At 61.7% G+C, this 56,209-nt stretch carries 53 protein-coding genes and 1 pseudogene (1 of these 54 cut by a window edge); 20 read left to right on the top strand and 34 right to left on the bottom strand.

All coding sequences use genetic code 11. The features are described from left to right. Window positions 1-957 carry the 3' portion of a type VI secretion system Vgr family protein gene (locus tag J1D76_RS09995; RefSeq protein WP_421138151.1) on the top strand. Its footprint begins 363 nt before the window's first position, so only the last 957 of its 1,320 coding nucleotides appear in the window; its start codon lies beyond the left edge, outside the window; it ends in the stop codon at window positions 955-957. Continuing rightward, entirely contained in the window at window positions 954-1,754 is an 801-nt protein-coding gene (locus J1D76_RS09990) for a DUF4123 domain-containing protein (protein ID WP_421138150.1), read from the top strand. The genes J1D76_RS09995 and J1D76_RS09990 overlap by 4 nt, the downstream gene beginning before the upstream one ends. 4 nt (window positions 1,755-1,758) lie before the next feature. Here J1D76_RS09990 and J1D76_RS09985 read toward each other — a convergent pair whose 3' ends face one another. Both J1D76_RS09985 and J1D76_RS09980 read right to left on the bottom strand, forming a co-directional pair. Continuing rightward, complete coding sequence (locus J1D76_RS09985) at window positions 1,759-3,108, bottom strand: MATE family efflux transporter (RefSeq protein ID WP_421138149.1); 1,350 nt, start codon at window positions 3,106-3,108, stop codon at window positions 1,759-1,761. A 102-nt stretch (window positions 3,109-3,210) separates the two neighbouring features. Further along, window positions 3,211-3,504 (bottom strand): hypothetical protein, encoded by a 294-nt coding sequence (locus tag J1D76_RS09980; protein WP_421138148.1) that lies wholly within the window; start codon window positions 3,502-3,504, stop codon window positions 3,211-3,213. 155 nt (window positions 3,505-3,659) lie between these two features. Between J1D76_RS09980 and J1D76_RS09975 the strand changes: the two genes are divergently transcribed. The 5 genes from J1D76_RS09975 (at window position 3,660) to J1D76_RS09955 (ending at window position 8,021) form a co-directional block, all read left to right on the top strand. Then, window positions 3,660-3,962 carry a MazG-like family protein gene (locus J1D76_RS09975; protein WP_421138147.1) on the top strand — a complete coding sequence of 101 codons (303 nt, stop codon included), beginning with the start codon at window positions 3,660-3,662 and terminating at the stop codon, window positions 3,960-3,962. Beyond that, window positions 3,962-4,711 (top strand): methyltransferase domain-containing protein, encoded by a 750-nt coding sequence (locus tag J1D76_RS09970; protein WP_421138146.1) that lies wholly within the window; start codon window positions 3,962-3,964, stop codon window positions 4,709-4,711. The genes J1D76_RS09975 and J1D76_RS09970 overlap by 1 nt, the downstream gene beginning before the upstream one ends. 12 nt (window positions 4,712-4,723) lie before the next feature. Continuing rightward, on the top strand, window positions 4,724-5,332 hold the full coding sequence (locus tag J1D76_RS09965) for a DUF4136 domain-containing protein (RefSeq protein ID WP_421138145.1): 609 nt from the start codon (window positions 4,724-4,726) through the stop codon (window positions 5,330-5,332). A gap of 38 nt (window positions 5,333-5,370) precedes the next feature. Further along, window positions 5,371-5,928: a DUF4136 domain-containing protein gene (locus J1D76_RS09960; RefSeq protein WP_421138144.1), complete on the top strand. Its 558-nt coding sequence runs from the start codon at window positions 5,371-5,373 to the stop codon at window positions 5,926-5,928. Window positions 5,929-6,050: 122 nt separating this feature from the next. Then, a complete protein-coding gene (locus tag J1D76_RS09955) occupies window positions 6,051-8,021 on the top strand; it encodes a pilus assembly protein TadG-related protein (RefSeq protein WP_421138143.1) in 1,971 nt (656 codons plus the stop codon). Here the strand turns inward: J1D76_RS09955 and J1D76_RS09950 are convergent. Then, window positions 8,018-10,759, bottom strand: a complete 2,742-nt coding sequence (locus J1D76_RS09950) for an ATP-binding protein (RefSeq protein ID WP_421138142.1) — start codon at window positions 10,757-10,759, stop codon at window positions 8,018-8,020. The genes J1D76_RS09955 and J1D76_RS09950 overlap by 4 nt on opposite strands. Then, window positions 10,756-11,196: a TadE/TadG family type IV pilus assembly protein gene (locus J1D76_RS09945; RefSeq protein WP_421138141.1), complete on the bottom strand. Its 441-nt coding sequence runs from the start codon at window positions 11,194-11,196 to the stop codon at window positions 10,756-10,758. Before J1D76_RS09945 ends, J1D76_RS09950 begins: the two co-directional genes overlap by 4 nt. 75 nt (window positions 11,197-11,271) lie before the next feature. Between J1D76_RS09945 and J1D76_RS09940 the strand changes: the two genes are divergently transcribed. After that, window positions 11,272-11,757, top strand: a complete 486-nt coding sequence (locus tag J1D76_RS09940; RefSeq protein WP_421138140.1) for a prepilin peptidase — start codon at window positions 11,272-11,274, stop codon at window positions 11,755-11,757. A 99-nt stretch (window positions 11,758-11,856) separates the two neighbouring features. After that, complete coding sequence (locus J1D76_RS09935; RefSeq protein ID WP_421138139.1) at window positions 11,857-12,639, top strand: response regulator transcription factor; 783 nt, start codon at window positions 11,857-11,859, stop codon at window positions 12,637-12,639. Between the two features lie 587 nt (window positions 12,640-13,226). Here J1D76_RS09935 and J1D76_RS09930 read toward each other — a convergent pair. The 9 genes from J1D76_RS09930 to cpaB all read right to left on the bottom strand — a co-directional run bounded on the left by J1D76_RS09930 (window position 13,227) and on the right by cpaB (window position 21,961). After that, window positions 13,227-14,285 (bottom strand): IS110 family transposase, encoded by a 1,059-nt coding sequence (locus tag J1D76_RS09930; protein WP_421138336.1) that lies wholly within the window; start codon window positions 14,283-14,285, stop codon window positions 13,227-13,229. A 184-nt stretch (window positions 14,286-14,469) separates the two neighbouring features. Continuing rightward, the gene (locus J1D76_RS09925; RefSeq protein ID WP_421138138.1) at window positions 14,470-14,748 is read right to left on the bottom strand and encodes a DUF3613 domain-containing protein; all 279 of its coding nucleotides are present in this window, start codon (window positions 14,746-14,748) and stop codon (window positions 14,470-14,472) included. 12 nt (window positions 14,749-14,760) lie between these two features. After that, window positions 14,761-15,474 carry a hypothetical protein gene (locus J1D76_RS09920; protein ID WP_421138137.1) on the bottom strand — a complete coding sequence of 238 codons (714 nt, stop codon included), beginning with the start codon at window positions 15,472-15,474 and terminating at the stop codon, window positions 14,761-14,763. A gap of 10 nt (window positions 15,475-15,484) precedes the next feature. Beyond that, on the bottom strand, window positions 15,485-16,375 hold the full coding sequence (locus J1D76_RS09915; protein ID WP_421138136.1) for a type II secretion system F family protein: 891 nt from the start codon (window positions 16,373-16,375) through the stop codon (window positions 15,485-15,487). A gap of 2 nt (window positions 16,376-16,377) precedes the next feature. Next, complete coding sequence (locus J1D76_RS09910; protein ID WP_421138135.1) at window positions 16,378-17,262, bottom strand: type II secretion system F family protein; 885 nt, start codon at window positions 17,260-17,262, stop codon at window positions 16,378-16,380. 9 nt (window positions 17,263-17,271) lie between these two features. After that, the gene (locus J1D76_RS09905; RefSeq protein WP_421138134.1) at window positions 17,272-18,552 is read right to left on the bottom strand and encodes a CpaF family protein; all 1,281 of its coding nucleotides are present in this window, start codon (window positions 18,550-18,552) and stop codon (window positions 17,272-17,274) included. Further along, complete coding sequence (locus J1D76_RS09900) at window positions 18,549-19,739, bottom strand: AAA family ATPase (RefSeq protein ID WP_421138133.1); 1,191 nt, start codon at window positions 19,737-19,739, stop codon at window positions 18,549-18,551. The genes J1D76_RS09905 and J1D76_RS09900 overlap by 4 nt, the downstream gene beginning before the upstream one ends. After that, complete coding sequence (locus J1D76_RS09895) at window positions 19,736-20,998, bottom strand: type II and III secretion system protein family protein (RefSeq protein ID WP_421138132.1); 1,263 nt, start codon at window positions 20,996-20,998, stop codon at window positions 19,736-19,738. The genes J1D76_RS09900 and J1D76_RS09895 overlap by 4 nt, the downstream gene beginning before the upstream one ends. 21 nt (window positions 20,999-21,019) lie before the next feature. Next, window positions 21,020-21,961, bottom strand: a complete 942-nt coding sequence (gene cpaB, locus J1D76_RS09890; protein WP_421138131.1) for a Flp pilus assembly protein CpaB — start codon at window positions 21,959-21,961, stop codon at window positions 21,020-21,022. 325 nt (window positions 21,962-22,286) lie between these two features. Here cpaB and J1D76_RS09885 point away from each other — a divergent pair, with 325 nt between their 5' ends. After that, on the top strand, window positions 22,287-22,484 hold the full coding sequence (locus J1D76_RS09885) for a Flp family type IVb pilin (RefSeq protein ID WP_421138130.1): 198 nt from the start codon (window positions 22,287-22,289) through the stop codon (window positions 22,482-22,484). Between the two features lie 74 nt (window positions 22,485-22,558). Further along, the gene (locus J1D76_RS09880) at window positions 22,559-22,972 is read left to right on the top strand and encodes a response regulator (protein ID WP_421138129.1); all 414 of its coding nucleotides are present in this window, start codon (window positions 22,559-22,561) and stop codon (window positions 22,970-22,972) included. Between the two features lie 135 nt (window positions 22,973-23,107). Here J1D76_RS09880 and J1D76_RS09875 read toward each other — a convergent pair whose 3' ends face one another. Both J1D76_RS09875 and J1D76_RS09870 read right to left on the bottom strand, forming a co-directional pair. Next, window positions 23,108-23,962: a MaoC family dehydratase gene (locus J1D76_RS09875; protein ID WP_421138128.1), complete on the bottom strand. Its 855-nt coding sequence runs from the start codon at window positions 23,960-23,962 to the stop codon at window positions 23,108-23,110. 1 nt (window position 23,963) lies between these two features. Continuing rightward, complete coding sequence (locus J1D76_RS09870) at window positions 23,964-25,316, bottom strand: 3-oxoacyl-ACP reductase (RefSeq protein WP_421138127.1); 1,353 nt, start codon at window positions 25,314-25,316, stop codon at window positions 23,964-23,966. A gap of 221 nt (window positions 25,317-25,537) precedes the next feature. Here J1D76_RS09870 and J1D76_RS09865 point away from each other — a divergent pair, with 221 nt between their 5' ends. Then, the gene (locus J1D76_RS09865; protein ID WP_421138126.1) at window positions 25,538-26,818 is read left to right on the top strand and encodes an acetyl-CoA C-acetyltransferase; all 1,281 of its coding nucleotides are present in this window, start codon (window positions 25,538-25,540) and stop codon (window positions 26,816-26,818) included. 124 nt (window positions 26,819-26,942) lie between these two features. Here the strand turns inward: J1D76_RS09865 and J1D76_RS09860 are convergent, their stop codons facing one another. Then, entirely contained in the window at window positions 26,943-27,671 is a 729-nt protein-coding gene (locus J1D76_RS09860; RefSeq protein ID WP_371317838.1) for a methyl-accepting chemotaxis protein, read from the bottom strand. 129 nt (window positions 27,672-27,800) lie between these two features. Next, window positions 27,801-28,889: pseudogene (locus J1D76_RS09855) on the bottom strand (cache domain-containing protein); the annotation flags it as partial. 444 nt (window positions 28,890-29,333) lie between these two features. On the opposite strand from J1D76_RS09855, the gene J1D76_RS09850 reads away from it, so the two are divergent. After that, complete coding sequence (locus tag J1D76_RS09850) at window positions 29,334-30,227, top strand: PA4780 family RIO1-like protein kinase (protein ID WP_421138125.1); 894 nt, start codon at window positions 29,334-29,336, stop codon at window positions 30,225-30,227. A gap of 139 nt (window positions 30,228-30,366) precedes the next feature. Here J1D76_RS09850 and cueR read toward each other — a convergent pair whose 3' ends face one another. The 3 genes from cueR to J1D76_RS09835 form a co-directional block, all read right to left on the bottom strand. Beyond that, window positions 30,367-30,792 (bottom strand): Cu(I)-responsive transcriptional regulator, encoded by a 426-nt coding sequence (gene cueR, locus J1D76_RS09845; protein WP_421138124.1) that lies wholly within the window; start codon window positions 30,790-30,792, stop codon window positions 30,367-30,369. Next, entirely contained in the window at window positions 30,789-33,182 is a 2,394-nt protein-coding gene (locus J1D76_RS09840) for a heavy metal translocating P-type ATPase (protein WP_421138123.1), read from the bottom strand. Before J1D76_RS09840 ends, cueR begins: the two co-directional genes overlap by 4 nt. Window positions 33,183-33,373: 191 nt before the next feature. Next, window positions 33,374-33,754 carry a hypothetical protein gene (locus J1D76_RS09835; protein ID WP_421138122.1) on the bottom strand — a complete coding sequence of 127 codons (381 nt, stop codon included), beginning with the start codon at window positions 33,752-33,754 and terminating at the stop codon, window positions 33,374-33,376. A 148-nt stretch (window positions 33,755-33,902) separates the two neighbouring features. Between J1D76_RS09835 and J1D76_RS09830 the strand changes: the two genes are divergently transcribed. After that, window positions 33,903-34,100, top strand: a complete 198-nt coding sequence (locus J1D76_RS09830) for a heavy-metal-associated domain-containing protein (RefSeq protein WP_421138121.1) — start codon at window positions 33,903-33,905, stop codon at window positions 34,098-34,100. A 92-nt stretch (window positions 34,101-34,192) separates the two neighbouring features. After that, entirely contained in the window at window positions 34,193-35,401 is a 1,209-nt protein-coding gene (locus J1D76_RS09825; protein WP_421138120.1) for a multidrug effflux MFS transporter, read from the top strand. On the opposite strand, the gene J1D76_RS09820 is transcribed toward J1D76_RS09825, so the two are convergent. Continuing rightward, on the bottom strand, window positions 35,398-35,571 hold the full coding sequence (locus J1D76_RS09820) for a hypothetical protein (RefSeq protein ID WP_421138119.1): 174 nt from the start codon (window positions 35,569-35,571) through the stop codon (window positions 35,398-35,400). The genes J1D76_RS09825 and J1D76_RS09820 overlap by 4 nt on opposite strands. A 227-nt stretch (window positions 35,572-35,798) precedes the next feature. Beyond that, a complete protein-coding gene (locus tag J1D76_RS09815) occupies window positions 35,799-36,812 on the bottom strand; it encodes a zinc-binding alcohol dehydrogenase family protein (RefSeq protein ID WP_421138118.1) in 1,014 nt (337 codons plus the stop codon). Between the two features lie 124 nt (window positions 36,813-36,936). Here J1D76_RS09815 and J1D76_RS09810 point away from each other — a divergent pair, with 124 nt between their 5' ends. After that, entirely contained in the window at window positions 36,937-37,866 is a 930-nt protein-coding gene (locus J1D76_RS09810; RefSeq protein ID WP_421138117.1) for a LysR family transcriptional regulator, read from the top strand. A 316-nt stretch (window positions 37,867-38,182) separates the two neighbouring features. After that, window positions 38,183-38,917: an ArsR/SmtB family transcription factor gene (locus J1D76_RS09805; RefSeq protein ID WP_421138116.1), complete on the top strand. Its 735-nt coding sequence runs from the start codon at window positions 38,183-38,185 to the stop codon at window positions 38,915-38,917. A 130-nt stretch (window positions 38,918-39,047) separates the two neighbouring features. Here J1D76_RS09805 and J1D76_RS09800 read toward each other — a convergent pair whose 3' ends face one another. From J1D76_RS09800 to J1D76_RS09790, 3 genes are all read right to left on the bottom strand, one after another. After that, entirely contained in the window at window positions 39,048-40,001 is a 954-nt protein-coding gene (locus J1D76_RS09800) for an adenosine deaminase (protein WP_421138115.1), read from the bottom strand. A gap of 82 nt (window positions 40,002-40,083) precedes the next feature. Next, window positions 40,084-41,049, bottom strand: coding sequence for a 2-oxoglutarate and iron-dependent oxygenase domain-containing protein (locus J1D76_RS09795; protein WP_421138114.1), 966 nt, complete (start codon window positions 41,047-41,049; stop codon window positions 40,084-40,086). A 142-nt stretch (window positions 41,050-41,191) separates the two neighbouring features. Then, window positions 41,192-42,274, bottom strand: a complete 1,083-nt coding sequence (locus tag J1D76_RS09790) for a BMP family ABC transporter substrate-binding protein (RefSeq protein WP_421138113.1) — start codon at window positions 42,272-42,274, stop codon at window positions 41,192-41,194. Between the two features lie 306 nt (window positions 42,275-42,580). Here J1D76_RS09790 and J1D76_RS09785 point away from each other — a divergent pair, with 306 nt between their 5' ends. After that, entirely contained in the window at window positions 42,581-43,669 is a 1,089-nt protein-coding gene (locus J1D76_RS09785; RefSeq protein WP_421138112.1) for a calcium:proton antiporter, read from the top strand. A gap of 126 nt (window positions 43,670-43,795) precedes the next feature. Here J1D76_RS09785 and J1D76_RS09780 read toward each other — a convergent pair whose 3' ends face one another. The 8 genes from J1D76_RS09780 to J1D76_RS09745 all read right to left on the bottom strand — a co-directional run bounded on the left by J1D76_RS09780 (window position 43,796) and on the right by J1D76_RS09745 (window position 52,783). After that, the gene (locus J1D76_RS09780; RefSeq protein ID WP_421138111.1) at window positions 43,796-45,154 is read right to left on the bottom strand and encodes an 8-oxoguanine deaminase; all 1,359 of its coding nucleotides are present in this window, start codon (window positions 45,152-45,154) and stop codon (window positions 43,796-43,798) included. Window positions 45,155-45,410: 256 nt separating this feature from the next. Further along, a complete protein-coding gene (locus J1D76_RS09775; RefSeq protein WP_421138110.1) occupies window positions 45,411-46,100 on the bottom strand; it encodes an SDR family oxidoreductase in 690 nt (229 codons plus the stop codon). Window positions 46,101-46,275: 175 nt separating this feature from the next. Further along, window positions 46,276-47,202: an ABC transporter permease gene (locus J1D76_RS09770; RefSeq protein WP_421138109.1), complete on the bottom strand. Its 927-nt coding sequence runs from the start codon at window positions 47,200-47,202 to the stop codon at window positions 46,276-46,278. Then, a complete protein-coding gene (locus tag J1D76_RS09765) occupies window positions 47,202-48,308 on the bottom strand; it encodes an ABC transporter permease (RefSeq protein WP_421138108.1) in 1,107 nt (368 codons plus the stop codon). Before J1D76_RS09765 ends, J1D76_RS09770 begins: the two co-directional genes overlap by 1 nt. Window positions 48,309-48,319: 11 nt before the next feature. Continuing rightward, entirely contained in the window at window positions 48,320-49,885 is a 1,566-nt protein-coding gene (locus J1D76_RS09760; protein ID WP_421138107.1) for an ABC transporter ATP-binding protein, read from the bottom strand. A gap of 534 nt (window positions 49,886-50,419) precedes the next feature. Beyond that, window positions 50,420-51,001 carry an IMPACT family protein gene (locus tag J1D76_RS09755; RefSeq protein ID WP_421138335.1) on the bottom strand — a complete coding sequence of 194 codons (582 nt, stop codon included), beginning with the start codon at window positions 50,999-51,001 and terminating at the stop codon, window positions 50,420-50,422. A gap of 6 nt (window positions 51,002-51,007) precedes the next feature. After that, a complete protein-coding gene (locus tag J1D76_RS09750; protein ID WP_421138106.1) occupies window positions 51,008-51,658 on the bottom strand; it encodes a TetR/AcrR family transcriptional regulator in 651 nt (216 codons plus the stop codon). Between the two features lie 204 nt (window positions 51,659-51,862). Continuing rightward, window positions 51,863-52,783, bottom strand: a complete 921-nt coding sequence (locus J1D76_RS09745; protein ID WP_421138105.1) for a LysR family transcriptional regulator — start codon at window positions 52,781-52,783, stop codon at window positions 51,863-51,865. A 137-nt stretch (window positions 52,784-52,920) separates the two neighbouring features. Between J1D76_RS09745 and J1D76_RS09740 the strand changes: the two genes are divergently transcribed. Then, window positions 52,921-54,270, top strand: coding sequence for an aspartate aminotransferase family protein (locus J1D76_RS09740; RefSeq protein ID WP_421138104.1), 1,350 nt, complete (start codon window positions 52,921-52,923; stop codon window positions 54,268-54,270). A gap of 74 nt (window positions 54,271-54,344) precedes the next feature. After that, window positions 54,345-55,838 (top strand): CoA-acylating methylmalonate-semialdehyde dehydrogenase, encoded by a 1,494-nt coding sequence (locus J1D76_RS09735; RefSeq protein ID WP_421138103.1) that lies wholly within the window; start codon window positions 54,345-54,347, stop codon window positions 55,836-55,838. Between the two features lie 170 nt (window positions 55,839-56,008). Here the strand turns inward: J1D76_RS09735 and J1D76_RS09730 are convergent. Beyond that, the coding region (locus tag J1D76_RS09730; protein ID WP_421138102.1) for a hypothetical protein at window positions 56,009-56,209 on the bottom strand (201 nt) is incomplete at its 5' end.

Genomic DNA, 56,209 nt, shown 5'->3' with positions numbered 1-56,209 from the left:
CTCAAGGAACACGGCATTACCGGCAACGATCGACGCCTGGCCCTGAGCGGTAATTACCCGCCCCGGGATTTTTGTACGCAATACCGGGAGTCGGACCTGCAATTTCTCCAGCGCTTGTGTGTTCAGGAACGGCTTCACTTTCACTTCGAACACCGGGACCGTGGGCACTGCGTGGTGTTCAGCGATGACCAGCAAAGTTTTCGTGCCGGTACGCCGTCGGTATTGCGAATCGAGGGCGAGCGCCCGGCGGTGCGGCAATTCGAGCGACAGCGCAGCGAAAAGGCCGCCGCGCTGGAGGCCGCCTGCCGGACCGACCTGTCGGGTTTGCGCAGCGGGCAACTACTGCCACTGTCCGGGCATCCGGTCGCCGAGTGCAATCGCTTGTGGCTGCTGACCCATGTCGAGCATTGGGGCGGCCAGGACGCAGCGAGGCCTTACCACAATCAGGCCCGTGCCCTGCACTGGCCGGCCACATTCGAGCCGCCCGGGGCTTGGGTCAAACCGCGGATGCATGGCCTGCAACGGGCGTGGGTGGTTGAGGTGGATGAACCGAGTCCCGACCCGGCAAGGCCGGTGCCGGTGCAGTTCGACTGGCTGTACCAGGGCGAAGGCGCGGCACCCAGCCACTGCTGGCTGCCAGTGGCCGGGTCGTTGCAGGGTGCGACGTGCTTGCCATGGCGCGAAGGCACCGAGCTGGTCGTAGGTTTTGTCGAGGGTGATCCGGATCAACCGCAGATCACCGGGTTGCTGCATGCGCCAGCAGCGGTCGAGGTGGCCGAAGTGGCCACGCCCGAGATCATCTGTACGAATGACGATGGCCTGGAACAATGGCTACGTTCGGGAGAGCCGTTGCTGGTGTTGTGCCTGTTGCCCGGCGGCGGCAGCTACCAGCATTGCGCGCAGGCGCTGTGCACCTGTCGCCTGGCGACGAAGCTTGGCCAGAGCAATCACGCATGATTGCCACCCGCACGCCGGACGCGCGCCCCCAGTGGCTTTTGCTGGATGTACCGGGCGCACCGCAGGCAGGCGTCAGCCTTCGGCAGACGTTCACGCACGCCCGTTGCTTCGGGCTGTTCGATGGCACGCCATGGCAGGCGCTGGATGAACACGGACCGGTGCTGGTCGACCTGCGCACCTGCCCGGCACTGGCCGATCTGTGCCGTCTCGACGGTCAGCGCTGGCCCGGGCTGCTGATCGTCAGCGAGGCCAGCGCTTCAGTGTTGCTGGGGCATTTACAGCGCATGCTCACGGTCACGCTTGGCCTGCATCGAGCCTTGTTGAGTTATTACAACCCGATCACGGCGAGCTATTTTTTTGATGCCAGCGATGCCGTTGAGCTGAGTCGTTGGCTTGGGCCGATCAGCCAATTGCGTTGGTTTGGCGGCAGTTGGGCTGATCGGGCGCAGGGGTGCGAGGGCTGGCAACGCTTGTTCAATCCGGGGTTGAGGGTCAGCCCGTTGGCAATCGAGGAAAGCCTCAGCGCCGGGCAGCAGCTCAAGCTGCAAACCTGCCTGCTTGAACAGCACGCCTGGCGTTGGAGCCGCTCCACCGGCGCCGATTTCTCGCGCCTGTGGGCTCATGTGCAGCAAGGGTTGGCACTGGGCTTCAGCGAGCGTCCGGTGCTCGACGGCTGGCTATGGCTGCGTCTGCAATACCCGGACGCCGTGCCCGTGCAGCCGCTGCCGGGGTTGACGCAACAGGAACGCCTCGATGGCCTGCGCCAACTGTGGCAGAACAACCCCCCCAGCCCATGAAGGCTCAGTGAGTGCTACCTGTGAACCAGCCATCGTTGCGGCGCAGGCGCCAGGCGATCAGGCCGAGGGTCAAGCTGCGCAGCAACATGAACAGCAGAAAGGTTATCCACAGGCCGTGGTTGCCCCACGCTTGCAACGCCCAGCCGAACGGCAACACCAGCACCACCGTTAGCAACATGCCGTTGCGCATTTCCCGGGCGCGGGTGGCGCCGATGAACAGGCCGTCGAGCAAGTAGCTCCAGACGGCAATCAGCGGCAGCACGGCGAGGTAGGGCAGATAGATGAACGCGGTGTCACGTACGCTTTGGATGTCGGTCTGCATCTCGATGAACAGATGCCCGGCGAACAGAAAGAGCGCGGCAAACCCCAGGCTCGCCAGCAGTGACCAACCGCCCGCCACCACCAATGATCGGCGCAGGGCATCGCGGTCGCGGGCGCCGAGGGCATGCCCGCACAACGCCTCCACGGCATGGGCCAGGCCATCGAGGGCGTGGGCGGTCAGCAGCAAACCGTTGAGCAGCAGGGCATTGGCCGCGACTGTGGCATCGCCCAGCCGGGCGCCCTGCACCGTGATCAGGAAAAACACCGATTGCAACGCCAGGCTGCGAATGAAAATGTCGCGATTGACCGCCAGCAATGGCCGCCAACTCTGCCACAGCGCCATGGCTGCCCAGGCGATGTGGCCGGGGTAGGCACGCAAGGCTTTGCGGGTCATCAGCAGACCGATCAGGGCGCCGGTCCATTCGGCAATCACCGAAGCGCGGGCCGCACCGACCACACCCCATTCCAGGCCAAGGACGAACCACAGGTTCAGGGCGATATTGACCAGATTGGTGCTGAGCAGAATCGCCAGCGGCGCCCGAGCATTCTGTGTGCCGAGAAACCAGCCGACCAGTGCGTAACTGGCGAGCGCCGCCGGCAGGCCAAACAGGCGGGTGTGGAAGAACTCGCGGGTCAGTTGATCGAGCTCCGCCGACGGCTGCATAAAGTGCAAGGCGACCCCGCTCAACGGCACGCCGACCGCACCCAGCACGATGGCCAGGCCAAAGGCGAGCAACAGGCCTTGCAACAGTACCTGCCGCAGCGCCGCACCATCGCCACGCCCGGCGGCCTGGGCGGCGAAGCCGGTGGAGCCCATGCGCAGAAAACCCATGGCCCAGGCGAGGAAGGTGTACAGGCTGGCGCCGACCGCGACAGCGCCGAGTTGATGGGCATGGGGCAGGTGACCGATGACGGTGCTGTCGACCAGTGCCACCAAGGGTACGGAAATGTTCGAAAGAATCATCGGCGCGGCGAGTGCCCAGACCCGGCGGTGGGTGGGGCGGTCGCGCCAGTCGGCGGTCAGGTTGGACATGCAGGCTCCTTGGGGGAGCGGGCATTGTAGCGGGACATCGAAAACATGCTGCGATCAATTGTGGCGAGGGCAAGCTCCCTCGCCACAGGGATTTAAGTGAGGTCAGTGAATGATCCAGCTGAGCAGCCAAAGCCCGAGGATCAACCAGATGATCCCCATGATGAACGACGCATTGAGAAACGCGCGGATCGCCGACCACAACAGGATCAGCCCGAGGATCAAGGTCACGATGCTGACGACCGAGGTGTCCATGCCCAGTGCCCGGGACAGGCCTTCGACAAAGTTGGCGCTGGCGTTGCTCAACAGGTTGAACAGCCCGCTGAGGCCATCAACGATGAAGCGGATGATCGAGCCGAGTACCTGGCCGAGCCATTCGGAAAAACCTTCTACCTGCATGAAGTGGGCGTCCTGATGAATGAGAGTCGAGTCTTGGGCTGTCGATCTTGCTGCCGAGTTCCCACAAGCATAGAGCGTTGCACACGACCTGTGGGAGGTTGTCGCTTGCCATCCTCGGTCATCCCCCCGAAGCTATACGCCTTCAGGAGAGCCCGATGAACCTTGTTGAACTGACCGAACGCCTGCACGCCATCCGTGACCGCAATGACTGGCGGCAATTTCACAGTCCGAAAAACCTGGCCATGGCCGCCAGCGTGGAAATGTCCGAGCTGGTGGAGATTTTCCAGTGGCTGACCGAAGACCAGTCGCGCCAGTTGCCGGTGGACCAACTGGCCCATGCCGGGCAGGAAGTGGGCGACATCGTGCTTTATCTGTTGCTGCTGTGCAGTGAGTTGGGGCTGGACATGGAACAAGTGGTACGCAGCAAACTGGCGGACAGCGAACGGAGGTTCAGCTGATGAGCGACCGTCATTTCGATCAACTGGCGACCCGTTTCGCCGAAAAAATCTACGGCGGGGCCAAAGGCGCGATCCGTCTGGCGGTGTTGCAGGCGGACCTCGCCGAAACCTTGCCTGACCGACCGTTGCGTGTGCTGGACATCGGCGCCGGCCTTGGCCACATGTCGTTGTGGCTGGCCGAGCGTGGCCATCAGGTGACTCTCGCCGAGCCGGCCGAACCGATGCTCGAAGGCGCCCGTCAGCGCTTTGCCGAAGCCGGGCAGAGCGCTACGTTCATCCAGGCACCCTGGCAGGAACTGCTTGGCCAGCTCACCGAACCCTACGACCTGGTGCTGTGCCACGCCGTGCTGGAATGGCTGGCCGAACCGCACGCGATCCTGCCGGTGCTGCATCAACTGACCAAGGCCGACGGCTGGCTGTCCCTGGCGTTCTACAACCGTGACGCGCTGATTTACCGCAACCTGCTCAAGGGTCACTTTCGCAAGATGCGCAAGAACGACATGGCCGGCGAAAAGCAAAGCCTGACACCGCAGCAACCCCTTGATCCACGGGAATTGGCGGCGCAACTTGAGGGTCTGTGGCAGGTCGAAAGCCAGAGCGGCGTGCGGGTTTTTCACGATTACATGCCGGTGGAATTCCAGGCCCGCGCCGAACTGGTGGACCTGCTGGAAATGGAACTGGCCCACCGCCGTCACCCCAGCTTTGCCGGGCTTGGGCGTTACCTGCACTGGATTTGCCGGCCTGTCTGATCGGAGCACGAAATGAAAAGTCATTCAGGTGTATTGGTGTTCTGCCTGGGGTTGGCCGCGTGTCAGGCCAGCAATCCGTATGTCGCCACGTCCAATCCCATGCCACCGGCACCGCCCCAGGCGGCCAAGACCTTTGACCGCAGTGCTTATCCGGCGGCGCCGCGTGACTACGGCAAGTACCGCAGTTGGGCCTGGCTCGACGGGCACTTGCCACCGGGCACGGTCTGGGCGGACTCGGCGCAGGTTGCCGAAGTGGTCAGCAATGCGCTGGATCAACGCGGCTTGCGTCCGCTGCACGATAACCGCCCGGCCGATGTTTTGGTCAGTGCCGACCTGCGCATGGAAACCCGTATCCGTCAGGTACAGGACGACTATTACGGCGGCGGATATGGCGGCTACAACGGCTACGGCCCGGGTTATGGCGGCTATGCCACGGTGCCGATCGTGCGCACGTATCAGGAGCAGGTGCTGGTGGTGCAGGTGAATATGTTCGATGCCCAAAGCGGTCAGCCAGTGTGGAGCGCGAGCGCGGAAACCGCCAGCGGCGGCAGCGAAAGCAAACGCGCCGATGCGATGCGCGAGGCTGTGGAAAAGGCCATGTCGGCGTATCCTCCCAGTTAGCTTCTTGCAGATAAGAAGCATTGCGCAGGAGAACCATCATGTTCCGCCGTTTTGTTTTACTCGCAGTGGCGGCACTGCTCAGCGCCTGTGCCGCCAACCAGGTCAATCATGACTACGACGCCAGCCGTGACTTCGCCGCTTATCACAGCTGGGCCTGGCAAGAGCCCGCCCTGCAATACCGTCCCGATGATCCCCGGATCAAGAGCGATTTGACCGAACAACGCATCCGCCAGGCAGTCGCCGATCAGCTGGATCAGCGCGGCCTGCGCCCGGCTGCCGCCGGTGCCAAGACTGACTTGCATGTGCAGACCTACCTGGTGATCGAAGAACGCCAGCAACAGGTCACCACCAACTACGGCGGTGGCTGGGGCAACCCGTGGAATGGCTATTACGGCGCTCCGATGTACAACGAAACCCGCAACGTCAGCTACAAGGTCGCGACCATCCAGATCGACCTGCTCGACGGCAAGGACGGCAAGCTGGTGTGGCGCGGCAGCGACGAACAGATCCTCACCCGCACCCCCGAGCCATCGGACCGTCGCGATGCGATCCTCGAAACCGTCACGCGAATCCTGGCTAACTACCCACCCCGCTAGAACGCCTACAGGTTTTTTATTGCCTGAAGTGGCGCGTTGCCAGCAGTCACCGCCAGCCTTGTCTACACTGCTGTTCACCAATGGAGGTTGCGCCCGGCTGTGCGCCGGCAAAGGAGTGCGCCATGTCTCCCCGCCTGCAATTTTGCGGCCCGGCCCGGCAACGGGGGGCGATCGGCTTGATGGCCGCCGTGACCCTGACCGTGGCCCTGGGATTCATGTTGCTGGTGGTCGACACCGGCCGGCTGTACCTGGAGCAGCGCAGTTTGCAGCGCATCGCCGACGTGGCGGCATTGGAGGCTGTCAGCCGCAGTGGCGATTGCCTGACCCCGGCCGTCACTGCGCCGACTTATGCTTTGGCCAGCGCCTCCCGAAACGGCTACAACGCCGCCGACAGCATGACCCTGAACACGACCTGTGGCTCGTTGCAGACCGGGGCCAACAACCTTCGCACCTTCGCGGTCGATGCCAGCAAAAAAGAGGCGATTCGGGTGATCGCCACCCACACCGTGCAGACCAGCGTGGCAGCCGGCATCTATGCGCTGATGGGGCCCGGCCCGGTCAGCCTGACCACCCAGCTGACGGCGACGGCGGTCAGCGCCCCCGCGGTGCTACCACCGCTGGCGATGTTGACCATCGGCAGCACGGCGCTGGTGGTCGACTCCAGCAAGTCAGCGGCCCTGAACCTGCTGTTGGGGCAGATGCTCGGCGGCAGCCTGAACCTGAGTGTCGCCGGCTGGCAGGGGTTGGTCGATACCCAGATCAGCCTGCTGAGCTACCTCAATCAACTGGCCATTGATGTCAATGCCGGCGCAGGCAACTACACCCAGTTACTCAACACCAACATCGGCCTGACCCAATTGCTGAACACGGCCATCACCGTGCTTCAGGCGGGTGGCACAACCACCAGTGCGACCATCACCGGCCTGACCAACCTCAAGGCCGCGGCGGGTGGTACGTCCATCGTGCTGGGGAAACTGCTGCAACTGCAAACGGGTGCGGTTTCATCGGCCCTCAACACCAATGTGCAGGTGTTTCAACTGGTCGAAGCCTTCATCCAGTTGGCCAACAGCCAGAACGCCGCCGTCGCCAACATCCCCCTGAGCATTCCGGGCCTGGTCAACGGCGTGGTCAAGGTCAAGGTTATCGAGCCGCCGCAGCTGTCGGCCATCGGCAACCCGGCGCTGGTGAATGGCCAGCTCAATGATCCCAACCGGATTTATGTGCGCACGGCGCAGGTGCGTACGGTGCTGTCGCTCAATTTGCCGGTGCTGTCGACCGTCACGGGGCTGGTCAGCGCGATTGCCAGCAATACGCTGGTCAGTGGGCTGACGGATACGTTGAACAATCTGTTGCACCTGAACCTGGCCGGTACGGTGACGTCACTGTTGTGTACATTGACTGGTTCCTGCGACAAGACCGACTTGAAAATCCTGCCGACACCGAGCGTCGACATCCTTCTGGAAGCGGCGGCCGCCGATAGCCATGTCACCGGCTACACCTGCGTCAGCGATGCCACCAAAACCCTGGCCACCCAGACCAACACGTCGCTGGTAAAACTCAAGGTCGGCAAGATCGATACCACCAACGCCTTTTCTTCCGCGGCCGACGTCAGCGTCCAACCCCTGGCGTTGATTGATATCGGCAAGGTCAGTTGCTTCCTTGGATTTTGCAACCCGAGCAGCCGCGTGCCGTTCTATGGCGGCGGCCTGGGGATCAAGGTCGACACGTCAGTGGCCAGCACGCAAAGCACCCATGTCTACAACCAGCCACCGGAAATCAAGCAGCCACCGCTGTACTACAGCCTGGGCACGCAAGGGATCGTCAATAGCCTGAAAACCACCCTGAGCGGGATCCAGGTGCAGGCTTATCAACCAACGGGTTCGAGCCTGTTGGGTGGTTTGATGGTGGTTGTGGCGGGCGCGCTTGACGGTGTCCAAAGTACCTTGGGGTCGGCTTTGCAGACGTTGCTCGCGCCGTTGCTCGATCCAATCCTCGACAATCTGCTGGCCAACCTCGGCATCACACTGAACAAGGTCGACGTCGGGGCCAACCTCAGTTGCAAACCGCCGGGACGCCCCTCCCTGGTGATCTAGTCCGCCAACACGATCGGCAGTTCGATACAAAACCGCGCGCCCACGGTGGAGTTCCTCACGCTCAGCTTGCCGCCCATGTTTTCGACGATGCCGTAGCTCACCGACAAGCCCAGGCCGGTGCCGACGCCCACCGGTTTAGTGGTGAAGAACGGCTCGAAAATCCGCTCCAGCAAACGCGGGTCGATACCGCCGCCGTTGTCCTCGACCCACAGGCGTACCGAGTGCGTATCCCGTTCGGTATACAGTGAAATCCACGGTTTGAAATCGGTTTGTTTTTCACGTTTACCCAACAGCGCATCCCGAGCGTTGACCATCAGGTTGATCAGCACCTGTTCCAGTTGATCGACGTAACCACGCACCTGCACTTCAAAACCGGTCTCGCTGATCCGCAGGTCGACGCCTTTGCCGCGCATGCCCTCGGACAGCAGCGACAGCGTGCCTTCGATGGCTTGCGTCGGGTTGAACGGTTGCTGCTCGATTTCCGAACGGCGGCCGAACACCCGCATGTGGTCCACCACCCGCGCGGCGCGCTTTACCTGGGAGTCGATGCGCGTGAGTTTGTCGATCAGGTAGTCGACCTGCGCGTCACCGTTGTTCAGGCGCTTGAGCACATTGACGATGGCCATGCGCATGACGTTCAGCGGCTGGTTGATCTCGTGGGCCAGGCCGGTGGCCATTTCGCCGAGGGTGGCCATTTTTGCGCTTTGCGTCAGCTGCTGTTGCGAACGTCGCACTTCGGTGTTGTCGCGGCCCACGGCCTGGACTTCGAGCAACTGGCCTTGTTCGTCGAACACGCCACGGTCGGACCACACCCACCAGGCGTGTTCGCGGCCGGGCAGTTGCAGGTTGATCTCGGCGGTGCTGACCGGAAACTCGGGGCTCAACTGGCTCAAGCGTTGGCTGAACGCCACGCGCTGTTCGGCGGACATCCAGCTCCCGAGGTTCACCCCCGGCAGTTGCTCGGGGGGCAGTTCCAGATAGGTGGCCAAAGGTCGGTTGCCGAAGGTCAGGGTCAGGTCCGGCTGGTAGCGACAGATCATCGCCGGCGAGTCTTCCACCAGGATCCGGTAGCGTTCCTCACTTTGCCTGACCTGTTCGGCAGCCAGGGTCGCCTCGGTGACGTCCAGCCACAGGCCCACGGCTTCCACCGGCATGCCGACGTCGTCGCGCAACAGCTTGGCTTCATCGAGCAGCCAGTGATAGTCGCCGCGGCTGTCGCGCAAGCGATAACGGGCGCGCACCGAACCCTCGCGCAGCAGCTGTCGGGTGCGTTCGAAATACTGCGGGCGGTCGTCGGGGTGCACCCGCTCCACCAGCGTGCCGGGGGCGCAATCGGCAAGGGTCCAACCCAGCAGCGGCAACAGGCTGTCGCTGAAAAACACCGGATGCAATGCACCTTCGTCATAGCGCTGCACGTAAATCACGGCGGGTGAGCTGGCGATCAGGTTGTCCAGTCGCGCATGGGCCGCGGCGGCGTTCTGTTCCTGGTTCTTGATGTCGCTGATGTCGAGCATGAAGCCCACCAGTCGACGGTTGTTTCCCATGCCCAGGGCCTGGCCTTGCAGGCGAAACCAGATCGGTTCGGGCCCCTCTTCGGGTCGATACAGGCGCACGCACAGCAACAGTGGTGTGCTCGCTTGCTGTAAGTCCTGCAGGCGAATACGCAGTTCTTCGCGGTCGGCGGGATACACCTGATCGAGCCAAGCCTGCACCGACAAATGCGAGCTGCCAAGGTTCAGGGTCGCTGCCAGCGCCGGTGCCAATTGCACGTCGTCGCTGTCGCTGGAAATCTCCCACCAGCCTGTGCCCAGCAAGGCTTGCAGCGAATCCAGGCGCTCCAGTTGCAGCTGATGCCGGTGCTCGCGCAGGCGTTCGAGCAAGGGGCTGGCCAGCGCAGCGGTGAGTTGCAGCCAGTCGCGATCGGTGACGTCGGGGGCGCGTTGCGGCGCGGTGTAGAAGCCACACAACAACCAGGCCACCACCCCTTGCGCATCGTGATAAGGCACGGCGAAGCCATCGGTATTGCCGAACGTGCCTTGCAGGCGCGGATGGTCGCGCAGGGTCAGGTGCTGCGGCGCCGAGCCGCTCAAACTGTCCAGGCCGGTGCCCAGGCGTTGGCCGTTGTGCCACAACTGCGGCGCATCGTGGGCGGCGTAGTGTTGGTGAATTTGCCAACCCTGTTCCTGCTCGTCGAGCAAGGCCAGGGCCATGCACGGCACCTGAAAGCGCTGCGCCAGGCGTTGCAGTTGCTCGGCCAGCACCTCGGGCACACGTGCCAGGCTGCACAGCCGCAACTGTTCGGCCATTTGCAAGGTCATCAACTGGCAGTGTTCACGGATGCGCGCCTGCCGGCGCTCAAGCAGCAAGTCGCCGATGTCGAGCATCTGCAACAGCCAGGCATCGGCCAGGGGCTGGACCCAGCCGCGCAAATGCAGGGGCGGACCGTTGAGGCTGTAGAAGTCCAGGTCCAGGGTTTGTCCTTGCCAGTGCGCCGGCACGCCTTCGACCACCAGGCAGCTGTGGGGCAACAGCAGATCCGGCAGCAACGGTGTTTGTGCGCCGGGCGTTTGCTGGGCCAGCAGATGCCGCAGCGGACCGCTCAGTTGAACGACACGGCCCTCGGCATCGAGCTGTATCTGCAAACCGAAACTGTGCACCCGCGGCGCTTCTTGCAGGGCCGGCGGTAATGGCGGATGACGGTTGAGCAGGCGCCCGAACAGTTTGTCACCGGCGCTCAAAATTGCAGGCTCGAACTGGCCGTGAGGGTCGCCGGCAGATTCGGCACCTGGCCGACACCGGGCAGGTTCAAGAATGGAATGACCGCGCCGATCTTGTTGCTCGGGTAATGGATGCTCACGGTCAGCAAGCCGTTACTGAAGGCGACAGTGGCATCGGTGGCGACATTGAAATTCAGCGCTGGCGGAATCCAGGTCAATTGATTGCCCAGTTCTGTGGTCGCAAGGGTGGTCAGCGCAGCGGCATAACCGGGAGTTGCCGGGTCCAGCGCGACGCTGCGGCGCACGGCTTCGGCGGTCGAACGGTTGAAGGACTGCATCAACAGCAGTGGCACGCAGTAGCTGACAATGCCGTAGAACACCGCAAAGAAAATGATGAACACCAGGGCGAACTCGATCGCGGCGGCGCCTTTTTGTTTGTGGGGGAGGCTGGCTTTCATGAGTGCGTCTACCCTGACCAACACTGAGTAATGTCAGCATAGAATCATTCCGCCAAAACGGACGGTTTTTACCGCATGCAGAGCGTTGTTCTTCTGATCTGGCTGGCGCTGTGCGCGGCGCAGGATGCCCGGCATCGGCACATCGCCAATGCCCTGACCCTGGGTGGCGGCGCGTTGGCCCTGCTGTGGTTGCTGTGGTCCGGCACCACTTGGCTGGGCGCCGAGGCGCAACAGGGCGGCTGGGCGCTGTTGCTGGCCCTGGGCTTTACGTTGCCTGGTTACTCGATGCGGCGATTGGGCGGCGGCGACGTGAAACTCATGGCCACCCTGGGGCTTGCGACAGACGGTATGCACCTTCTTGGCACGTTTATCGGCGCCGGATTGGCGAGTGTTTTCTGGCTGTTGCTGGCGCCAAGAGTCTGGCTGCATATGAGTCAAGGACTTAGAAGCCATCTTTTTTATATGGCGCCTGAAATGTCAAAGAAACAGCCCTTTGCGCCGTTCGTACTGGTGGGGCTGATGCTGACGTTGGCCTGGCTCCACTGGTTGGTCCTGATATGACAGAGCTGCAAACACCGTCTACTTTTCAGTCTGTACGTTGTATGGCCGGTGGCTGTCGGTGAGGGACGGGTCAACCTTTGACCTGACAGGGAGTTACACGTGAGCAAGTTTACTTCTGCGGTAAAAGTCCTTGTGGTCGACGATGCGCCGTTGATCGTTGAAGAGCTTTGCGAATTTCTCGAGGGCAAGGGTTACCGATGTGTTCCTTGCGAGTCGGGTCATCAGGCGATCGACCGTTTCAACGAAGACCTCGATATCGGTTTGGTGCTGCTGGACCTGCACATGCCCGGGATGGATGGCATCGAGTTGATGCAGGAGCTGCAACGGCTGTCGGGTAAGCACCGGGCGTTCGAAGCGATCATGCTGACTGGCTGCGCTGACAAGCAGGACGTGATCAAGGCACTGCGTGCCGGGGTTGCCGACTATTACCAGAAGCCTATCGACCTGGATGAATTGCTTGAAGGCTTGCAGCGCCAGGAAGTGGCGTTGCAGGAGAAACACAAGAACCTGCAGCTCGGGCACTTGAATCAGAAGCTGCAATACCTTTCCGAATCGATCGATGACCTCTACCAGGACCTCGACAAAGTCCGGCGCGGCCCGCAATCGGCGGATGCCGGTAACCGCGGCGATGCGGGTGCTGATACGGTGGAGATCCCGGCCATTTTCAATCAGTTGTCACCCCGGCAACTGGATGTGGCGCGGCTGGTGGGCAAGGGCCAGACCAATTATCAGATCGCCTGTGAGTTGGGGATTACCGAGAACACGGTGAAACTGTATGTGTCGCAGGTGTTGCGCCTGACGCACATGCATAACCGCACGCAGTTAGCCTTGGCGTTGTCGCCGAACAGTTCCGGAATGCGTCAGCGTGTGAACGCGCACTGATTTCTCAGGGTCAGCCGACATCGATATTGAATGTGCCGGCCCCTTCGCTGGCAAGCCAGCTCCTACAGTTGATTTTTGCCAGACACATATCGGTGTACACCCTCAATCCCTTGTAGGAGCTGGCTTGCCAGCGAAGGCGGTGTGTCAGTTAACGCAGATGTTGAATGTGCCGGCCCGTTCGCTGGCAAGCCAGCTCCTACAGTTGATTTTTGCCCAGACATACATCGGTTTTACACCTTCGATCCCCTGTAGGAGCTGGCTTGCCAGCGAAGGCGGTGTGTCAGTTAACGCAGATATTGAATGTGCCGGCCCCTTCGCTGGCAAGCCAGCTCCTATGTATGGACTCGCCCCCACTGTCTACCCGCTTTTGAAAAACCGCTGCCCCGTTGCATCTATGTATTAGGCCTATTCGTGGAAGCCGTCTTCGGCTTCTGGCCAAAATTGGAAAAGCTCGTGGTATGCCCATTACAGTCAGGCCTCGGAGGCCAGTAGGAGCTTAGGCATCAATCCACGCCGGTCTTACCTGGGGTCAATTTTTTTCAGCAGAGGGTCAGACGGTTAGTACCTCGGTGGCAGAACTCTGTCGCTCAGTGGCCCATCGTCGCTGGCTGGCCATCACCCGCGTGGCGACGATAAGTCTGATCATTCTGTAGAAGTACCCAGACGATTCGCAGGTTGCGGTTGGCTAGCCTGATCGCAGCCTCCTTACGGCCCAACCGGCTCATCCAGTGCAACAAGCGGCGGTCATCGGGTTGCTGTGAATCAGGTCGTAGTTGTTGCAGCACCGCATGGGCTCCCTGGATCATCAGGCTGCGTAAATAAGCATCACCTCGCTTGGTCATGCCCCCCAGCCGAACCGTCTCCCCGCTGCTGTGCTGGTCAGGCACCATGCCAAAGTACGCGGCAAACTTGCGGGCATTGGGAAATCGCTCAGGCTTGGTTTCCTTGGCCACCAGTGCCGTGGCAGTGACTGGGCCGATGCCGCGCACAGTCATTAGCCGCTTCGCCGTCATGTCGGCGTTGGCGGCCACTTCCAGGCGTCCCGTCAGTACGCCGATGCGCTCGCCCAAATGGCGCCACTCGGCCAACAGTTCGTCGATCAGTTCACGCAGCAGGCCCGGCACCGGCTGGGTGGCATCTTCCAGCACCCGCGGGATTTTCTGGCTGATCGCAACATCGCCCTGCGCCAAGGCTACGCCGTGCTCAAGCAGCAGGCCGCGCATCTGATTACTGAGTGCCGTGCGTCGACGCACATAGCCCTGGCGGGCGCGATGCAGCGCCTGCATTGCCAGCGCCGCAACGCTTTTGACCGGTACTGCGCAGATTTTTTCATCGCGATTAGCCCGCAGAATCGCCAGCGCATCGTTGCGATCATTTTTAGGCCCGCTGCGATGTGTGGCCACCAAACCGGCTGGAAGAATCCGCACCGGATTGCCTTGGTCTTGCAGCTGCCGGGCCCAGGCTTGGGCACCCGGACCGGTTTCCATCAAAACCATGACATGCGGCGGCAACTGTCGAAGAAACGCATAAAACGCCTCGCGCGACTTGATCCGTTGCTGGTAGAGCACCTGGCCGAGGATCTCTTCAGCGGCGACCTGAAACACCTGTTTGGCCAGGTCGACTGCCAAGGTTGTGCAGGCCGACAAATCAGAAGAAGACACGGATTGATGAATCGAACTATGATTTTTCATGGACTCGCCCTCGCTGTCGTTGGCTGTTTAGACTGCCACCGTGGCGCATTGACGCCTCGGCTTGGGCGAGTCCATCCAATTACAGTTGATTTTTGCGGTGTACAAAATATGGGTACAGCTGTAATCCCTCGCTACAACATCACCCCCCCGACCCGCCGCTGTAGACCTTGCCCCCGGCGTCCTGGTCCCAAAACTGCGGGATCTCGTGCTGGAAGCTTTTCAGCCAGCGTTGCATGGCCAGCTCCCGCTCGGTGGCGCTGGCGGTTTGCGGTTTGTCGGACGCGGCTTTGTTGCGCGCCTGCAATTGCAGCCAGCCTTCGGTTTCCTGTTGTTGCGGCGAGGCCGGGCCGGCGTCGATGGCGTGGGCGGTGAAGGGCAGGGCCAGCAGGCCGAGGCAGATAAGGTTGAAGGTTTTCATCCGGTGCGCTCCCTATGGCAGGCTCGATGGAGAGACGGCCGCGACTTGCGCGGCGATGCTCGGGCCAGACCGGGCCGGGGCCTTGAGTTTTTCGGCGCGGGCCTGGGCTTCGGTGACCTGGGCCGGGGTCAGGCCAACGCGGCTGACCAGTTCGGCGGCGCGGTTCCAGTCGTCCTGATAGATCAACAGGGTCACCAGGTTCACCGCCGCCAGTTGATCGCTTTGCTGCAATTCGATGGCGGTGAGGAACTCGAACTTGGCATCTTCGACCCGTAATTGATTGAGGTACACCACCCCCAGGTCGTTGCGGATTTTCGCATCGGTGGGTGCCAGGTTGGCGGCCCGTTGCAGGTGGGCCTGGGCCTGGACGTTGTCGCCGCTGGCGGCAGCGAGTTGCCCCAGCCCATGTTCGCCTTCGGCGGCCAGGCAACTGCCGAGCAGGCTGCGGTAAAGCGGTTCGGCTTCGCTGCGGCCCAGTTGCCGATAGACCTTGGCCTTGCGCAGGCGAACGTCGGCGAAGTTGTCCGGCAGGTTTTGCAGGTTGGCCAGGCTGGCGTGCAGTTTTCCATCCTTGGCCATGTCGTCGGCGAGGTTCATCGACAGTTGCTCATCGGAACTCAGCTTGCTGCAACTGGCAGTATTGGTCAGGGCACTCCAGGACGTCTGGCTGTTACTGGCGCAGCCACTCAACAACAGCAAACCCAAACCGGCGATCAATGCTTTCATCAGGTTCCCTCTACGAAGCAAAGGCCCGGGACAGGGCAGTGAAGCCCGGGCCGGCCAGGACAATCAACAACGCCGGGAAGAGAAACAACATCATCACGACGGACATTTTCGCGGACATCTTGGAGATGTATTCCTGCAGGCGCGTCAGGCGCCGGTCATCGAGCAACTGCTTGAGCGCCAGCAGCGATTTCATCGCGCCGCCGCCCTGATGGATCAATTGCTGGAGGATCACGCAGGTGTCGGTGAACTCGTCGACCGAGAGCAAGCGGGTGGTCTTGTGCAGTTCTTCGCCCAGTTCCAGGCCGGAATCGACGCGGGCCAGGATCAGGCGCAATTCATGGGTCAGCGTCGGCAGTAGCTGCTTGCCTTCCTGGCTCAGCACACGCAGCGATTGCTCCACGGCCATGCCCGATTCAAAGAGAATGCGCAGCAACGCGATGAAGGTCGATGTCTCGGTGGCCAGTTGTTTTTGCCGACGTTGCGCGGCGACGGCCAATAGCCGCTTGGGCAGCAGATAGCCAATACCGACAGCGAAGGCCGGGGCGATCCAGTGGTTCGCCACATTCGGATAGAACAGCCCCTGGATCAGCAGGCACAGGGACAGCGACAGCACCGGCACACCCACCTGCAACGCGGCGAACATCGAACGCTGGCGAACGCTGCGCCAGCCCAGGCGGTTGAGCAGGGTCTGGGTTTCGTTGTCCATGTTCACCGACCGTTGCCCCAGGCGACTGGCGCCCAAGGCGTGCAGCAGTTGTCGGGCACGGCTGTCGCCCGGCGCCTTGCCATCCAGTCGCTGGGCCACCTGGCGCGCCCGTCGGCGCTGGTCGAGCATGGCGCTGAGTAACAACAACCCGGCCCCGAAAAGCAGCAACGCACTCACCAATAAAGGCAGCTTCATATTCATAGGCTTCGCAACATCCGCCACAACGCCAGGCAGCCAATCACCTGCAAGCCGAAGGCGCTCGCGAGCATGGTTTGCCCCGAGCTGTCGTGCCACATGGAAAGCAGATAGTTGGGATTGGTGATCAGGAAATAGCCGGCGACGGTCACCGGCAGCAGGGCCAGAACCACCGCCGTGATACGCGTCTCGCCGGTCATGGCTTTCAGTTGGCGAGAAGCTTGCTCGCGCTCGCGGATCATCTTGATCAGGTTTTCCAGCAGTTCACTGGCATTGCCGCCGTAACGATGGTTGACCTTCAAGCCGAGCGCGAACAGGCGCAGTTCTTCTCTTTCATACAGCTCGGCGAAATCCGTAGCGGCATCCGCCAGGCTGACCCCCAGTTGTACATTGCGCTGAATCCGGCCCATGGCATTTTTCAGCGGGTCCTCGGCGACATCGATCGCGCCAAGCACGGCATCGGACAACGTGCGCCCGGATTTCAGGCTGCGCACCGCATGGTCGAGCAGCATCGGCAGTTGTTCGATCATGCGGCTGAGGCGTCGTTGATAACGCCAATTGACGAACAGTCGCACCAGCGCTGGCGGTACCAGCAACAGCAGCAGCGCACCGATCCAGCCACCCAATACCAAGCCCAGCAACACCCCGAGTACCCAGAACGCCAGCCATTGGCCCAAGCGTTCGGTGGGGCGGCCGAGACCGGCGCGCAGAAACGCCCGCTCAAGGCCGGTCCAGGATGATTTCTGCACCACGCGTTGCGGTTGTCCCTGGCTCAGGCGGCCGAGAATCCGTTCGGTGCCGCTCTGGCGCAAGCCGTTGTAGAGCAAGCGCAGCGACAGCCCAAAAAAGATCAGGCAAACGAGGATGAGCAGCGCCGGTTTGAGCATGCCGTGGCCTCAGTACGTGGAAGGGGACAGCGCCGAGTCGCGGCGCAATTTATCGCCCGCCGGGTTGACCGCCTCGCGCAGGAAGCCGAAACCGCTGCGGCGGTCGAGGCGGAACAGCGTGTTGGTCACGTACACGTCGTCGCGCACGCCGACCACTTCCACCACTTCGCTGACGCAACGGCGGCCGTCGGGCATGCGCGTGAGCTGGATGACCACGTCGAGCGCGGCGCAGATCATTTGGCGCAGGGTGCGTTCGGCGATGCTGCGACCGGTCAGGCCCACCAGGGTCTCCAGGCGCAGCAGCGCATCCTGGGCGTTGTTGGCGTGTACGGTACTCATGGAGCCGTCGTGGCCGGTGTTCATGGCGGTCAATACATCGACCACTTCGACACCGCGAATTTCGCCGAGGATAATCCGGTCCGGGCGCATCCGCAGGGCGTTGCGAATCAGGTCGCTGGCCTTCACCTCCCCATGACCTTCGGCATTGGGTGGACGGGTTTCCAGGCGCACCACGTGCGGGTGGCCCAGTTGCAGTTCGGCGATGTCCTCGATGGTGACCAGGCGCTCGTGCGGGTTGATCAACTGGCTGAGAATGTTCAGCAGTGTGGTCTTGCCGGTGCCGGTGCCGCCGCTGATCAGGATGTTGCAACGTTTGCCCACCGCTTCCTGAATGAACTCGAAGATCGCCTGATCGATGGTTTGCATCGCCATCAGGTCGGTGCTCTTGAGCATGTCATGGCGGAATTTGCGGATCGACAGACACGGGCCATCGAGGGCAATAGGTGGAATGATCGCGTTGACCCGGCTGCCATCCGGCAGGCGCGCATCGACCATCGGCGAAGACTCGTCGAGCCGTCGCCCCAGTGGCGCCAGGATCCGTTGCATGACGCGTTCGACGTGATGTGAATCGATAAAGCGCAAATCGCTCAGGTGCAGCACACCCTCGCGTTCGACGAACACCCGGTGCGGGCCATTGACCAGGATTTCCGTTACGGCGTTATCGCGCAGCAACACTTCAAGCGGGCCGAAACCGGTGAGCTCGTCGACGATTTCTTCGGCCAAGCGCTCCATTTCATAGCGGGAAATTGCCAGGTGCAAACGCGCGATGTACTCGGCCACCTTGTCGATCACGAATTGCGACAGCACCTGCCGCGAACCCTCCAGCAGGTTTTTCCCGGACTCTTCGATCGCGTCGATGATGTAGCGGTGCAGTACGAGTTTCAGGCCCTCGTGGTCGGTGTTGCCGACCGCACCGCGCTGGGGTGAGCCAAAGAGTTTTTCGCCGTTCATTGTGCGCCCCGCAGGCGGTTGAACCAGCCGGTCTTGGGTTTGGCCAGGCCCTCGGAACGCTTGGCCAAGCATTCGCCGAGGGTGCGCAGACCTTGGGTCAGGCCTTCGCGCGGAGCCAGTTCAAAGAGGGTCAGGCCCTGGTTCTTGGCGTTGAGCCGGACTTCAGGGCTGTAGGCGAGGGTAGCAATGATTTCCATGCCGAAGCTTTTGCCGAGGGTGTCGGAGTCGGGGGCGACGCTGCGCAGGTAGCGGTCGACGAGCAGCCTGGCGTGATCGAGCTTCATGCCTTTTTCGCGCCACAGGTTGAGCACCTCAAGGTTACGCCGGCAGTCGAGCACGTTCTGGTCGGTGTACCACAGCAGCTTGTCGCAATGGCTGACAAAAGTGCGCAACGCTTCGCTGTCGGGCTGCCCGGTGAGGTTCACCACGATGTGCTGGAAGTGTTGGCGCAGGGCGCTGAGCAGCATGTACAACTCGGCAGCGCTGGTGTGTTCCAGCGGTTCGTCGCCCACGGCGTAGGCGAGGATGCGCAAGCCTTCGGCGCAACTGGTAAAGGCGCTGTCGATCAGCGTCGCGTCGAGGCGCCGCAAGTGGCGCAAGGCATCGCCGAAATGAAACGAACTCTCCAGGCCCAGCAGCGCCAGGCTGTCGCCACGGGGCAGACCCAGGTCCAGCAGCAGTGTTTGCTGGCCACTCTTTTGCACCACTTGCGCCATGTGCGTGGCCAACAATGCGCCGTCGGCGCTGCTTTGCACGCCATACAGCACGGTCAAGCCGCCCAGGTGAGTGTTCGGTGTGGCGGCGGGCAGGCGTTTGCTCAGGCGCCGCACCAATCCGGCGACTTCGCTGGAGCGAGAACCATAGGCGACGAAATCCCGCGCCCCGGCGCGCATCGCGTTGAGGACCAGTTGGTTGTCCATGCCATCGCCCAGCGCGACGATCGCCAGCATGGGCTTGGCTTCCAGCGCGCCTTCGATCAACGCGCTCTGGGCCACCACATGGTCACGGTCGAGACCGATGAACACCAGGCTGGCGAACGTCACGTCCACCAGCGCCAGCAGTTCGTCGAGGCTGCCGCCACCGGCGCTGACCACTTGTCCCAAGGGCGCAAGAGCACCTTGCAGCCACTCAAGGTCGGTGCTGTTGCGCGTGATCGCGAGGAACGTTTGACTGAGGTTCTGGCTCATTGCGATAACCCGCTGCGTTTATCGAAGTTGCCGTTTTCGAGGAAGTACAGGCGATACCAGTTCGGGTCGTAGTGGCGCAGTTGCTCGCCGGGCAGCGACGGCAGTTGTGCGTTGGCGGCCAACGGTTGCACCAGGTGCGGCGTGACGATCATCAGCAGTTCGCGCTCTTCGCGGTTGATCGAAGAACTGCGAAAGAACGCGCCGAGAATCGGGATGTCGCCCAGCCCCGGAAACTTGTCCACCTGCGAGGTGTTTTGCGTGCTGATCAAACCGCTGATGACGAAACTTTCGCCATCGGCCAGCGAGATGCTGGTGTCGGTGCGGCGGATGGTGAAGGCCGGCACCGTGGTGCCGCCGATGGTCACCGCGTTGTTGTAGTCCAACTCGCTGACCTCGGGCGCGACCTTGAGGGCGATCTGGTCGTTGCTGACCACGGTCGGGGTCAGCGTCAGGCGGATGCCGAATTCCTTGTACTCGATGGAATAGCTGTTGCTGTTGGCGCTGGGGATCGGAATCGGGATCTCGCCGCCGGCCAGGAAACTTGCACTCTGCCCGCTGATCGCCACCAGGCTGGGCCGCGCCAGGGTGTAGGCGAAGCCGCTGCTTTCCATGGCATTGATGATGGCCAGGAAGTTACCGCCGCCGGCGACGATGTTGAACATGTCGTTGGCCAGCGGAATGCTTGGCACGGCGATGCGCGGATCGAGGTTGCGCAGCGGGAAGACTCGCGGGGTGACAGCGGTGTTGGGAACCGTGCCGGGCGAGCCGAACAGGAAGTTCGAATTCTTGCCGTAGATCGAAGTGCTGGCTTCCTTGAGTTTGGTGCGGCTGACTTCGACGAAGCGGATGTCGGTCTGCACCTGCGATGGCAGCAGCGGGCTGTCGGACGGCAACTTGCTGGCGCTGGTCATGGCGGCGGTGGCGCGGCCCTGGACAAACACCATGCTCTGGCGCGGGGCGCTGGCGCAGGCGGTCCAGACCATCAGGCTGGTAGCGCCGGGGGCCATGCCGGTGAGCAGCAAGGACTGGTTTCCGTTGACCCGCACGTCGGCGATTTTCGGATCGCCCACCGCCACGCGAGTGACAGCCACCGGCGATTGCAGTTCCTGTTGCAAGCCTTCGCCGACTTCCAGCGCCGCCGGCAACGGGCCGAGCGCGGCGCAATTTCCCACGGCTGCCGACACCGCACTGGCTGGCAGGCCGCCGAGCAAAGCGGCCCAGATCAAGCCGTTGAACAACGACGTAAAACGTCTGCGCATGGAAAGGCGTCCTTGCTCGATTCAGGGTGTTTGTTGAGTGATCTGGTTGCCGCGAATGACTTCCACGGCTGACTTGCGCGGGGCGCCGCCAGTGTGGGTGGCGACAGGTTTGGGTGGTGCGGTCATGGCCAGTTGGCTGAACTGCAGCAACTCGCGGTTGGCATTGGCCAGGTTGGCGCCGGAGTCGCTGTCGCCGGCCCAATAGCGCGCCAGGCGTTTCTCATCGGCGCTGCGCACGGCCAGGCGCAACGTGCCGGCCTGGGTGGCGAGCATCAGGCGGCTCACCAGTTGTTCGGGCACGGCGAGCAAGACCGTGCGGGCGGTGGCGCGCAGTTGATCCTGCTTGAGTTTTTCATCGTTGCTGCGGGCCGGGCTGGAGGGTTGGCCGTCGTTGGTCAGGCCCAGTTGTTCGCCGACCCCGAGCACCCGCAGGGCGGGCACCACAAGCTGTGCGGTGGGTTGAACGTTGAGGGTATCCATGCGCAGGAACAGCAGCACGTCGACATAATCGCCAGGGGTCAATTGCCCACCGGCATTGGTCACTTCGTCCACGGCGACCGCCAGGGCGCGCTCGTCGGGGCGGATCATCCGCGACAGCTTGCTGCCGGCTTCGAAACTTTCATCGTTGAGCCAGCTGCCGGCCGTGAGGGTGCGCCACGGCGTGCGTCCAATTGCCTGATCGAGGCTGGTCAGGCTGCCGGCCGGGACGGTGTGCAGTTTTTCCAGGGTGACGTCGGCGGCGGTGATCGGCGCAAACGGCGCGACATCGTTGACCAGGACGACCACGGGGTGGCGAGCAGGGTCTTCTGCCGGTGCCGGTGCAGGAGCAGCCGACGCATTGGCGACAGGGGTGGCAACGGGTTCAGGCGCCGGTTGACGGCTCAACGTCAGCCCCCAGTAACCGGCAATGATGGCGCCCACCAGAAACAATCCGGCAAGGCCCAAGGTGACACGGCTGTTCATGAAGGCTCTCCCTTTCCTGCTGCGCAAACCCCGTCAAGTCCAACGAGACAACTTCGCAATCAGGCAGCTATGAACATGGAACTATTTCGCTATTTGACGGTAGCGCAGGTAGAGCGAAACGCCATTAGTGCGGGGGAAAATATCTAACGAAAGTGCAATCTTGCGATGAAAAGCCACGGTTTTTTGACGTCAACGAAACGGTTAATACTTTAGTGTTAATGCGTATTTACAGTTGTTGGGCCGGGAAATGCCGACAATGCTGGTGCTGGCACTGGGGAATCATGTTGCGTCCATGCAACACCCGGCGTCGTCCAGGAGAGATGCCATGTCTTTTTCCAAGCTGGTTCAGAAGGTCAAATCCGAGATTGTTTTTTATAAAAACCTCGCCAAGGATACGGAGGGGGCGTCGGGTATTGAATACGCCCTTATCGCCGGGATGGTGGCGGTTGCGTTGGTGGCATTCGTGACTCCGATCTCCACTGCGGTCACCGCGATGTTCAACAAGATTCAAGGGGCGCTGTGACAAGGAAATCGTCATTGGCGATTGCTTCAAACGGATCCTAACGTCAGCGCTTCGTCCATCGCAGGTATTGCCTCATGAACGCTCTCGCACAGCCACGCCAACAGCTGCTTCTGGTGGATGACGAAGAGGACGCATTACTGGAGTTGGCGGAGCTGCTGGAAGGCGAGGGCTTCAATTGTTTTACCGCCACCTCGGTCAAGCTTGCGTTGCAACACCTGACCCGGCACCCCGATATCGCCCTGGTGATCACCGATTTGCGCATGCCGGAGGAGAGCGGCATGTCGTTGATCAAGCGCTTGCGCGAACACACCTCGCGCCAGCATTTGCCGGTGATCGTGATGTCGGGGCATGCGGACATGGATGACGTCAGCGACATGCTGCGGCTGCAGGTGCTGGACCTTTTCCGCAAGCCGATTTACCACGTACGGCTGCTGGAGACCTTGAACACCCTGTTTCCGCAGCCACAGATGTATCTGGTCCACGGTTAAATCCTCAATTCCCCCACGATCCCTTGTAGGAGCTGGCTTGCCAGCGAAAGCGTCCAGCCAGCCACAATGTTGGACGTGCCGGCCGCTTCGCTGGCCAGCCAGCTCCTACAGGTGAGCTACGCCGGCACGAGCCTGTCAGGCCAGCGGCCGCCAGTGCCCGACCATGTGCTCCAGATCGCCCGCGCCGAGCAACTGCAAATCCCCGCTGGAACCGGGCGCACTGGCGAGCAACGCCACTTCGGAGGGCAGCCGCACCGGTTTTTTGAACTGCACCATGATCTCGACGCTTGCCGCCGGCAGATGCCCGGCCAGTGCCGCCAGCGTGCGCGCCTTGTTCCACAGGCCGTGGGCGATGGCGGTGGGGAAACCGAAGAGGCGTGCACTGGCCGCGCTCAGGTGGATCGGGTTGTAGTCGCCGGACACCCTGGCGTATTGCCGGCCAATGTCCCCAGGCGCTTTCCAGCGCTCGACTTCGCTCAGGGCCAGGCTCGTTGCCAGGTCATCGTCGAGCGCTTCACCTTCGAGCTTGACCCCGCGACAGAGCATCCGGCTTTCTGCCTCCCACAAGGGCCCCAACTGATCGTCGAGGGTGGTCAGCAAATCGAACGTCGCGCCCTTGGCATGGGGTTGCAGGTTCTGCACCTGGACGCTGACGCGCACCCGATTCACCCCGCCCATGGGGCGCAGCACATGAATGCGATTGCTCAGGTGAATCAGTCCCAGCAACGGGAACGGGAAGTCCCTGGCCGTGAGCAATTGCATCTGCAAGGCAAAGCCGAGGATGTGCGGAAAGGTCGGCGGCAGCAGGCCGTTGTCGGCGAAACCGCAGACCTTGCGATACGCCGCCAGCCGCTTGGGGTCGACATCGACCCAGCAGCGCAAACCGGCCTCGGGCAGGGTCGTGCCGGTGATCTTGCGCCGGGTCGCGGCCCGTGCATATAACCCCGGCAACCCGGGTTCGCGATTCAGAGTGTGCCAGTCGGTGATCATGCTAAGCCCCCAGGACACTTTGCCCGCACACGCGCAACGCTTGCCCGGTGAACGCGCCAGTGCCTGGTTGCGCCAGCCAGGCCACAGCCTCGGCGACGTCTTGCGGCAGGCCGCCCTGGCCCAGCGAACTCATGCGTCGTCCGGCTTCGCGCAGGCCGAAGGGAATGTGCGCGGTCATTTGTGTTTCGATGAAGCCCGGTGCTACGGCGTTGATGCTGATACCGCGCTCGTGAAGCAGCGGCGCCCACGCTTGCGCGAGGCCAATCAGCCCGGCCTTGCTCGCGGCGTAATTGGTTTGCCCACGATTGCCGGCGATACCGCTGATGGACGCCAGCAGAATCACCCGGCCGTTGTCGTGCAGGGTGCCGCTGTCGAGCAGGGCCTTGGTCAGCACTTGCGGTGCGTTGAGGTTGACCGCCAATACCGCGTCCCAGAATTCCGGGGTCATGTTGGCCAGGGTTTTATCGCGAGTAATGCCGGCATTGTGCACCACGATGTCGAGCCCGTCGGGCAATTGTTCGATCAACTGCGTGGCGGCGTCTTCGGCGCAAATGTCGAGGGTGATGCTGCGCCCGCCGAGGCGTGCGGCGAGGGCATCCAGATCGGTCTTGGCCGGCGGCACGTCGAGCAGGATGACCTCGGTGCCGTCACGGGCCAGGGTTTCGGCGATGGCCGCGCCAATACCGCGTGCTGCACCCGTCACCAGTGCCTTGCGCCCGGCAAGCGGGCGCGTCCAATCGCTGACGGGCGTCGCGCAAGGGTTCAGGCGAATCACCTGGCCGGACACGAAGGCACTTTTCGGCGAGAGGAAAAACCGCAACGGGCCTTCCAGTTGATCCTCGGCCCCTTCGCCGACATAGACCAATTGCAGGGTGCCGCCGCTGCGCAGCTCCTTGGCCAGCGAACGGCTGAAACCTTCCAGGGCCCGCTGCGCACTGGCGGCAAACGGGTCGCGCAGGGTTTGCGGGTCGCGCCCAAGAATCACCAGATGCGCGCAGTGATCGAGGTTCTTAATCAGCGGCTGGAAGAACTCGCGCAACTGCTTGAGCTGATCGGTGTGCAGCAGGTCACTGGCGTCGAACACCACAGCCTTGAGTTTCGGGCCGTGGCCGGGGATCCACGCGGTGGCCATCGATGGCTCGGTGCCGTAGCTGTAGATCGCGTCGGTGAGGCGGTTGGCGAAAGCGCTGACATTCTCCGCCAGTGGCCCGCCGCCAATCAGCAGCGCGCCTTCCACGGGCCGCAGCCGGCCTGCTTGCCAGCGCTCCAGCCGGGTCGGCGCCGGCAACCCAAGGGCGCCCACCACGCGATGGCCGATGGATGAATTGGCGAAGTCGATATACCGGTCAGACATGGAACGCGCTCCGAAAGCTGGGGTTCAAAGTGTGGACCACGAATGGCGATCAGTCGTTCGATCCACGAGATAAGGCCTACGCTTGGTTAAAGTGCAGGTGCGAGCCTGCTCGAGATGGCGACAAGTCAGTCGCCATCAATGTAGCCGACAGGCCGCCATCGCGAGCAGGCTCGCTCCTACAGGGGCGGTTTTCGATTTGAATCATTTTTCAGGAGCTTTTCATGACCCAGCAGCTGCGCCGCGTCGCGATCATCGGCGGTAACCGGATTCCGTTCGCCCGTTCCAACGGCCCCTACGCCACGGCCAGTAACCAGGTGATGCTCACCGCCGCCCTCGAAGGCCTGATCGAGCGCTACAACCTGCACGGCCAGCGCATCGGCGAAGTGGTCGCCGGCGCGGTGCTCAAGCTGTCGCGAGACATGAACCTCACCCGCGAATGCGTACTCGGCTCGCGGCTATCGCCGGCCACCCCGGCCTACGACATCCAGCAGGCCTGCGGCACCGGTCTGGAAGCGGCCCTGTTGGTGGCGAACAAGATTGCCCTGGGCCAGATCGACTGCGGCATCGCCGGTGGCGTCGACACCACGTCCGATGCGCCCATCAGTGTTAATGAAGGCCTGCGCAAAATCCTGCTGCAAGCCAACCGCGCCAAAACCACCGGCGACAAACTGAAAACCTTCCTGCAACTGCGCCCCAAGCATTTGGTCCCCGAGTTCCCGCGTAACGGCGAGCCGCGCACCGGATTGTCCATGGGCCAGCATTGCGAACTAATGGCGCAGACCTGGAACATCCCCCGTGAAGCCCAGGATCAATTGGCGCTCGAAAGCCATCAGAAACTGGCGGCGTCTTATGCCGAAGGCTGGCATAACGACCTGATGACGCCGTTCCTGGGCCTCACCCGTGACAACAACCTGCGCCCGGATTCGACCCTGGAAAAACTCGCCGCACTCAAGCCAGCCTACGAGAAAAGCGCCAAGGGCACCCTGACGGCGGGCAACTCCACGCCACTGACTGATGGCGCGTCGCTGGTGCTGCTGGGCAGTGAGGAGTGGGCCAAGGAACGCGGGTTGCCGATCCTCGCGTACCTGCGCGACGGCGAGGCGGCGGCGGTGGATTTCGTCAACGGCGCGGAAGGCTTGTTGATGGCGCCGGTCTACGCCGTACCGCGCTTGCTCGCGCGCAATGGCCTGACCTTGCAGGACTTCGACTACTACGAAATCCACGAAGCCTTTGCCGCGCAAGTGCTGTGCACGCTCAAGGCCTGGGAAGATCCGCAGTATTGCAAAACGCGGCTGGGACTGGATGCGCCGCTGGGCTCGATTGATCGCAGCCAGCTCAACGTCAAGGGCAGTTCACTGGCGGCGGGGCATCCGTTTGCCGCCACGGGCGGGCGCATTGTCGCCAACCTGGCGAAGTTGCTGGATGCGGCGGGCAAGGGGCGGGGGTTGATTTCGATCTGTGCGGCGGGCGGGCAGGGCGTGACGGCCATTATCGAACGCTGAGCAATAACCCCTGTAGGAGCGAGCCTGCTCGCGATGGCGGCCTATCAGTCAACATGGATGTTGAAGCTGATGCCCTCATCGCGAGCAGGCTCGCTCCTACAGGGTTTTTGGGTGTGGTTACGAATCAGGTACGGAACCTGCGCACCAACCCGTCCAGCTCATTCGACAACCCGGCCAGGCTCTGCGAATCCAGGCGTGCCGAGTTGGCCAGTTCCGCCACCAGTTGCGCATCGCCATGGATCTGGCTGATGTGCCGGTTGATGTCTTCGGCCACCTGATGTTGTTGTTCCGCTGCGGTGGCGATCTGCGTGTTCATGTCGCGGATCACGTCCACCGACTCGCGGATCTGCCCGAAACTGTTGCGCGCTTCACCGATGCGCGTCACCGATTGCTGGGACACTTCCAGGCTGGCGTGCATCTGCTGGGTCACCTGGCTGGTGCGTTTGGCGAGGTTGCCCAGCAGCCCGTCGATTTCTGCCGTGGAGTCGGCGGTGCGTTTGGCCAGGGCCCGCACTTCGTCGGCGACCACCGCAAAACCACGACCCTGTTCACCGGCGCGAGCCGCTTCGATCGCCGCGTTCAGCGCCAGCAGGTTGGTCTGTTCGGCGATCGAGCGAATGGTTCCGAGGATCGACTGAATGTCGTTGCTGTCGCGCTCCAGTTGTTGCATCGACTGGGCTGACTGTTCGATTTCCTGGCTCAGGCGGTCGACACTGTTCACCGCGGCATCGATCTGCTGCTGGCCTTCACGCGCCTGGCGCTGGCCGCTGTCCGCAGACTCTGCCGCCTGGCTGCAAGAGCGTGCGACTTCGTTGGCGGTGGCGACCATTTCGTGGAACGCCGTGGACACCATGTCCACCGCTTCACGCTGGCGACCGGCAGCTTCGGCCATGTCGCTGGAGACTTGGGTCGAGCTCTTGGAGGTGGCGAGAATCTTGCCCGCCGCGCCGCCGATGCTTTGGATCAGGTTGCGAATCGCGGTCAGGAACTGGTTGAACCAGTTGGCCAGTTGCGCGGTTTCGTCGCTGCCACGGATTTCCAGGTTCTTGGTCAGGTCGCCTTCACCCTGGGCGATGCCTTCGAGGCCGTCGGCCACGCTTCGGATCGGTCGCACGATGACGCTGGCGAAACTGGCGCCGACGACGGCGAAGATCACCGCCAGCACGCCCGCGATGATGGCGATCAACCAGGTCAGCTGAGTCGCGGTGCTCATCACGTCGCTCTGCTTGATCAGCCCGATAAAGGTCCAGCCCAACTGCTCGGACGGCCAGACGTTGGCCATGTAGCGCTCGCCGTTGAGTTCGACTTCGACCAAGCCTTTGCCGGCCTTGGCCAGTTGTGCGTAACCGTCGCCGAGGCTGCCCAAGGCCTTGAAGTTATGCTCCGGTTGCTTTGGATCGACCAGCACGGTGCCGGTGTTTTCCAGCAGCATCAGGTAGCCGGTTTCGCCGAGCTTGATCTGCTTGACCAGTTCGGTCAGCTGTTTGAGCGACACGTCGATGCTGACCACGCCGCCGTTGGTGCCCAGCTTGTTATCGATGGTGCGCACGGTGCTGACGTAGGCCGTATCGTTTTCGGCCCAGTAATAGGCCTCGGTACGGAACGGCTTGCCCGGTTTGGCCTGGGCCGCCTTGTACCACGGACGCTGGCGCGGGTCGTAGTTGGCCAGCTTGGCATCGTCCGGCCACGACACGTAGCCACCGGCGGCGGTGCCGAGAATCGCGTAGGCATAGGAAGGGTGGGCGTTGCCCAGGTCCTGCAGAAAACCGAAGACTTTTTTGTCCATCTCGCCTTGGGGAATGCTGTCGGCATTGGCGGCCATGTAAGTCTTGAGGCTGTCGTCGGAATTCTTGATCAGCGGTTGTTTGGCCAGGTATTCAACGTTCTGGCTGATGCCGTCGAAGAACAATTGCATGGCATTGCTGACCTGGCGGATTTCGCGACCGCTGCTGTCGACGAATCCGTCCTTGGCATCACTGCGCAGGTTCAGCACAACGAGGGTGGCGACCAGCACCACGGGCAGGCAGGCGATGATTGCAAACGCCCAGGTCAACTTCTGTTTGATGTTCATCCGCGCTCCAGATTTTCTTGTAGGCCCACGCAGTGCAGATGACTCGCGGTTTATTGGCAGCCGTAAACGTTCTTGGTCAACCCGGATCCTTGAGTGCGGCAGTGCCTTTGTTGGGGCAGCGCTTGTCGGACAAATCACTTTGTCACTCAGGGCTTCGGCTGTTGTCGGAGGAAATTGAGGGCTGTTGGGAAAATTCCTACGGAAGGTAGGGTGGTGGTGTCAGTTTCTGTCGCAATTGCCCTCGATGCCCCCTGCATAACAAGCAGCGCAGGCTCGGCTATGATCTTCAGCAGCCGTGACGGTCGTCGGTTTTTCCGCTGAATTGGGCACAATGTGTGCATCTGCAAGATTCATAAGTCGGCAACCCCTCCCCCCCGTGGATGGATTGCCGTATAACGAATGACTTTCGCGTGTTTGGTAATAAAGGACCCATAATAAAAGCTGATGAAGACTCCAAAACGCATTGAACCCCTGATCGAGGACGGTCTGGTCGACGAGGTGCTGCGCCCACTCATGAGTGGTAAAGAAGCAGCTGTTTATGTGGTGCGCTGCGGCAACGAGTTACGTTGCGCGAAGGTCTACAAGGAGGCGAATAAACGCAGTTTCCGTCAAGCGGCCGAGTATCAGGAAGGCCGCAAGGTACGCAACAGCCGTCAGGCCCGGGCGATGGCCAAGGGTTCCAAGTTTGGCCGCAAGGAAACCGAAGACGCCTGGCAGAACGCCGAAGTGGCGGCACTGTTCCGTCTGGCCAGTGCCGGCGTGCGGGTGCCCAAGCCGTTCGATTTCCTCGAAGGCGTGCTGCTCATGGAGCTGGTGGCCGATGAGTACGGCGATGCTGCGCCGCGTCTGAACGATGTGGTGCTGGAACCGGATCAGGCCCGCGAGTATCACGCGTACCTGATTTCGCAGATCGTGCTGATGTTGTGTACCGGTCTGGTGCACGGAGACCTGTCGGAGTTCAACGTGCTCCTGACGCCGACCGGCCCGGTCATCATCGACCTGCCGCAAGCGGTGGATGCGGCGGGCAACAATCACGCGTTCAGCATGCTGGAGCGGGACGTGGGCAACATGGCGTCCTACTTCGGGCGCTTTGCGCCGGAGTTGAAGAAGACCAAGTACGCCAAGGAAATGTGGGCCTTGTACGAGGCCGGCACCTTGCACCCGGCCAGCGTCCTGACCGGCGAGTTTGCCGACACGGAAGAGCTGGCGGATGTCGGCGGCATCATGCGCGAAATCGAGGCCGCGCGCCTTGACGAAGAGCGCAAGCAAGCGGCCCGCACGGCAGATGATGCACCACCTGGCAAAACCGAAGAACCGCCGCCACCGTGGATGCAGTGATCTGCTAAAAAAAAACCGGCTTCGGCCGGTTTTTTTGTGCGCCACCCAAATCCCTTGTAGGAGTGAGTCTGCTCGCGATAGCGTCGGCACTTTCAACATTGAGGTGTCAGGCAGATTGCTATCGCGAGCAGGCTCACTCCTACAGGGGGTTGCGGTGGTTGGTAGGTGGGGCGCAACACCCCGACTCCAGATTCTTCAGAATCGGGCAATCCGGCCGATGATCGCCCTGGCAGTGCTCGACCAGGTCCTGCAACGTATCTCGCAGCTGCCCCAGTTCGCGAATCTTCTGGTTCAACTCATCGATGTGCTGGCGGGCCAACGCCTTCACGTCGGCACTGGCGCGCTGGCGGTCTTGCCACAGGGTCAGCAGCTTGCCGACTTCTTCCAGGGAAAACCCCAGGTCCCGCGAACGCTTGATGAACGCCAGCGTGTGCAGGTCGTCGTCGCCATACACCCGGTAGCCACTGTCAGTGCGATGGGCCGCCTTGAGCAAACCGATGGACTCGTAATAACGGATCATCTTTGCGCTCAGGCCGCTGTGGCGGGCCGCTTGGCCGATGTTCATCGGTTGTCCTCCAGGTCCTTGGGTTTCCAGGTTTTCAACAGTAGCGCATTGCTCACCACGCTGACGCTCGACAACGCCATCGCCGCCCCGGCCAACACTGGATTGAGGAAGCCGAACGCCGCCAGCGGTATACCGATCAGGTTATAGACGAAGGCCCAGAACAGGTTCTGCCGGATCTTCGCGTAGGTGTTGCGGCTGATCTCCAGCGCGGCCGGCACCAGCCGTGGGTCGCCGCGCATCAGGGTGATACCGGCCGCGTGCATGGCAACGTCGGTGCCACCGCCCATGGCGATGCCAATGTCCGCGGCGGCCAGTGCCGGCGCGTCATTGATGCCATCGCCGACCATCGCCACCACACCGGTTTTTTTCAGGGCGGCGACCGTGGCGGCCTTGTCCGCCGGCAGCACTTCGGCGTGCACATCGTCGATGCCCAGCGCTTGGGCCACGCCCCTGGCGCTGCCGCGATTGTCGCCGGTCAGCAAGTGGCTACTGATGTTCCGGGCGCTGAGTTGGTGCACCGCTTGCAGCGCGCCGGGCTTGAGCGTGTCGCCGAAAGCGAACAGGCCCAGCACCCGTGGTGCCGGTGTTTGCTCAATCAGCCAGGACAAGGTCCGGCCTTGGTTTTCCCACTGGGCGGCCGAATCGGCCAGCGGACCAGCGTTCAGACCGCAGTCTTCCAACACGCGCCGGTTGCCCAGTGCCAAGCGACGCCCTTCGAGGCTGCCGGCAATCCCGCGACCGGTCAGGGACTGGCTGTCGGTCACATCGGCCACGTTCAAACCACGTTCGGCACAGGCATCGAGAACGGCCTTTGCCAGCGGATGCTCACTGCCGCGTTGCAGGGCGCCGGCCAGTTGCAACAGGCTCGCCTCATCACCGTCGACGGCGCTCAGATGTGCGATGCGTGGTGCGCCAGAGGTGAGGGTCCCGGTCTTGTCGAACACCACGGCACTGACTTCATGGGCGCGCTCCAAGGCTTCGGCGTCCTTGATCAGAATCCCGTAGCGCGCCGCCACGCCGGTGCCGGCCATGATTGCCGTCGGCGTGGCCAGGCCCAGTGCGCAAGGGCAGGCGATCACCAGCACCGCCACGGCGTTGATCAGCGCCGTTTCCATCGGCGCGCCATACAGCCACCAGCCGATCAGGGTCGCCAACGCGATCAACAACACCGCGGGCACGAACACCTGGCTGACTTTATCCACCAGTTTCTGGATCGGCGCCTTGGCGGCCTGGGCGTCCTCCACCAAACGGATGATCCGCGCCAGCACGGTTTCCGCGCCGAGGGCCTGGGTCCGTACCAGCAAACGACCTTCACCGTTGATCGCGCCGCCGGTGACCTTGTCGCCGGGCTGCTTGGGAACCGGCAGGCTCTCGCCGCTGATCAGCGCTTCGTCTGCGTGGCTCTGGCCTTCGACCACTTCGCCATCCACCGGAAAGCGTTCGCCAGGTTTGACCAGCACCAGGTCATCGAGTCGCAGGGCATTGATGGCGACTTCTTGCTCGCGACCCTCGATCACCTGAATCGCCCGTTCCGGGCGCAAGGCTTCGAGGGCGCGGATGGCACTGGCGGTCTGGCGCTTGGCACGGCTTTCCAGGTATTTGCCCAACAACACCAAGGCGATCACTACTGCCGATGCTTCGAAGTACAGATGCGGCATGCGCCCGGAGGCATTGGCCCATTCGTACACGCTCAAGCCATAACCGGCACTGGTGCCCAGGGCCACCAGCAAATCCATATTGCCGGCCCCGGCGCGCACGGCTTTACACGCGGCGACATAGAAGCGTGCGCCGAAGATAAATTGCACCGGCGTGGCCAGGGCGAATTGCGCCCAGGCCGGCAGCATCCAGTGCACGCCGAACGGTTGGAGCAGCATCGGCAACACCAACGGCAAGGCGAGGGCAATGGCGATGATCAAGGCCAGGCGCTCACGGTGCAGGCGTTGCTGTTGGTTGTCGGTCGACGGGTGTTCGGCTTGCCAAACGCTGGCGCTGTAGCCCGCCTTGGTCACCGCGGCGACGAGGGTCTGCGGATCGACCTGGCCTAGCAACTCAAGGTGGGCGCGTTCGTTGGCCAGGTTGACGCTGACGCTTTTGACGCCCGCCACTTTGCCCAGCGCCCGCTCGACGCGACCGACGCAGGATGCGCAAGTCATGCCGTCGATATTCAATTCCAGGCTGTGTTGCGGCACGCTGTAGCCGGCCTTCGCCACGGCATCCACCAACGCGGGCAGGCTGTCGTGGGGTGCCTGGACTCGGGCTTGTTCAGTGGCGAGGTTGACGCTGACGGCACTGGCGCCGATGACTTTGCTCAAGGCGCGCTCGACACGCCCGGCGCAACTGGCGCAGGTCATGCCGGCAATCGGCAGGTCGAACGTGGTGGATTCGGACATCGGTCGCACTCCCTGTAGTAGATGACCACAGGATCAACCTTGCCATGCCGGCAAGGTCAAGCACCAATCTTGAACCCGCCGCTGATCCCCTGTAGGAGCGAGCCTGCTCGCGAAAGCGGTGTGTCATGCAACATTTGTGTCGACTGATATGACGGCTTCGCGAGCAGGCTCGCGCCTACAAGGGATGTGTATCAGTAGCCGAGCCCGGTACGTTTCAGGTACATCCCTTCCTGAGTCATGGCGATCCGGTATTTGAGGATGTCCCCGGCCTTGAGCACGATGTCCTGCGAGCCCGGGGCCAGCATGCCCGCGTTGCAGCCCGGGACCTGGCCCGGCAGCAGTTTCAGACGCAGCGACACCCTGCCTGGCGGCAGGTTGAACGACGTGCTCTGCTCCTGAAACAACCGCGCCGCCAGTTGATCCTGGATGTACACACCGATCTCGCAGCTGGTCGCGACTTCAAGGCGTTCGCGGGAAATGATCAGCACGCCATAATCCTGGGCGGCATTGACCGAAGGGACGGCGGCGAAAAGGCTGAGAAAGCCAAACAGGCTGAAAACTGACCAGCGCATGGCTGAATCTCCTGAATTCGAGTCATTGATGGACGCAGCTTGGCCGAGCCCGGCGCCGATTGCCAGCCCGGCAGCGACGTCCAGAACTTGACCTTGCCATGGTGGCAAGCTCCAAACTTGCTTCAAACCCCGGAAATGGAGTCATCCCATGCAAGTGTTCACGGTTGAAGGCATGTCTTGCGGTCATTGCGTCAAGGCCATCACCCAAGCGGTCCAGGCCAAGGATCCGGCAGCCAGCGTGCGGGTCGACCTGGCAGCAAAAGAGGTGGGCGTCGAAAGTGCCTTGACCGCCCAGCAAGTCATCGAGGCGGTCAGCGAAGAGGGCTACGGCATCAAATTGGCCTGATTTTAATAGTTAGCGAGCTACCGGAATGTTCAAGGCGTCCCTGCGCGGCTAGACTGTCGGGCTGCCCCGACTTCTGTCCAACTGGATGCCTGATGAACTTCCGTACCATTTTGATTCTCGGCGCCTTGAGCGCTTTCGGTCCGCTGGCGATCGACTTCTACCTGCCGGCGTTTCCGGCCATGGCACTGGCCTTTGGCACCGACGAAAATCACGTACAAATGACGTTGGCGGCGTACTTCCTCGGCTTGTCCATTGGTCAGCTGGCCTACGGGCCGGTGGCGGATCGCTTCGGGCGACGCATCCCGCTGCTCATCGGTGTCGGGCTGTTTACCCTCGCCTCGGTCGCCTGCGCCTATGCACCGAACCTGGATTGGCTAATCGGTGCGCGTTTCATCCAGGCCTTGGGCGGCTGTGCGGGGATGGTGATTTCCCGGGCGGTGGTCAGTGACAAATGCGATGCGGTGGGTTCGGCGAAAGTCTTTTCGCAGTTGATGCTGGTGATGGGGCTGGCGCCGATTCTCGCGCCATTGCTCGGTGGCTTGATGGTCAACACGACGGGCTGGCAATCGATCTTCCTCGCCTTGACCGGTTTCAGTGCGCTGGCGGGATTGGCGGTTGCGATGGGGCTGCCGGAAAGCTTGCCCGCCCACCTTCCGCGTCAGCCGCTGTCGGGCGCGTTGAACCAGTACGGGCGGTTGCTGGCCGACCCGATCTTTCTCGGCCATGCCCTGACCGGCGGCATCGCCATCGCCGGGATGTTTGCCTACATCGCCGGTTCGCCCTTCATCATCATCAAGCTCTATGGCGTGCCGGCCGAGCATTTCGGCTGGCTGTTCGGCACCAATGCGGCGGGCTTCATTCTGGTGGCTCAGGTCAATGCGCGGTTGCTGGCCAAGCGTGGCCCTGCATTCTTGCTGGTGCGCGCCGTGTGGGTGTATCTGCTGGCCGGTCTGGCCTTGCTCGCGGTCAGCGCCTTGCACACGACACACTTGTTGCCACTGCTGATTCCACTGTTCATTTGTATCGCCAGCCTGGGTTGCATCAGCCCCAACGCCGCCGCCTGCGCGATGAGCGGGCAGGGCGGCCGGGCCGGCAGCGCCTCGGCGTTGCTCGGTTGTCTGCAATTCAGTGTGGCCGCGGGTGCCTCGGCGTTGGTCGGCGTATTGCACGATGGCAGCGCCGTCCCGATGGCCATGGTCATCAGTCTGTGCGGGGTTCTCGTAGTGAGCGCAGCGATGCTCACCCGGCGCTTGCAAAATGCCCGGGCGCTGGCGCAAACCCAGGTGGGAGACCGGGGTTAACCGGCAGCACGCTGCGGATGAAGGACGGGGATCTGGTGAGGGGCCTGGATGCGGGCTTCGAGGGTGCGGGTAAACGCGCGAGCTTCTGCTTCGCTGCGAAACGTCACAGCATGTTGGTCAAGGCGCACTTGCCACTGGGATTTTGCCATTTCTTTTATCAGGATCTTCATCGCCGATCTCCTCTCGTAAAAGACGTTACGCAAAAGAATGCCTCGCAGGAGATTCGATTGTAGTCCCCTATCCGATCACCATTGTGACAAGGGACAACTGTCAGACTGACGGTTTGTAACGAAAAAAAAATACGGTTTTTTCGAGTGCATCAGCGGGCGATGATCGGCGACCGGGACATCCCGGTCGTCGATAAAAAAAGCATAAGGCGAGGGTTTCCTTCCGCGCTTCAGAACCCTTCCAGCACAATCTTGCCCTTGGCCTTGCCGCTTTCGAGCAGGGCATGCGCTCGGCGCAGATTGGCCGCATTGATCGTGCCGAAATGTTCCCCCACGGTGGTTTTCAGGGTACCGGCATCGATCAGCCCGGCGACGCGATTGAGCAGGTGGTGTTGCTCGATCATGTCCACGGTTTCAAACAGTGAACGGGTGTACATGAACTCCCAGTGCAGCGACAGGCTCTTGCGTTTGAGCTTGGTCACGTCCAGCGACTTGGGGTCATCGATCAGCGCGAGTTTGCCCTGGGGCGCCAGTGCCTCGACCAGTTGGTCCAGGTGCTGGTCGGTCTGGGTCAGGCTGGCGACGTGGGTCACCTGCTCGATACCGGCACGCTTGAGCGCTTCGCTCAATGGCTGGCTATGGTCGACTACCAGGTCGGCGCCCAGTTCTTGTACCCAGTTTTGGGTCTGCTCACGCGAGGCGGTGCCGATGACCTTGAGTGCCGTCAGTTGGCTGGCCAGTTGCGTAAGAATCGAGCCCACGCCGCCGGCCGCGCCGACGATCAACAGGCTCTGGCCTTCATCGGTTTCCCCTTCACGCACTTGCAGGCGTTCGAACAGCAACTCCCAGGCCGTGATCGCGGTAAGCGGCAGGGCAGCGGCTTCAGCGAAACCGAGGGACTTGGGCATATGGCCGACGATGCGCTCGTCCACCACGTGCAATTCGCTGTTGCCGCCCGCACGGGCGATGGAACCGGCGTAGAACACCTTGTCGCCCACCTTGAACAGCGACACGTCACTGCCCACGGCCTTGACCACGCCGGCCACGTCCCAACCCAGCACCTTGGCCGCGCCGTTTTCAGGCTGGACGTTCTGCCGCACTTTGGTGTCCACCGGGTTCACCGAGATGGCTTTGACTTCCACCAGCAAGTCGCGAGGGCCGGCCACCGGCGCCGGCAACTCGATGTCTTGCAGGGCGTTGTCGTCGCTGATCGGCAACGAGGCGTAGTAGGCAATGGCTTTCATGGAGGCTCCTGGACACTAAAAAAGAACAGATTCGATGGAGGTCATGATTGGCTATTTCCACTGAAGATAAAACCGGCTAAAAGAGCAGTCTCTTTCAATGGTTTGTTGATAATCGGGGCTTTCGATGCTGCGTTTTGATGACTTGCAGTTGTTTGTCCGGGCAGCGGACCTGGGCAGTCTGTCGGCGGCCGCCCGGGGCATGGACATGTCGGCGGCCGTGGCCAGTGCGGCGCTCAAGCGCATCGAACAACAACTCGGCGCCCGCCTGCTGGCCCGTTCGACACGCAGCCTGCGCCTGACCGCCGAAGGCGAGGGCTTTTTGGAATACGCCCGTGCGGCCCTGAGCAATCTTGACGAAGGCCGGCGGTTGTTGGCGAGCGGTCAGGACCAGGTCAGTGGCGTTCTGCAATTGTCGGCGCCCTCGGACTTTGGTCGCAACCTGCTGCTGCACTGGCTCGATGAGTTTCAGCGCGAACATCCGAAACTGACCGTGCGGCTGCTGCTCGGTGACCGCATTGCCGATCTGTTTCGCCAGCCGGTGGACATCGCCCTGCGCTACGGAGAACCGGAGGATTCCAGCCTGGTGGCGCTGCCCATCGCCCCGCAGAACCGCCGGGTGTTATGCGCCGCTCCCGAGTATCTGGCGCGCCATGGCGAGCCGCGGCATCTGGAGCAATTGGCCCAGCACAATTGCCTGTTGTACATGCTCGGCAGCCGGGTCCACGACCATTGGAGTTTCCACGACGGCAAACGCGAAGTCAGCCTGACCGTCAGTGGCGATCGCTTCAGTGACGATGCCGACGTCGTGCGCCTGTGGGCCTTGGCTGGTGCCGGGATCGCCTACAAGTCCTGGCTCGATGTCGCCGCCGATGTGCAGGCCGGTCGCTTGAAGGTACTGATGCCGGAGCTGCTGTGTGAGCGTGCACCGCTGAATCTGTTGTGCGCCCATCGCGCACAATTGAGTAAGCCGGTGAACCTGTTGCGGGAAATGCTTGCCAGCCGATGCGCCGCAATCGGCAGTCAATTTCCGGGCTTGGCGGATATCGATCATTAGTCGCAGCAAAAAAGAGAAATTTCCCTCAAGAACGATCACCACCTGAGCCGGGCGGAGGACAGGAACCGGCGCCCAACCCGCCTATACTATCGCCCGCAAGATGCACGTAGCGTCGACCCCGTAATGGCGGGGCCACGTTCGAGTCGGCCCGGTAGCGCGGCCATCTTTGCGGCCTTCGCAGCACCGGCCAGGCAATGCCGATCATTGGGCAAGGCGTTGCCGGGTCTGTGGCGGTTTCCCCGGATTGGCCGACGACACATTACTGGTCAAGATGACTCTGGGCAGTAGACGAAACGATTCAACAGGGAGTGAATACATGGAACATGCACCTTGCATCAGCCAGATCGCCACATTGCTGGCTGACCCCAAGCGCAGTGCAATGATGTGGGCCTTGATGGATGGCGCGGCGCGAGCAACCGAAGAGCTGGCGTTGCTGGCCGGCCTGTCGCCGTCTTCGGCCAGCGCACACCTGGGACGTTTGTCCGCCGGAGGGTTGTTGAAGGTTGAGAACCGCGGCCGCAAACGTTTCTTTCGCCTGGCCGCGCCCGAGGTCGGGGCCGCCATCGAAGCCCTCGCCAGCGCGACCCTCGCCAGTGCACCCCAGGATATTGCGGATGTCTTCAAGCGCAATGCGCTGCCGGTCAAACCCCAGGCGGTGCGTTCGTCGTTGTTGCGTGCCCGACTGTGTGACGATCATTTGGGGGGCACCCTGTCCGCCGACCTGTATCAGCGGCTGCTGGAGGCCAACTGGATCGAACAGTTCGATCAACGAGTGACAGTCACACTCAAGGGTGCGACGGAATTGGCGGCACGGGGCGTGTACATCCAGGCACTGACCCATCACAACGGCCGGGTTGCCTGTGCGTGCCCTGACTGGAGCGAAAGACGCCCGCACATGGGCGGCTCGCTGGGCGCGGCGTTGTTGCAGCTTTTCATGCAGTCGGGCTGGTTGAGCCTGCCCAACGACTCCCGAGCCTTGCAGGTGACGGCTGCTGGGCAACGCGAGATTCATCGCTTCGCCAAGGATACCGAACTGGAAATGGCATTCTAGGACTTTGACCAAACACCCAACCCGTAGGAGCTGGCTTGCCAGCGAAGAGGCCGGAACATTCAACATTTTCAGTGAATGAGGCGACGCCTTCGCTGGCAAGCCAGCGCCTACTATTGTTCGGCGATGTTGCTTACGGTTTGACCAATCGTGCATCGAGGCTGTTCTGCGCCAGGCGTTGGGCCTGGTCCTGGGTCATGCCCAGGTGTGTGTAGAGCGCATCGAAGTTTTCGGTGACGTAACCGCCGAAGTACGCCGGGTCATCGGAGTTCACCGTCACTTTCACGCCGCGCTCGAGCATGTCGAGAATGTTGTGCTGCGACATGTGATCGAACACGCAGAGCTTTGTGTTGGACAACGGGCACACGGTCAGCGGGATCTGCTCGTCGATGATGCGCTGCATCAGGCGCTCGTCTTCGATGGCGCGCACGCCGTGGTCAATGCGCTGGATTTTCAGCAGGTCGATGGCTTCCCAGATGTACTCAGGTGGGCCTTCTTCACCGGCGTGGGCCACCGTCAGGAAGCCTTCGTGACGAGCGCGGTCGAACACGCGCTGGAATTTGCTCGGCGGATGGCCCATCTCGGAACTGTCCAGGCCCACGGCAACGAACGCATCGCGAAACGGCAGTGCCTGGTCGAGGGTTTTCTGTGCTTCGTCTTCGCTGAGGTGGCGCAGGAAGCTCAGGATCAAGCCACTGGTGATGCCCAGTTGCTGCTCCCCATCCTTGAGTGCGGCGGCGATGCCATTGAGCACCACTTCGAACGCGATGCCACGGTCGGTGTGAGTCTGCGGGTCGAAGAACGGTTCGGTGTGAATCACGTTCTGCTCTTTGCACTTGAGCAGGTACGCCCAGGTCAGGTCGTAGAAATCCTGGGAGGTGCGCAACACATCGGCGCCCTTGTAATACAAGTCGAGGAACTCTTGCAGGTTGATGAAGGCATACGCCTTGCGCAAGGTTTCGACGTCGTTCCACGGCAAGGCAATCTTGTTGCGCTCGGCCAGGGCGAACAACAGCTCGGGTTCCAGCGAACCTTCCAGGTGTAGGTGCAATTCTGCCTTGGGCAGGGCGTTCAGCCAGTCATACATGATTCTTTTCTCATCAGGTGCAATGGCCGCCATTCTACAGAGTGTTGCCGCAAAAATTGGTAAAACCTGACCGGGCGGTTCATCACACCGCTTCCAGTTCCCGACGATAGGCGTAGGTGTCGGCGAAGCGCGAGAGCAGGAACTCGGCGCAGGTGGTGGCCGGGTATTTCGCCGGGTGCTGTTCATCCTGGCAACCGGGCAGGCATTCGATACGAGTATCGGGGTGAGGTTCTGCAAAGAACGGCATCGAGTAACGGTCCACGCCCAATGGGCTGATCACCCGGTGCGGGGTCGACAGATAACGGTCATTGCTCCAGCGCGCCATCATGTCGCCAAGGTTGACCACGAACGTGCCGACGATGGGCGGCGCATCGATCCATTCGCCCTTGACGTTGCGCACTTGCAGCCCGCCTGCCGCGTCCTGGTAGAGCAGGGTGATGCAGCCGTAATCGGTGTGCGCCCCGGCGCCTTGCTGCTCGGCGGAACTGGCGGTGTGGCGTGGCGGGTAATGGATCATGCGCAGCACGCTGACCGGGTCTTTGAAGCGTGTGTCGAAAAAGTCCGGTTCGATGCCCAAGGCCAGGGTCATGGCGCGCAACAGCGTTTGGGCGAGGGCTTGCATGTCGGCGTAATGCTGCTCCATCAGCGCTTGCCAACCGGGTTGCACGGGGTGACGGTTGGGGCCGCGCAAGGGTTTTTCCGCGAGCACCTCGGGGTGGTCGGCCGGCAGGTGCAGGCCCATGTCGAACGTTTCCTTGAGGTCGCTGGGCTTGCTCGGGTCCAGTTGCTCAGTGGCGATGGCGCCGTAGCCACGATGGTGACGGGTCTGGGTGATGTCGATCGTGAGTTTTTCGGCGGCAGGCAGGCCAAAGAAGCGCTTGGCGTGGTCGAACAGGGCATCGATCCGGGGCGCGCTGATTGGGTGACCCTGGATGTAGAAAAAGCCCCACTCGCGGCAGGCCTGGTCGATTTGTTTCGCCACGGCTGGCCAGGCATTTTGGTCATCGTTGTAGAGCGGGCTGATGTCGATGATGGGAAGGCTGTTCATACGCAATCCTTGAGAACGCTATGAATCCCTTGTAGGCGCTGGCTTGCCAGCGAAGAGGCCATCCGATCCAGCATTTTTGTTGAATGTGATGACGCATTCGCTGGCAAGCCAGCTCCTACAGAGGGTGTGAGGGGGCTGAAAATTACTTGGGCATCTCGGCCTTCATGCCTTCCACGTAGTAATTCATCGACGCCAGTTCCGCTGTTGTCGCGCTAATGCCCGCCGGGATTTTCTCGACGCCGGCCTGATCCTTGATCGGCCCGGTGAACGGCTGCAGCGCACCACTCTTGATGTCGGCGATGAGCTGTTCGGCTTCGCTCTTCACTGCTGGCGGGACCAGGTCGCTGATCGGCAATTGAATCGTGCCTTCCTTCATGCCGCCCCAGTAGTCCTGGGATTTCCAGTCATGGTCGATCACGCTTTGGGTGGCCTGGATGTAGTGCGGGCCCCAGTCGTTGACGATGGAGGTCAGTACCGCTTTGGGGCCGAAGTGCGCCATGTCCGAAGCGTAGCCCACGGCGTAGACGCCGCGCCGCTCGGCCGCCTGGATCGGCGCCGGGCTGTCGGTGTGCTGGAACACCACGTCCACGCCCTGGTCGATCAGGGCGTTGGCGGCATCGGCTTCCTTGCCCGGATCGAACCACGAGTTGACCCACACCACCTTGATCTCGGTGCCCGGGTTGTACTTGTTCAGGGCCAGCTGGATGGCGTTGATGTCGCGGATCACTTCCGGGATCGGGAACGAGGCGACGTAGCCGATCTTCTTGGTCTTGGTCATCTTCGCGGCGAGGAAGCCGCTGACGTAGCGGCCCTCGTAGGTGCGTGCCAGGTAGGTGCCGAGGTTCTTGTCCTGCTTGTAGCCAGTGGCGTGCTCGAAGGTCACCGTGGGAAATTGCTTGGCGACTTTCACGGTGGGGTTCATGTAGCCGAAGGATGTGGTGAAGATCAGGTCGTATTTGTCCTTGGCCATGTTGCGGATCACGCGCTCGGCGTCGGCACCTTCGGCGACGTTTTCCACGTAGTTGGTGGTGATCTGCGCGCCGAATTTGTCCGCGAGTTCCTTGCGCCCCTGTTCATGCTGATACGTCCAGCCGTGGTCGCCAATCGGGCCGATATAGACGAAGCCGACTTTCAGCGGGTCGTTGGCGCTGGCGGTCAGGCTGGCGCTCAAACCGATGGCCGCCGTGACGGCGCAAAGCAGCTTCTTCAACGGACGTTTGTGCATGAATTGAAACTCCATTTTGTTGTGAGGTTGGCTGGGCGCTTGGGCTTGCACAGGGCAATGCAAATTGCTGACCAACAAGACAACTATCTTTTTGAAATCGGAGCGCGGCCTTCGCTGGCAAGCCAGCTGCTACAGGCGTTGCGCGATTCCTGTAGGCGCTGGCTTGTCAGCGAAGGGGCCAGTAAGGCCGATAAAAGTGCACCTGCCAAACCGGCTGCCTGCTCTTGGTGCGCTAAGGTAAAACGAAACGTTAGCGCCACCCCGCAGTCAGTAGCTCATCGGCTTCACTCGGCAAAAAGGCCCGCCATGCTCACCACTCTCAAGCAAGAAAGCTTCCTGCTGTTGGCGCTGATCGCCGCGTGCCTGGCCTATCCGCTGGAGCACTGGCTGTTGCGCAGCGGTCAAACCGTCGCGTTGGTCAGTGGGCTGGTGTTGATTGCCTTCATCGTTGCCGCCTCGATGCGCGTCGCGCATCAGGCCGAGTTGCTCGCGGAAAAGGTCGGTGATCCCTACGGCACGATGATCCTGACCCTCGCCGCCGTGCTGGTGGAAGTGGTGATCCTGGCGATCATGATGAGCAACGAAGCGTCGGCGACGCTGGTGCGCGATACGATCTACTCGGCGGTGATGCTCGATATCAACGGTATCCTCGGCCTCGCGGCATTGATGGGGGGGCTCAAGCACGGCGAGCAGTCGTATAACGATGACTCGGCGCGCAGCTACAGCGTGATGATTCTCACCGCCATGGGCGTTTCGATGGTGGTGCCGGAGTTCATTCCCCAGGCGCAGTGGAAACTCTATTCGGCCTTCACCATCGGCGCGATGGTGGTGCTGTATGCCTTGTTCCTGCGCATGCAGGTCGGGCCGCACAGTTATTTTTTCAGCTACAGCTACCCCGACAAACGCCGCAGGAAAGTGCCCAGCGAAGAACCGCAGCCGGTCAATTTGCTGCTGAGTATCGGCATCTTGATATTCGGCGTGGTGGTGATTGGCGCGTTGGCCGAAGTGATGGCCAAGACCCTCGACCTGGGGCTGGAAGGGACGGGGGCTCCGCCGGTGATCACGGCGATCCTGGTGGCGGCGATCTCCGCGGCGCCGGAGATCCTGACCGCATTGCGTGCGGCATTAGCCAACCGCATGCAGTCGGTGGTCAACATCGCCATGGGCGCGTCCTTGTCGACGGTGATCCTGACCGTGCCGGTGATGGAAGCGATGGCGCTCTACACGGGCCAGCCGTTCCAGATGGCGATGACGCCGGTGCAGACGGTGATGATTTTCCTCACGCTGATCGTCAGCGCGATCAACCTCAATGACGGCGAAACCAACGCCATCGAAGGCATGACGCACTTCGTGTTGTTCGCGACGTTCCTCATGTTGTCGCTACTGGGCCTCTGAACCCGCCACAAAACCCCCTGTAGGAGCGAGCCTACTCGCGATAGCGGTGTGTCAGTCAACATCATCAGTGACTGAAATACCGCGATCGCGAGCAGGCTCGCGCCTACAGTTTTAACGGGTGTTATATCAGGTCCCGGCGATCAACTGCCGCGCCGCCTGGCTGTGATCGGCAATCAAGCCTTTCAGGTCCAGCCCTTCGACCTGTCCGTCGATCACTCGCCACTTGCCGCCGACCATCACCCGGTCCGCACGATCCGCACCGCACAGCAACAGTGCCGAGACCGGATCATGGCTACCGGAGAAACGCAGTTCATCGAGCTTGAACAGCGCCAGGTCGGCCTGCTTGCCAACGGCCAGCTCGCCGATGTCGGTACGGCCCAACAGGCTCGCCGAACCTTTGGTCGCCCAGCCGAGCACGCGTTCCGGGGTGATCTTTTCGGCGCCGTAACGCAGGCGCTGGATGTACAACGCCTGACGTGCTTCGAGCATCATGTTCGAAGCATCGTTGGACGCAGAACCATCTACACCGAGGCCGAGCAAGGCGCCGGCATCGGTCAGCTCGATGCTCGGGCAAATACCCGAGGCCAGGCGCATGTTCGAACTCGGGCAGTGGCAGATACCGGTTTTGGCGGCGCCAAGGCGGGCGATTTCGTCCGGGTTGAAGTGGATGCCGTGGGCCAGCCAGGTACGCGGGCCGAGCCAGCCGACGCTGTCCAGGTAATCCACGGTGCGCAGGCCGAAGCGTTGCAGGCAGAAATCTTCTTCGTCGAGGGTTTCGGCCAGGTGGGTGTGCAGGCGCACATCGAGTTTGTTCGCCAGTTCGGCACTGGCAGACATGATTTGCGGGGTCACCGAGAACGGCGAGCACGGTGCCAGGGCGATCTGGATTTGCGCACCGTCACCGCGTTCGTGGTACTCGGCGATCAGGCGCTGGCTGTCGGCGAGGATCACTTCGCCTTCCTGCACGGTCTGTTGCGGCGGCAGGCCACCGTCTTTTTCACCGAGGCTCATGGAACCGCGAGTCAGCATGGCGCGCATGCCCAGTTCGCGAACACTCTCGACTTGCACGTCGATGGCGTTTTCCAGGCCTTGCGGGAACAGGTAATGGTGGTCAGCGGCGGTGGTGCAGCCGGACAGCAGCAATTCGGCCAACGCGACTTTGGTGGCGAGGGCGAGTTTTTCCGGGGTCAGGCGGGCCCAGACCGGGTACAGGGTTTTCAGCCACGGGAACAGCGGCTGGTTGACCACCGGCGCCCAGGCGCGGGTCAAAGTTTGATAGAAGTGGTGATGGGTGTTGATCAGGCCCGGCAGGATCACATGCTCACGGGCATCGAACACTTCGTTGCACGGTGCGGACGGTTGTTGCCCAGCGCCAAGCACTTCGACGATCAAACCGTCTTGCAGCACCAAACCACCACGGGCATCGAGATCGTTGGACGTGAAAATGGCGAGGGGATTTTTTAACCAGGTACGGGTCGCAGGCATGTTGGCCGGCTCCTCTGAAAGTAGGGTTCAGGGTTGCCAGCTCAGTGTTGCCCTGTCTGCTGATCCAGGTTCGCCGGGGAGGCGAGGTGCGCAGTTTCAAACAAATCGGCCTGGCGAGCAAGCCCGACCCGACCAGACGGGTGCAAACCCTGTGTAGGAGCTGGCTTGCCAGCGAAAGCGATATTGCAGTCGACTCCTGCATTGGCTGACACACCGTCTTCGCTGGCAAGCCAGCTCCTACAGGGGGCGGTGGCGGTCACCAGGGAATGGTCTCGCCCCGGTAATTAATGAAGTGATGCCCGCCCTTGCCGGCATACCCATTGACCTGGTCCACCAGGCCGCGGGTGCTGGTGTCCACGTCGATGTCTGCGCCTTCACCGCCCATGTCGGTCTTCACCCAGCCTGGGTGCAGCGACAGCACGGTCAGTGTCGGCTCGGCCAACTGGGTGACGAAACTGTTGGTCATGGAATTCAGTGCCGCCTTGCTCGCCTTGTACAACGCCAGCTCCGGCGCGTCGGGCACGGTCACGCTGCCCAGACCGGAACTCATGAACGCCAGTACCCCACTGCCCGGGCGGATTTGCCCGACGAAGTACTGGGCCAGGTTGATTGGCGCCACGGCATTGGTAAAGAACAACTGGCCGACTTCGGCCATGGTCGCGCCACCGTTCGGCGTCTGCACATTCGGTCCCTTGACGCCGGCATTGACGAACAACAGGTCGAACACCTCGCCCTTGAGTTGCTGGCTCAGCGCGGACAGCGCTTGCTGGTCATCCATGTCGAGTTTTTCGATCCGCACCGTGCCCAGCGCCTGCAAGGCGTAGGCTTTTTGCGGATCGCGCACGGTGGCGGTGACCTCCCAGCCGTCGGCCAGCAGGGTTTTCACCAGCCCGAGGCCAAGGCCCCGGGAGGCGCCGATGATGAGTGCGGTTTTTGCCGTGGTCATGGGTGGCTTCCTTGAATGTTGGGGATCGCGGGTGGGGCCTATGCTGCATCGCGCGATGCAAGGCGTCGAGTTCATTGTTGATCATACGGGCCTCTTCGCGAGCAAGCCCGCTCCCACGGTTTCGGGATTCCTGTGGGAGCGGGCTTGCTCGCGAAGCGGCCAGACCAGACTACCTCTAGTGCCCCACCTGCCAAGGCTGCCCCAACGACACCGGCGCATATAATCGCGTACGCAGCGCATCCCGTGACAACAACACCAACACCCCAATGGTCGCCACATACGGCAGCATCGCCAGCAAGCTCGAAGGAATCGCCAGCCCCAAGCCCTGCGCCACCAGATGCAGGATGCTGGCGAGCCCGAACAGATACGCCCCGAGCAGCAAACGCCACACCCGCCAACTGGCAAACACCACCAGCGCCAGGGCAATCCAGCCGCGCCCGGCGCTCATGTTTTCCGCCCACATTGGCGTGTACGCCAGAGACAGATAAGCCCCGGCCAGCCCGGCCATGGCACCGCCGAACAACACCGCCAGCGTGCGTACGGCCAACACCGGCAAGCCCATGGCGCTGGCCGCATCCGGGTTTTCCCCGATCGCTTGAATGATCAGCCCGACACGGCTTTTCAATACCACCCAGGCCACCAGCGCAAACAGCGCGAACGACAGGTACACCAGCAGGTCCTGGGCAAACAGCATCCGCCCGATCAGCGGGATTTCACTCAGGTACGGAATGGCCAACGGCTCGAAACCCGCCAGCGGCTTGCCGACCCACGCCGTGCCGACGAAGGTCGACAGGCCCACGCCGAAAATCGTCAGGGCCAGGCCGGTGGCCACCTGATTGGCATTGAACACCAGCGCCACCAGCGCAAACAGCGACGACAGCAACATGCCCGCGAGCATCGCCAGCACCACCCCAAGCCACAAATTGCCGGAGTTGAACGCGACAATGAAGCCGATCACCGCACCAAACAGCATCATGCCTTCCTGGCCCAGGTTGAGGACGCCGCTCTTCTCGCAGATCAGTTCACCCATCGCTACCAGCAGCAACGGTGTGCCGCAACGGACCATGGCGTAGAAAATATTGCTCAGCAGATCGATATCCATCACAGCGCTCCTGCTTGTACGGCGGTGGCTTGGGCGCGGCGGGTCCAGCGCAGGTTCAAGCGGGGTCGGTAGAGAATCAGTACATCGCTGGCCAGCAGGAAAAACAGCATCATGCCCTGGAACAATTGAGTGATCGCTTGCGGCAGGTTCAGGCTCATTTGCGCGCTTTCGCCGCCGATGTACAGCAGCGCCATCAACAGGCTGGAAAACACGATGCCGATGGGGTTGAGGCGACCGAGAAACGCCACGGTGATCGCCGCATAGCCGTAGCCCGGCGAGACTTGCGGCACCAACTGGCCAATCGGCCCAGTGACTTCGCAGACACCGGCCAGCCCGGCCAGGCCGCCACTGATCAACAGCGCGAGCCAGATCAGACGCTTCTCGCGAAAGCCGACAAAACCGGCGGCCCGCTTGTCGAGCCCGAGCACCTTGATCTGGAAGCCGACAAAGCTTTTCTGCAACAACACCCACACCGCCACCAGTGCCAATAGGGCAAAATACACCCCGGCATGCACCCGGCCATCTTCCATCAGCAGCGGCAAGCGACTGGCGTCGCCGAACATCGCCGATTGCGGAAAATTGAAACCTTCCGGGTCTTTCAGCGGGCCGTGCACGCAATACAGCAACAGGTTCAGGGCGATGTAGTTGAGCATGATGCTGGTGAGGATTTCGTTGGCGTTGAAGCGCGTGCGCAACCATGCCGTCAGCCCCGCCCACGCGGCGCCGGCCAGGGTGCCGGTAAGCAAGACGAGCACCAGCGCCCAACGGCTTTGCAGGTCGATGATGTTCACCGCCAGCGCACTACCGGCTAACGCGCCGAGCAGCAGTTGGCCTTCAGCGCCGATGTTCCAGATGCGCGCCTGGTAGGCGACGGCCAGGCCCAGGGCGCAGAGCAGAATCGGCAGGGCTTTGACCAACAGTTCGGAGACACCGTACAAGTCGCTGACCGGTGCAATCAGCAATGTGTGCAAGGTTTGCAACGGGTCATGCCCTAGCGCAACAAACAACAGCGAACCACAGCCCAGCGTCAGTGCAGCCGCCAGCAACGGCGAGCACCACAGCATCAGGCGCGATTGCTGGCCACGGGGTTCAAGGGAAAGCAGCATGTGACACTCCGTTAGCGCGTGGCGGATGCGAGGGGTTGAGGGGCGTCGAACTGCCCGGCCATCCAGCCGCCGACATCGCTCAAGTGCGTGTCGACCGTGGCGTGAAGTGCCGACAGTCGACCGGCGCACAACGCGCCGAGGCGGTCGCTGATCTGGAACAGTTCGTCGAGGTCTTCGGAGATCACCAGGATCGCCGCGCCGGCATCGCGCAAGGCAATCAGTGCGCGGTGAATGGTCGCGGCGGCGCCGACGTCCACGCCCCACGTGGGGTGCGCGGCGACCAGCAGCTTGGGTTGCTGAAGGATTTCCCGGCCGAGAATGAATTTCTGCAAATTGCCGCCGGACAGGCTGCGGGCCGGTGTCTGGCTATCGGGCGTCTTCACCCCGAAACGGCGGATGATTTCTCTGGCCAGCGCTTCGACTTTGCCGCGCCGGATCAGGCCGTGACTTACCAGGCCCTGCTGGAAGGCGGTCAGCAGCGCGTTGTCGGCCAGGCTCAATGCCGGCACCGCACCATGGCCCAGGCGTTCAGCCGGGACAAACGCCAGGCCTCGCTCGCGACGGGCGTCTGGGCGCAGATGGGCAACTGCTTCGCGGCCAAAGCGAATCGTTGCGCCGTCGTGTCGCGACAAGCGTTGTTCACCGCTGAGCAGGGCCAGCAGTTCATCCTGGCCGTTACCCGCCACGCCGGCGATGCCGACGATTTCCCCGCTGCGCACTTCAAGGTTGATGCCTTTGAGCGAGCAACCGAACGGGTCCGGGTTGTGCCAGGACAAGTTGTCCACGTTGAGGAATGCGGCGGTGCCCGTCACCTTCGGATAGCCGGCAATGAGTTCAGCCGCTTCACCGACCATCAACCGCGCCAGTTGCTGATCCGAACACTCGGCCGGCACGCAATGCCCGGCCATTCGACCACCACGCAACACCGTCGCGCTGTGGCACAACGAGCGGACTTCCCCGAGCTTGTGGCTGATAAACAGAATGCTGCAGCCCTCGGCAGCGAGACGACGCAGGGTGACGAACAAATCGTCGGCCTCCTGTGGGGTTAACACCGAGGTCGGCTCATCGAGAATCAGCAGGCGGATGTCCTGCATCAGGCAGCGAATGATTTCCACCCGTTGCCGTTCGCCAATCGACAGGCTGTGGACAAGTCGCTCCGGTTCCAGCGCCATGCCGTAGCGCCGGGACACTTCACGGATTTTCGGTTCGAGCTGTTTCGGTGTACCCGCTGCCGCGCCCATGGCTAGGGCAATGTTTTGCGCCACGCTCAAGGTTTCGAACAAGGAAAAGTGCTGGAATACCATGCCGATGCCCAGGCCGCGTGCCTGTGCCGGGTTGCGCAAGCTGACCCGCTGGCCTTGCCAGATGACCTCGCCGGCGTCGGCGTGGGTGACGCCATAGATGATTTTCATCAGGGTGCTTTTGCCCGCGCCGTTCTCGCCGAGCAAGGCATGGATCTCACCGGGGGCAATGCTCAGGTCGATGGCGTCGTTGGCCAGGCAACCGGGGTAGCGTTTGGTGATTCTGCGCAATTGCAGGCGCGGAACCGGATCAGGAGCTGGAGCGTGATTGGGCATGACAGGCTCGGTGCGATTGGACTTGTGCCTGTGGATAAAGCAATTTTCTGGCCACTAGGTCAGGAAAACCTCCGAGACCTGTCAGTCGAGGTGTTGAGTGCGCTGCTTTGAAATAGATTGCGCAAACCCCGGCACCAGATGAGGGCAACGTTGTTTTCCAGGCCCTCATTTTGCCCGCCCAGCCTTGATCAAAAAATGATCAATCGACCACAAGCCATGTTCCACATGGCGCGGCGACCGCCATGAACGGGTTATCCACAGATTGCTCCACAGTATTTGTGCGCAAGCTCCCGGCATGGGCATAAGCACTGGGTGTCTTTCTTCTAAAGGTGATAAACCACTGTAACTGTTTGTTTTGTTTGAATTTGATGTGCATGGTGGCAGATTGGACGAAATTTGAGCAAAGCCCGTAAAGCCGCATGACAGAAGGGTTACAGCCGTGTGTGCTCAGGTTATCCACAGCCGGGTGCACAGTAGCTGTGGGCAAATCAGGAATAAGTGGAAAACCGGCGTGCCCCAAAAACTTGCAGTGCTTTATCGCTGCAACAAAATGCGTCCACGGCTCAGATCGGCAAGCTGGGATTGCAAGGTCGCGATCTGTGTTTCGCCCACGGCAAGCTTCAACTCGACACCGTTGGCGGTAAAGTGTTCGTCTTCCACCAGGCCACCCGCTTCGGCCACCCGGAGCTTCACCAGTGCCAGCTCGGCGAACCCGCATGCGCAGGTGAGCGGGACCCGGCTGATCAGTTCAACCTTCGGTGCCGCTTGCAGGCACTTGTTGGCGCCGCCGCCATAGGCCCGGGCGAGACCACCGGTGCCCAGTTGGATGCCGCCATACCAGCGAATCACCAAGACCGCGACCCGGTCGCAATCCTGCGCTTCGATGGCTGCCAGTATCGGTCGGCCCGCTGTCCCGCCGGGCTCGCCATCATCGGTGCTGCGATATTGGGCGCCGAGCTTCCACGCCCAGCAATTGTGCGTGGCGTTCAAGTCGCTGTGCTGGTCGATGAACGCCTGGGCTTCGGCCGGGCTGGTGATTGGCGCGGCGAAGGTGATGAAGCGGCTCTTGCGAATCTCTTCGCGGTATTCGCAAAGACCGCTGAGGGTAAAAGGCATAAGCACTTAAATAGTCGGTGTCAGGCCGCAGCCCTTGAGAATGATGCGGATCAGGTTGTTGCCAGCCTCTTCCATATCCTGCTTGGTCAGCCTGGTGCGCCCGGTGACGCGGCAAATCTGCGTGGCGAAGTCGGCATAATGCTGGGTGCTGCCCCACAACAGGAAGATCAGGTGCACCGGGTCGACGGGATCCATCTTACCGGCGTCGATCCAGGCCTGGAACACACCGGCGCGGCCCTGGAACCAGGCGCGGTAATCCTGGTTGAAATACTCGCTCAGGCATTCGCCGCCGCTGATGACTTCCATGGCGAAAATCCGCGAGGCTTGTGGCTGGCGCCGGGAAAACTCCATTTTCGCGCGGATGTAGCGGGTCAGGGCTTCGGCAGGATCGTCCTCGGCGGTGAGGGTGTTGAAGGTGCTGTCCCACAACTCGATGATGTTGCTCAACACCGCCACGTACAAACCGAGCTTGTTGCTGAAGTAGTAATGCAGGTTGGCCTTCGGCAGCCCGGCGTTTTGGGCGATGGTGTTCATGCTGGTGCCTTTGAACCCGTGACGGGCGAACTCGTCTTCGGCGGCTTTGATGATGGTCTCTTCGTTTTTCTGACGAATGCGGCTGGCGGGTTTGCCGCCGTGAGCTGGGACTTCAAAGGTCATAAGCGCTTCGCTTCCGGGAAGATGAGTGAGGGCGGCCAGTGCGTTGATAGCTTACCTACAGGCGCCAGACAAGTCTTTGCGGCAAAACCAATCCACTGTAGGAGCGAGCTTGCTCGCGAAGAGGGAGTGTCAGCCAACTTAGATGCAACGGACACACCGCTTTCGCGAGCAGGCTCGCTCCTATAGTTTCTGCTATCAGACGAATCAGCGTGTGGCAGCCAGGCTCTCCAGAAAACTCTCCAGCACCAGATGCGGGCGGCGCCCCTTGCGGGTGACCGATGCCAGGCTCAAATCATAGAAACGCGTTTTTGCTTTCAGCGATCGTAACCGCCCTTGCTGCACCCAAAGGCTCGCGTAGTGATCCGGCAAGTACCCGATATAGCGCCCGGTCAGGATCAAAAACGCCATGCCTTCGCGGTCCGAAGCGCTGGCGGTGCAATTGAGCGCTTGATAGTGGGCCTGGATTTCCGCGGGCAAACGGAAAGTGGGGGCGATGGCGTCCTGACTGTTCAGGCGCTCGTCGTCCAATTGCTTGTCGTCGACATAAAACAGCGGATGGCCGACCGCGCAGTACAACAGCGAGCGTTCGCTATACAGCGGCTGGTATTCCAGACCTGACAGGGCGCTGGCCTGCGGTACGACGCCGACGTGCAGGCGGCCGTCGAGCACGCCTTGTTCGACTTCATTGGGCGCGATCATGCGGATCTGGATCTGTACGTCCGGGCCGCGCTCTTTCAATTGCGCGAGGGCGTGGGTGATGCGCATGTGGGGCAGGGTGACAAGGTTGTCTGTCAACCCGATGATCAACTCGCCGCGCAAATGCTGGTGCAGTCCATTGACCTCGGTGCGGAAGCTTTCTAGCGCACTTAACAGTTGCAGTGCCGACTGATAGACCTCGCGGCCTTCTTCGGTCAGGGAAAAACCGGCGCGTCCCCGTTGGCAGAGGCGCAGGCCGAGACGTTGCTCCAAGTCGCTCATTTGTTGGCTGATCGCCGAGCGGCCGATGCCAAGCACGGTTTCCGCCGCGGAAAAGCCGCCGCATTCCACCACGCTGCGAAAGATCCTCAGCAGGCGAATATCAAAGTCGCTGACCTGGGCCAGCGGATCGGGACGGCGAGTGCTCATGGGGGTTTCTCGAAAGTTTAGTGGTCGGCTGACTGAACATTAGAAGAGTTGGATTTCACAGACTTTATCGCCGTGGCAATTTAGCTGCAACAACGCTTTTAATCCCTACGCGCTAATCGCCTTGCGAGGTTTCGCCCATGAACTTGCCTGAAAACGCCCCGACTTCCCTGGCCAGCCAGCTCAAGCTTGATGCTCACTGGATGCCTTACACCGCCAACCGTAATTTCCAGCGCGACCCGCGGCTGATCGTTGGCGCCGAGGGCAGCTGGCTGATCGATGACAAGGGCCGCAAGGTGTATGACTCGCTGTCCGGCCTGTGGACCTGCGGCGCAGGTCACACTCGCAAGGAAATTCAGGAAGCGGTCGCCAAGCAACTGGGCACCCTCGACTACTCGCCAGGTTTCCAGTACGGCCATCCTTTGTCTTTCCAGTTGGCTGAGAAAATCACCGACCTGACACCGGGCAACCTGAACCACGTGTTCTTCACCGACTCGGGGTCCGAGTGCGCTGACACCGCGGTGAAAATGGTCCGTGCCTACTGGCGCCTGAAAGGTCAGTCGACCAAGACCAAAATGATCGGCCGTGCCCGTGGCTACCACGGTGTGAACATCGCCGGCACCAGCCTCGGTGGCGTGAACGGCAACCGTAAACTGTTCGGTCAGTCGATGATGGACGTCGACCACCTGCCGCACACCTTGCTCGCCAGCAACGCTTACTCCCGTGGCATGCCGGAGCAGGGGGGGATCGCCCTGGCTGACGAACTGCTGAAGCTGATCGAACTGCACGATGCGTCGAACATCGCCGCTGTATTCGTCGAGCCATTGGCCGGTTCCGCTGGCGTGCTGGTTCCACCACAGGGTTACCTCAAGCGTCTGCGTGAAATCTGCGACCAGCACAACATCCTGCTGGTGTTCGACGAAGTGATTACCGGTTTCGGCCGTACCGGCACCATGTTCGGCGCCACCACCTTCGGCGTGACCCCGGACCTGATGTGCATCGCCAAGCAAGTCACCAACGGCGCGATCCCGATGGGCGCGGTGATTGCCAGCTCCGAGATCTACCAGACCTTCATGAACCAGGCGACGCCTGAATACGCGGTTGAATTCCCGCATGGCTACACCTATTCCGCGCACCCGGTGGCTTGCGCCGCGGGCCTGGCAGCACTCGACCTGCTGCAAAAGGAAAACCTGGTGCAGAGCGTGGCCGACGTCGCACCGCATTTCGAAAATGCGCTGCACGGCCTCAAAGGCACCAAGAACATCATCGACATCCGCAACTTCGGCCTGGCTGGCGCAATCCAGATCGCCCCGCGTGACGGCGACGCCATCGTGCGTCCGTTCGAAGCCGGCATGGCGCTGTGGAAAGCCGGGTTCTACGTGCGCTTCGGCGGTGACACCCTGCAGTTCGGCCCAACCTTTAACAGCAAGCCGCAAGACCTGGATCGTCTGTTCGACGCGGTCGGCGAAGTGCTGAGCAAGATCGACTGATTTCTTCTTCTATATACCTATAAACAACGGGCGCCTGGAAACGGGTGCCTGTGGACAACTTTTCAGGAGCTTCCATGAGCGTTATTCCGCATTTGATCAATGGCGAACTGGTGACCGAGAACGGTCGCGCGGTCGATGTGTTCAACCCGTCGACTGGCCAGGCAATCCACAAGTTGCCGCTGGCGACCCGCGAAACCATCCAGAGCGCCATCGACGCGGCCAAGACTGCATTCCCGGCCTGGCGCAACACCCCACCGGCCAAGCGTGCCCAAGTGATGTTCCGCTTCAAGCAACTGCTGGAGCAGAACGAAGCGCGCATCTCGCAATTGATCAGCGAAGAGCACGGCAAGACCCTCGAAGATGCGGCCGGCGAACTGAAGCGTGGCATCGAGAACGTCGAGTTCGCGTGCGCGGCGCCGGAAATCCTCAAGGGCGAGTACAGCCGTAACGTTGGCCCGAACATTGATGCATGGTCGGATTTCCAGCCACTGGGCGTCGTTGCCGGTATCACGCCGTTCAACTTCCCGGCGATGGTGCCACTGTGGATGTACCCGCTGGCGATCGTTTGCGGTAACTGCTTCATCCTCAAGCCATCCGAGCGTGATCCAAGCTCGACGCTGCTGATCGCTCAGTTGCTGCTGGAAGCCGGTTTGCCTAAGGGCGTACTGAGTGTGGTGCACGGTGACAAGACAGCGGTGGACGCGTTGATCGAAGCACCGGAAGTCAAAGCACTGAGCTTCGTGGGTTCGACTCCGATTGCCGAGTACATCTATTCCGAAGGCACCAAGCGCGGCAAACGCGTTCAGGCCCTGGGTGGTGCGAAGAACCACGCGGTGCTGATGCCGGACGCGGATCTGGACAACGCGGTCAGCGCATTGATGGGCGCGGCTTACGGTTCCTGCGGTGAGCGCTGCATGGCGATCTCGGTGGCGGTGTGCGTGGGTGATCAGGTCGCCGATGCGCTGGTGGCCAAACTGGTTCCGCAAATCCAGGCGCTGAAAATCGGTGCCGGTACTTCCTGCGGCCTGGACATGGGGCCTCTGGTCACCGGCCAGGCTCGCGACAAAGTCAGCGGCTATGTAGAAGACGGCGTCGCCGCCGGTGCAACGCTGGTTGTAGACGGCCGTGGTCTGACCGTGGCCGGTCATGAGGAAGGCTTCTTCCTGGGTGGCTGCCTGTTCGATAACGTCACGCCAGAAATGCGCATCTATAAAGAAGAAATCTTCGGACCGGTGCTGTGCGTTGTTCGGGTCAACAGCCTGGAAGAAGCCATGCAGCTGATCAACGATCACGAATACGGCAACGGCACCTGCATCTTCACCCGTGACGGCGAAGCGGCACGGTTGTTCTGCGACGAGATTGAAGTGGGCATGGTCGGCGTCAACGTGCCGCTGCCGGTGCCGGTGGCTTACCACAGCTTTGGCGGCTGGAAGCGTTCGCTGTTCGGCGACCTGCATGCCTATGGACCGGATGGCGTGCGTTTCTACACCCGCCGCAAGGCCATCACCCAGCGCTGGCCGCAGCGCGCGAGCCACGAGGCTTCGCAGTTCGCCTTCCCTAGTTTGTAAGTAGAAGGGCGTAAAAGGCCGACCCATTGGGTCGGCCTTTTTGTTTGCGGGGCTTTTTTGCCTTATATGACAGAATTGTGAAATTAGCTGTTGACGACAGATCTCAGATGTCTATAATTCGCCCCACTTCCGGCGCAGTCGAAACGGAAAACTCCTTGGTAAACAACGAGTTACGAAGTTTTCGGCCGCAAGTGCTTCAGTTCATCGAAGCCAAAAGGAAGTTGAAAAAGAGGTGTTGACAGCAGCGTGTAACGCTGTAGAATTCGCCTCCCGCTGACGAGAGATCTGAGGCGCAAGTGGTTGAAGTTGTTAAGGAAATCCTTGAAAGCTTCTGAAAATAACCGCTTGACAGCAAATGAGGCTGCTGTAGA

This window comes from Pseudomonas sp. NFX15 (assembly GCF_049132105.1).
In the GTDB taxonomy this organism is placed as follows: domain Bacteria; phylum Pseudomonadota; class Gammaproteobacteria; order Pseudomonadales; family Pseudomonadaceae; genus Aquipseudomonas.
Note: the sequence above shows the minus strand (reverse complement) of the source record. Positions and strands in the feature narration are given on the sequence as shown.

Bases quoted from the DNA above. Each gene is read 5' to 3' on its own strand.
- J1D76_RS09905 (WP_421138134.1), bottom strand. From the start codon at position 18,552: ATGAACGGCGAAAAACTCTTTGGCTCACCCCAGCGCGGTGCGGTCGGC.
- cueR (WP_421138124.1), bottom strand. From the start codon at position 30,792: ATGAACATCGGCCAAGCGGCCCGCCACAGCGGCCTGAGCGCAAAGATG.
- J1D76_RS09885 (WP_421138130.1), top strand. From the start codon at position 22,287: ATGTCTTTTTCCAAGCTGGTTCAGAAGGTCAAATCCGAGATTGTTTTT.
- J1D76_RS09820 (WP_421138119.1), bottom strand. From the start codon at position 35,571: ATGAAGATCCTGATAAAAGAAATGGCAAAATCCCAGTGGCAAGTGCGC.
- J1D76_RS09810 (WP_421138117.1), top strand. From the start codon at position 36,937: ATGCTGCGTTTTGATGACTTGCAGTTGTTTGTCCGGGCAGCGGACCTG.
- J1D76_RS09970 (WP_421138146.1), top strand. From the start codon at position 3,962: ATGAGCGACCGTCATTTCGATCAACTGGCGACCCGTTTCGCCGAAAAA.
- J1D76_RS09860 (WP_371317838.1), bottom strand. From the start codon at position 27,671: ATGGTGTCCACGGCGTTCCACGAAATGGTCGCCACCGCCAACGAAGTC.
- J1D76_RS09925 (WP_421138138.1), bottom strand. From the start codon at position 14,748: ATGAAAACCTTCAACCTTATCTGCCTCGGCCTGCTGGCCCTGCCCTTC.
- J1D76_RS09760 (WP_421138107.1), bottom strand. From the start codon at position 49,885: ATGCCCAATCACGCTCCAGCTCCTGATCCGGTTCCGCGCCTGCAATTG.
- J1D76_RS09740 (WP_421138104.1), top strand. From the start codon at position 52,921: ATGAACTTGCCTGAAAACGCCCCGACTTCCCTGGCCAGCCAGCTCAAG.
- J1D76_RS09875 (WP_421138128.1), bottom strand. From the start codon at position 23,962: ATGATCACCGACTGGCACACTCTGAATCGCGAACCCGGGTTGCCGGGG.
- J1D76_RS09920 (WP_421138137.1), bottom strand. From the start codon at position 15,474: ATGAAAGCATTGATCGCCGGTTTGGGTTTGCTGTTGTTGAGTGGCTGC.
- J1D76_RS09785 (WP_421138112.1), top strand. From the start codon at position 42,581: ATGCTCACCACTCTCAAGCAAGAAAGCTTCCTGCTGTTGGCGCTGATC.
- J1D76_RS09865 (WP_421138126.1), top strand. From the start codon at position 25,538: ATGACCCAGCAGCTGCGCCGCGTCGCGATCATCGGCGGTAACCGGATT.
- J1D76_RS09750 (WP_421138106.1), bottom strand. From the start codon at position 51,658: ATGACCTTTGAAGTCCCAGCTCACGGCGGCAAACCCGCCAGCCGCATT.
- J1D76_RS09985 (WP_421138149.1), bottom strand. From the start codon at position 3,108: ATGTCCAACCTGACCGCCGACTGGCGCGACCGCCCCACCCACCGCCGG.
- J1D76_RS09790 (WP_421138113.1), bottom strand. From the start codon at position 42,274: ATGCACAAACGTCCGTTGAAGAAGCTGCTTTGCGCCGTCACGGCGGCC.
- J1D76_RS09770 (WP_421138109.1), bottom strand. From the start codon at position 47,202: ATGGATATCGATCTGCTGAGCAATATTTTCTACGCCATGGTCCGTTGC.
- J1D76_RS09735 (WP_421138103.1), top strand. From the start codon at position 54,345: ATGAGCGTTATTCCGCATTTGATCAATGGCGAACTGGTGACCGAGAAC.
- J1D76_RS09960 (WP_421138144.1), top strand. From the start codon at position 5,371: ATGTTCCGCCGTTTTGTTTTACTCGCAGTGGCGGCACTGCTCAGCGCC.
- J1D76_RS09825 (WP_421138120.1), top strand. From the start codon at position 34,193: ATGAACTTCCGTACCATTTTGATTCTCGGCGCCTTGAGCGCTTTCGGT.
- J1D76_RS09990 (WP_421138150.1), top strand. From the start codon at position 954: ATGATTGCCACCCGCACGCCGGACGCGCGCCCCCAGTGGCTTTTGCTG.
- J1D76_RS09870 (WP_421138127.1), bottom strand. From the start codon at position 25,316: ATGTCTGACCGGTATATCGACTTCGCCAATTCATCCATCGGCCATCGC.
- J1D76_RS09895 (WP_421138132.1), bottom strand. From the start codon at position 20,998: ATGCGCAGACGTTTTACGTCGTTGTTCAACGGCTTGATCTGGGCCGCT.
- J1D76_RS09745 (WP_421138105.1), bottom strand. From the start codon at position 52,783: ATGAGCACTCGCCGTCCCGATCCGCTGGCCCAGGTCAGCGACTTTGAT.
- J1D76_RS09830 (WP_421138121.1), top strand. From the start codon at position 33,903: ATGCAAGTGTTCACGGTTGAAGGCATGTCTTGCGGTCATTGCGTCAAG.
- J1D76_RS09795 (WP_421138114.1), bottom strand. From the start codon at position 41,049: ATGAACAGCCTTCCCATCATCGACATCAGCCCGCTCTACAACGATGAC.
- J1D76_RS09800 (WP_421138115.1), bottom strand. From the start codon at position 40,001: ATGTATGACTGGCTGAACGCCCTGCCCAAGGCAGAATTGCACCTACAC.
- J1D76_RS09945 (WP_421138141.1), bottom strand. From the start codon at position 11,196: ATGAAAGCCAGCCTCCCCCACAAACAAAAAGGCGCCGCCGCGATCGAG.
- J1D76_RS09940 (WP_421138140.1), top strand. From the start codon at position 11,272: ATGCAGAGCGTTGTTCTTCTGATCTGGCTGGCGCTGTGCGCGGCGCAG.
- J1D76_RS09955 (WP_421138143.1), top strand. From the start codon at position 6,051: ATGTCTCCCCGCCTGCAATTTTGCGGCCCGGCCCGGCAACGGGGGGCG.
- J1D76_RS09915 (WP_421138136.1), bottom strand. From the start codon at position 16,375: ATGAAGCTGCCTTTATTGGTGAGTGCGTTGCTGCTTTTCGGGGCCGGG.
- J1D76_RS09780 (WP_421138111.1), bottom strand. From the start codon at position 45,154: ATGCCTGCGACCCGTACCTGGTTAAAAAATCCCCTCGCCATTTTCACG.
- J1D76_RS09835 (WP_421138122.1), bottom strand. From the start codon at position 33,754: ATGCGCTGGTCAGTTTTCAGCCTGTTTGGCTTTCTCAGCCTTTTCGCC.
- J1D76_RS09815 (WP_421138118.1), bottom strand. From the start codon at position 36,812: ATGAAAGCCATTGCCTACTACGCCTCGTTGCCGATCAGCGACGACAAC.
- cpaB (WP_421138131.1), bottom strand. From the start codon at position 21,961: ATGAACAGCCGTGTCACCTTGGGCCTTGCCGGATTGTTTCTGGTGGGC.
- J1D76_RS09910 (WP_421138135.1), bottom strand. From the start codon at position 17,262: ATGCTCAAACCGGCGCTGCTCATCCTCGTTTGCCTGATCTTTTTTGGG.
- J1D76_RS09880 (WP_421138129.1), top strand. From the start codon at position 22,559: ATGAACGCTCTCGCACAGCCACGCCAACAGCTGCTTCTGGTGGATGAC.
- J1D76_RS09850 (WP_421138125.1), top strand. From the start codon at position 29,334: ATGAAGACTCCAAAACGCATTGAACCCCTGATCGAGGACGGTCTGGTC.
- J1D76_RS09840 (WP_421138123.1), bottom strand. From the start codon at position 33,182: ATGTCCGAATCCACCACGTTCGACCTGCCGATTGCCGGCATGACCTGC.
- J1D76_RS09765 (WP_421138108.1), bottom strand. From the start codon at position 48,308: ATGCTGCTTTCCCTTGAACCCCGTGGCCAGCAATCGCGCCTGATGCTG.
- J1D76_RS09805 (WP_421138116.1), top strand. From the start codon at position 38,183: ATGGAACATGCACCTTGCATCAGCCAGATCGCCACATTGCTGGCTGAC.
- J1D76_RS09775 (WP_421138110.1), bottom strand. From the start codon at position 46,100: ATGACCACGGCAAAAACCGCACTCATCATCGGCGCCTCCCGGGGCCTT.
- J1D76_RS09900 (WP_421138133.1), bottom strand. From the start codon at position 19,739: ATGAGCCAGAACCTCAGTCAAACGTTCCTCGCGATCACGCGCAACAGC.
- J1D76_RS09965 (WP_421138145.1), top strand. From the start codon at position 4,724: ATGAAAAGTCATTCAGGTGTATTGGTGTTCTGCCTGGGGTTGGCCGCG.
- J1D76_RS09975 (WP_421138147.1), top strand. From the start codon at position 3,660: ATGAACCTTGTTGAACTGACCGAACGCCTGCACGCCATCCGTGACCGC.
- J1D76_RS09755 (WP_421138335.1), bottom strand. From the start codon at position 51,001: ATGCCTTTTACCCTCAGCGGTCTTTGCGAATACCGCGAAGAGATTCGC.
- J1D76_RS09980 (WP_421138148.1), bottom strand. From the start codon at position 3,504: ATGCAGGTAGAAGGTTTTTCCGAATGGCTCGGCCAGGTACTCGGCTCG.